This is a genomic window from Neptunicella sp., from assembly GCF_048268085.1.
GTDB lineage: Bacteria > Pseudomonadota > Gammaproteobacteria > Enterobacterales > Alteromonadaceae > Neptunicella.
The window spans coordinates 1-57,671 of the sequence record NZ_JBLWWF010000024.1 but is presented as its reverse complement, the minus strand read 5'-3'; the positions used below and the strand labels follow the sequence as shown (position 1 = coordinate 57,671).

54 protein-coding genes (1 of these 54 running past the window's edge) are annotated in these 57,671 nt (G+C 44.1%); 35 read left to right on the top strand and 19 right to left on the bottom strand.

Features of this window, described 5'->3' with window-relative positions:
- From ACTD55_RS16830 to ACTD55_RS16815, 4 genes are all read right to left on the bottom strand, one after another.
- Positions 1-456, bottom strand: partial view of a serine/threonine dehydratase gene (locus ACTD55_RS16830; protein WP_438865493.1) — the start only. 540 nt of this gene lie to the left of the window's left edge; the window shows 456 of its 996 coding nt (coding positions 1-456); it begins with the start codon at positions 454-456; the stop codon falls past the left edge of the window.
- A gap of 142 nt (positions 457-598) precedes the next feature.
- Positions 599-3,703: a cellulase family glycosylhydrolase gene (locus tag ACTD55_RS16825; protein WP_438865492.1), complete on the bottom strand. Its 3,105-nt coding sequence runs from the start codon at positions 3,701-3,703 to the stop codon at positions 599-601.
- Between the two features lie 86 nt (positions 3,704-3,789).
- A complete protein-coding gene (locus tag ACTD55_RS16820; protein WP_438865491.1) occupies positions 3,790-6,981 on the bottom strand; it encodes a TonB-dependent receptor in 3,192 nt (1,063 codons plus the stop codon).
- A 371-nt stretch (positions 6,982-7,352) separates the two neighbouring features.
- Positions 7,353-7,670, bottom strand: a complete 318-nt coding sequence (locus ACTD55_RS16815; RefSeq protein ID WP_438865490.1) for a hypothetical protein — start codon at positions 7,668-7,670, stop codon at positions 7,353-7,355.
- Positions 7,671-7,710: 40 nt separating this feature from the next.
- Between ACTD55_RS16815 and ACTD55_RS16810 the strand changes: the two genes are divergently transcribed.
- From ACTD55_RS16810 to can, 6 genes are all read left to right on the top strand, one after another.
- A complete protein-coding gene (locus ACTD55_RS16810) occupies positions 7,711-8,433 on the top strand; it encodes a tRNA1(Val) (adenine(37)-N6)-methyltransferase (protein ID WP_438865489.1) in 723 nt (240 codons plus the stop codon).
- Between the two features lie 117 nt (positions 8,434-8,550).
- The gene (locus ACTD55_RS16805; protein WP_438865488.1) at positions 8,551-9,087 is read left to right on the top strand and encodes a hypothetical protein; all 537 of its coding nucleotides are present in this window, start codon (positions 8,551-8,553) and stop codon (positions 9,085-9,087) included.
- Entirely contained in the window at positions 9,087-10,880 is a 1,794-nt protein-coding gene (locus ACTD55_RS16800) for an OmpA family protein (RefSeq protein ID WP_438865487.1), read from the top strand. Before ACTD55_RS16805 ends, ACTD55_RS16800 begins: the two co-directional genes overlap by 1 nt.
- Positions 10,877-11,386, top strand: coding sequence for a Rab family GTPase (locus tag ACTD55_RS16795; RefSeq protein WP_438865486.1), 510 nt, complete (start codon positions 10,877-10,879; stop codon positions 11,384-11,386). The genes ACTD55_RS16800 and ACTD55_RS16795 overlap by 4 nt, the downstream gene beginning before the upstream one ends.
- Positions 11,379-13,508: a putative bifunctional diguanylate cyclase/phosphodiesterase gene (locus tag ACTD55_RS16790; protein ID WP_438865485.1), complete on the top strand. Its 2,130-nt coding sequence runs from the start codon at positions 11,379-11,381 to the stop codon at positions 13,506-13,508. The genes ACTD55_RS16795 and ACTD55_RS16790 overlap by 8 nt, the downstream gene beginning before the upstream one ends.
- A 127-nt stretch (positions 13,509-13,635) precedes the next feature.
- Entirely contained in the window at positions 13,636-14,265 is a 630-nt protein-coding gene (gene can, locus ACTD55_RS16785; protein WP_438865484.1) for a carbonate dehydratase, read from the top strand.
- A gap of 72 nt (positions 14,266-14,337) precedes the next feature.
- On the opposite strand, the gene ACTD55_RS16780 is transcribed toward can, so the two are convergent.
- The 3 genes from ACTD55_RS16780 to fldB form a co-directional block, all read right to left on the bottom strand.
- A complete protein-coding gene (locus ACTD55_RS16780; RefSeq protein WP_438865483.1) occupies positions 14,338-14,751 on the bottom strand; it encodes a phosphate ABC transporter substrate-binding protein in 414 nt (137 codons plus the stop codon).
- A gap of 12 nt (positions 14,752-14,763) precedes the next feature.
- Entirely contained in the window at positions 14,764-15,936 is a 1,173-nt protein-coding gene (locus tag ACTD55_RS16775) for a hypothetical protein (protein ID WP_438865482.1), read from the bottom strand.
- Positions 15,937-16,385: 449 nt separating this feature from the next.
- Positions 16,386-16,901: a flavodoxin FldB gene (gene fldB / locus ACTD55_RS16770; protein WP_438865481.1), complete on the bottom strand. Its 516-nt coding sequence runs from the start codon at positions 16,899-16,901 to the stop codon at positions 16,386-16,388.
- Between the two features lie 202 nt (positions 16,902-17,103).
- Between fldB and ACTD55_RS16765 the strand changes: the two genes are divergently transcribed.
- From ACTD55_RS16765 to recJ, 4 genes are all read left to right on the top strand, one after another.
- Positions 17,104-18,351 carry an EAL and HDOD domain-containing protein gene (locus ACTD55_RS16765; RefSeq protein ID WP_438865480.1) on the top strand — a complete coding sequence of 416 codons (1,248 nt, stop codon included), beginning with the start codon at positions 17,104-17,106 and terminating at the stop codon, positions 18,349-18,351.
- A gap of 38 nt (positions 18,352-18,389) precedes the next feature.
- Positions 18,390-19,304, top strand: a complete 915-nt coding sequence (gene xerD, locus ACTD55_RS16760) for a site-specific tyrosine recombinase XerD (protein ID WP_438865479.1) — start codon at positions 18,390-18,392, stop codon at positions 19,302-19,304.
- Positions 19,305-19,395: 91 nt separating this feature from the next.
- The gene (dsbC, locus tag ACTD55_RS16755; RefSeq protein WP_438865478.1) at positions 19,396-20,124 is read left to right on the top strand and encodes a bifunctional protein-disulfide isomerase/oxidoreductase DsbC; all 729 of its coding nucleotides are present in this window, start codon (positions 19,396-19,398) and stop codon (positions 20,122-20,124) included.
- Between the two features lie 24 nt (positions 20,125-20,148).
- A complete protein-coding gene (gene recJ, locus ACTD55_RS16750) occupies positions 20,149-21,867 on the top strand; it encodes a single-stranded-DNA-specific exonuclease RecJ (RefSeq protein ID WP_438865477.1) in 1,719 nt (572 codons plus the stop codon).
- Here recJ and ACTD55_RS16745 read toward each other — a convergent pair whose 3' ends face one another.
- From ACTD55_RS16745 to ACTD55_RS16720, 6 genes are all read right to left on the bottom strand, one after another.
- The gene (locus ACTD55_RS16745; protein WP_438865476.1) at positions 21,868-23,364 is read right to left on the bottom strand and encodes a hypothetical protein; all 1,497 of its coding nucleotides are present in this window, start codon (positions 23,362-23,364) and stop codon (positions 21,868-21,870) included.
- A gap of 162 nt (positions 23,365-23,526) precedes the next feature.
- Positions 23,527-23,958 carry a DUF3859 domain-containing protein gene (locus tag ACTD55_RS16740; protein ID WP_438865475.1) on the bottom strand — a complete coding sequence of 144 codons (432 nt, stop codon included), beginning with the start codon at positions 23,956-23,958 and terminating at the stop codon, positions 23,527-23,529.
- Positions 23,933-24,682, bottom strand: a complete 750-nt coding sequence (locus tag ACTD55_RS16735) for a hypothetical protein (RefSeq protein WP_438865474.1) — start codon at positions 24,680-24,682, stop codon at positions 23,933-23,935. The genes ACTD55_RS16740 and ACTD55_RS16735 overlap by 26 nt, the downstream gene beginning before the upstream one ends.
- A gap of 61 nt (positions 24,683-24,743) precedes the next feature.
- Positions 24,744-25,319, bottom strand: coding sequence for a thymidine kinase (locus ACTD55_RS16730; RefSeq protein ID WP_438865473.1), 576 nt, complete (start codon positions 25,317-25,319; stop codon positions 24,744-24,746).
- A gap of 118 nt (positions 25,320-25,437) precedes the next feature.
- Entirely contained in the window at positions 25,438-26,283 is an 846-nt protein-coding gene (gene fghA / locus ACTD55_RS16725) for an S-formylglutathione hydrolase (RefSeq protein ID WP_438865472.1), read from the bottom strand.
- Between the two features lie 25 nt (positions 26,284-26,308).
- Complete coding sequence (locus tag ACTD55_RS16720; RefSeq protein WP_438865471.1) at positions 26,309-27,427, bottom strand: S-(hydroxymethyl)glutathione dehydrogenase/class III alcohol dehydrogenase; 1,119 nt, start codon at positions 27,425-27,427, stop codon at positions 26,309-26,311.
- A 153-nt stretch (positions 27,428-27,580) separates the two neighbouring features.
- Between ACTD55_RS16720 and ACTD55_RS16715 the strand changes: the two genes are divergently transcribed.
- Together ACTD55_RS16715 and glnE are read left to right on the top strand one after the other, a co-directional pair.
- Positions 27,581-27,865, top strand: coding sequence for a GIY-YIG nuclease family protein (locus ACTD55_RS16715; protein WP_438865470.1), 285 nt, complete (start codon positions 27,581-27,583; stop codon positions 27,863-27,865).
- Between the two features lie 75 nt (positions 27,866-27,940).
- Positions 27,941-30,829 carry a bifunctional [glutamate--ammonia ligase]-adenylyl-L-tyrosine phosphorylase/[glutamate--ammonia-ligase] adenylyltransferase gene (gene glnE, locus ACTD55_RS16710; RefSeq protein WP_438865469.1) on the top strand — a complete coding sequence of 963 codons (2,889 nt, stop codon included), beginning with the start codon at positions 27,941-27,943 and terminating at the stop codon, positions 30,827-30,829.
- A 12-nt stretch (positions 30,830-30,841) separates the two neighbouring features.
- Here the strand turns inward: glnE and ACTD55_RS16705 are convergent, their stop codons facing one another.
- Together ACTD55_RS16705 and lpxL are read right to left on the bottom strand one after the other, a co-directional pair.
- A complete protein-coding gene (locus ACTD55_RS16705) occupies positions 30,842-31,453 on the bottom strand; it encodes a TcpQ domain-containing protein (RefSeq protein ID WP_438865468.1) in 612 nt (203 codons plus the stop codon).
- A gap of 30 nt (positions 31,454-31,483) precedes the next feature.
- On the bottom strand, positions 31,484-32,404 hold the full coding sequence (gene lpxL / locus ACTD55_RS16700) for an LpxL/LpxP family Kdo(2)-lipid IV(A) lauroyl/palmitoleoyl acyltransferase (protein WP_438865467.1): 921 nt from the start codon (positions 32,402-32,404) through the stop codon (positions 31,484-31,486).
- 136 nt (positions 32,405-32,540) lie between these two features.
- Here lpxL and hldE point away from each other — a divergent pair, with 136 nt between their 5' ends.
- Both hldE and ACTD55_RS16690 read left to right on the top strand, forming a co-directional pair.
- Entirely contained in the window at positions 32,541-33,962 is a 1,422-nt protein-coding gene (hldE, locus tag ACTD55_RS16695; RefSeq protein WP_438865466.1) for a bifunctional D-glycero-beta-D-manno-heptose-7-phosphate kinase/D-glycero-beta-D-manno-heptose 1-phosphate adenylyltransferase HldE, read from the top strand.
- A complete protein-coding gene (locus ACTD55_RS16690; protein ID WP_438865465.1) occupies positions 33,955-34,830 on the top strand; it encodes an ROK family protein in 876 nt (291 codons plus the stop codon). The genes hldE and ACTD55_RS16690 overlap by 8 nt, the downstream gene beginning before the upstream one ends.
- A gap of 3 nt (positions 34,831-34,833) precedes the next feature.
- Here the strand turns inward: ACTD55_RS16690 and ACTD55_RS16685 are convergent, their stop codons facing one another.
- Complete coding sequence (locus tag ACTD55_RS16685; RefSeq protein ID WP_438865464.1) at positions 34,834-35,082, bottom strand: DUF6868 family protein; 249 nt, start codon at positions 35,080-35,082, stop codon at positions 34,834-34,836.
- Positions 35,083-35,173: 91 nt separating this feature from the next.
- On the opposite strand from ACTD55_RS16685, the gene ACTD55_RS16680 reads away from it, so the two are divergent.
- Positions 35,174-36,205, top strand: a complete 1,032-nt coding sequence (locus ACTD55_RS16680) for an aldose epimerase family protein (RefSeq protein ID WP_438865463.1) — start codon at positions 35,174-35,176, stop codon at positions 36,203-36,205.
- Between the two features lie 227 nt (positions 36,206-36,432).
- A complete protein-coding gene (locus tag ACTD55_RS16675; protein ID WP_438865462.1) occupies positions 36,433-37,872 on the top strand; it encodes a DUF3300 domain-containing protein in 1,440 nt (479 codons plus the stop codon).
- On the opposite strand, the gene ACTD55_RS16670 is transcribed toward ACTD55_RS16675, so the two are convergent.
- A complete protein-coding gene (locus ACTD55_RS16670; RefSeq protein WP_438865461.1) occupies positions 37,869-38,783 on the bottom strand; it encodes a LysR family transcriptional regulator in 915 nt (304 codons plus the stop codon). The genes ACTD55_RS16675 and ACTD55_RS16670 overlap by 4 nt on opposite strands.
- A gap of 104 nt (positions 38,784-38,887) precedes the next feature.
- Here ACTD55_RS16670 and ACTD55_RS16665 point away from each other — a divergent pair, with 104 nt between their 5' ends.
- From ACTD55_RS16665 to ACTD55_RS16640, 6 genes are all read left to right on the top strand, one after another.
- Entirely contained in the window at positions 38,888-40,120 is a 1,233-nt protein-coding gene (locus ACTD55_RS16665; RefSeq protein WP_438865460.1) for an acyl-CoA dehydrogenase family protein, read from the top strand.
- Positions 40,117-40,920, top strand: a complete 804-nt coding sequence (locus ACTD55_RS16660; protein WP_438865459.1) for an SDR family oxidoreductase — start codon at positions 40,117-40,119, stop codon at positions 40,918-40,920. The genes ACTD55_RS16665 and ACTD55_RS16660 overlap by 4 nt, the downstream gene beginning before the upstream one ends.
- A complete protein-coding gene (locus ACTD55_RS16655; RefSeq protein WP_438865458.1) occupies positions 40,917-41,993 on the top strand; it encodes a phosphotransferase family protein in 1,077 nt (358 codons plus the stop codon). The genes ACTD55_RS16660 and ACTD55_RS16655 overlap by 4 nt, the downstream gene beginning before the upstream one ends.
- Positions 41,993-42,688 (top strand): histidine phosphatase family protein, encoded by a 696-nt coding sequence (locus ACTD55_RS16650; protein ID WP_438865457.1) that lies wholly within the window; start codon positions 41,993-41,995, stop codon positions 42,686-42,688. Before ACTD55_RS16655 ends, ACTD55_RS16650 begins: the two co-directional genes overlap by 1 nt.
- 11 nt (positions 42,689-42,699) lie before the next feature.
- On the top strand, positions 42,700-43,449 hold the full coding sequence (locus ACTD55_RS16645) for an SDR family oxidoreductase (RefSeq protein WP_438865456.1): 750 nt from the start codon (positions 42,700-42,702) through the stop codon (positions 43,447-43,449).
- A 79-nt stretch (positions 43,450-43,528) separates the two neighbouring features.
- Positions 43,529-44,362, top strand: a complete 834-nt coding sequence (locus ACTD55_RS16640; RefSeq protein ID WP_438865455.1) for a mechanosensitive ion channel family protein — start codon at positions 43,529-43,531, stop codon at positions 44,360-44,362.
- A gap of 56 nt (positions 44,363-44,418) precedes the next feature.
- Here ACTD55_RS16640 and ACTD55_RS16635 read toward each other — a convergent pair whose 3' ends face one another.
- On the bottom strand, positions 44,419-46,212 hold the full coding sequence (locus ACTD55_RS16635; RefSeq protein WP_438865454.1) for an EAL domain-containing protein: 1,794 nt from the start codon (positions 46,210-46,212) through the stop codon (positions 44,419-44,421).
- Between the two features lie 219 nt (positions 46,213-46,431).
- On the opposite strand from ACTD55_RS16635, the gene ACTD55_RS16630 reads away from it, so the two are divergent.
- A complete protein-coding gene (locus ACTD55_RS16630; protein ID WP_438865453.1) occupies positions 46,432-47,583 on the top strand; it encodes a tetratricopeptide repeat protein in 1,152 nt (383 codons plus the stop codon).
- On the opposite strand, the gene ACTD55_RS16625 is transcribed toward ACTD55_RS16630, so the two are convergent.
- A complete protein-coding gene (locus ACTD55_RS16625; protein WP_438865502.1) occupies positions 47,580-48,497 on the bottom strand; it encodes a DUF808 domain-containing protein in 918 nt (305 codons plus the stop codon). The genes ACTD55_RS16630 and ACTD55_RS16625 overlap by 4 nt on opposite strands.
- 132 nt (positions 48,498-48,629) lie before the next feature.
- Between ACTD55_RS16625 and ACTD55_RS16620 the strand changes: the two genes are divergently transcribed.
- The 12 genes from ACTD55_RS16620 (at position 48,630) to ACTD55_RS16565 (ending at position 57,611) form a co-directional block, all read left to right on the top strand.
- Positions 48,630-51,074 carry an intermembrane phospholipid transport protein YdbH family protein gene (locus ACTD55_RS16620; RefSeq protein WP_438865452.1) on the top strand — a complete coding sequence of 815 codons (2,445 nt, stop codon included), beginning with the start codon at positions 48,630-48,632 and terminating at the stop codon, positions 51,072-51,074.
- A gap of 38 nt (positions 51,075-51,112) precedes the next feature.
- The gene (locus tag ACTD55_RS16615) at positions 51,113-51,268 is read left to right on the top strand and encodes a YnbE family lipoprotein (protein WP_438865501.1); all 156 of its coding nucleotides are present in this window, start codon (positions 51,113-51,115) and stop codon (positions 51,266-51,268) included.
- A 10-nt stretch (positions 51,269-51,278) separates the two neighbouring features.
- The gene (locus tag ACTD55_RS16610; protein ID WP_438865451.1) at positions 51,279-51,599 is read left to right on the top strand and encodes a YdbL family protein; all 321 of its coding nucleotides are present in this window, start codon (positions 51,279-51,281) and stop codon (positions 51,597-51,599) included.
- Between the two features lie 60 nt (positions 51,600-51,659).
- On the top strand, positions 51,660-52,226 hold the full coding sequence (locus tag ACTD55_RS16605) for a YSC84-related protein (protein WP_438865450.1): 567 nt from the start codon (positions 51,660-51,662) through the stop codon (positions 52,224-52,226).
- 57 nt (positions 52,227-52,283) lie between these two features.
- Positions 52,284-52,955, top strand: a complete 672-nt coding sequence (locus ACTD55_RS16600; RefSeq protein ID WP_438865449.1) for a GDSL-type esterase/lipase family protein — start codon at positions 52,284-52,286, stop codon at positions 52,953-52,955.
- Between the two features lie 213 nt (positions 52,956-53,168).
- Entirely contained in the window at positions 53,169-54,257 is a 1,089-nt protein-coding gene (locus tag ACTD55_RS16595; protein WP_438865448.1) for a DUF748 domain-containing protein, read from the top strand.
- 54 nt (positions 54,258-54,311) lie between these two features.
- Positions 54,312-54,458, top strand: coding sequence for an entericidin A/B family lipoprotein (locus ACTD55_RS16590; RefSeq protein ID WP_438865447.1), 147 nt, complete (start codon positions 54,312-54,314; stop codon positions 54,456-54,458).
- Between the two features lie 347 nt (positions 54,459-54,805).
- Positions 54,806-55,135 (top strand): DUF883 domain-containing protein, encoded by a 330-nt coding sequence (locus ACTD55_RS16585; RefSeq protein WP_438865446.1) that lies wholly within the window; start codon positions 54,806-54,808, stop codon positions 55,133-55,135.
- A gap of 4 nt (positions 55,136-55,139) precedes the next feature.
- Positions 55,140-55,583 (top strand): hypothetical protein, encoded by a 444-nt coding sequence (locus ACTD55_RS16580; RefSeq protein WP_438865445.1) that lies wholly within the window; start codon positions 55,140-55,142, stop codon positions 55,581-55,583.
- The gene (locus ACTD55_RS16575) at positions 55,583-55,840 is read left to right on the top strand and encodes a hypothetical protein (protein ID WP_438865444.1); all 258 of its coding nucleotides are present in this window, start codon (positions 55,583-55,585) and stop codon (positions 55,838-55,840) included. Before ACTD55_RS16580 ends, ACTD55_RS16575 begins: the two co-directional genes overlap by 1 nt.
- Positions 55,841-56,266: 426 nt before the next feature.
- On the top strand, positions 56,267-56,752 hold the full coding sequence (locus tag ACTD55_RS16570) for an Arm DNA-binding domain-containing protein (protein ID WP_438865443.1): 486 nt from the start codon (positions 56,267-56,269) through the stop codon (positions 56,750-56,752).
- A 283-nt stretch (positions 56,753-57,035) separates the two neighbouring features.
- Complete coding sequence (locus ACTD55_RS16565; protein ID WP_438865442.1) at positions 57,036-57,611, top strand: hypothetical protein; 576 nt, start codon at positions 57,036-57,038, stop codon at positions 57,609-57,611.
- Positions 57,612-57,671 lie beyond the last annotated feature (60 nt).

The following is a 57,671-nucleotide window of genomic DNA, read 5'->3' as shown; positions in this document are numbered from 1 at the left end:
CTGTGGATGGTCAAACGGCGGGATCCAATATATGTCTTGCTGCTCGGCTGCCTGTTTAACTTGCTGATCGGCCAACGCACGGGTTGCACAAAGCGTCAGTTCGGCCCCATAGTATTCGGTCGCTGCCGCTTTGACCGCTGAAACATTCTGAGCCGCAAATATTTGTGCGTCTATGTTAAATAAATTAGCCGCCAGTGCGATTGCCTGAGCATGGTTACCTGAACTGTTCGCCACCACTTTTTTAGGTAACTTTCCCTGCTCTTGCAACCATGCCAACGTATTGATTGCGCCACGAAACTTGAATGCCCCACTGCGCTGTAAGCATTCTGCTTTAAAGTACACTTCATGCCCCAACCAGCTATTGAGCATGCGGGACTGAAAAATCGGCGTTTGGCTGGCGTAGGGTTGAATGCGTTGAAGGGCGGTGGTAATTTCGGAAAAATCAATCAGTGACATGGTTTACCTGTAAATGGCTAAAGAGAAGGCGAAAAATAATACCGGGTAATCCTATACCAAACCCGGCTATCGGGTCATTTCTTTTCATCACAATAAAAAAGCCGGGTGAGTGACCCGGCTTGTATTTGTTTTATATGGTCAATTATTGGCCAAACCCTGCTGGCTCTGAAGAGGATTTAATCCCGTTCGGGCCATTGATGATCTCGTTTCCTCTAGTGGTCAGTTCAACACTATCTTCAGAGGTAGACATATCCAGCACCACGGCATCACCGCCATTGCCTTTCCATGACCAAGCAATCCAGCCGAAGGGTACCACGCCATAAGCATGATTTTTTGCCTCGCTGAGTACTTCAGCATTAAAGCCGCCCTCTGCATAGTCTAATGCCCAAGCATCTACATCAGCCGGATCATTGAATCCCATGTTAAACAGGGTTTCCAGTTCCAGAGGTACCAATCCCACTTTTTCAACCTTGACGTAATCAACCAAAATAGGATCGTTCTTATTGTTACCCACACCACCGACTTGCATCCCCAAGCGTTGCAGGGTTTGTACCATGCTGAAATCTACATCTTCAAAGGTGATGACTGTCCAGTCACCTAAGGTAAAGTCAGCCAGAGTTTTATCTTCGGTGGTATCCCAGCCTGACCAGTCATCACCGTGTTGTACGTAAAAACGGAAGAATAAGTCGGTGGCATCCGAATAAGAGGCTGGCACAAAGACTCGAGCACTGATGGTAACCGGTGTGCTGGTATCTAAACTGGCTGTGCCGCCATTCACATATAAGCCTAATTGATCTTTAGTCGCCCATTGTTGGCTGAGTACCAGATTAGAACCGTCGACCGAGATAGCACCGGTGGTATCTTCCCATGGATCCCGTTCCCAGCCACCTAGTTCACCAATAAAGTCTTGCTCGTAATCCGTGACTAATCCCATCACACCGCCAGCATCGATAGATTCTCCATCGGCTAGTACGGCCACATAGTCAATCAGAATGGGATCGGTGTTTTCAGTCATGACCACACCACCCATTTCAACCCCAAAGCGTTGGAAAGGAGCAACTTGGGAGGATAAATCTACATTATCGACCGTCACTTCAGTCCATTGACCAGGAGTAAAATCAGCGATAGTTAAGTCTTGGGCGGCAAACCAACTCCAGCCCTGATCTTGGACAAAAAACTTGAAGTAAAGTCCACTCTCATCCGCATAAGAGGCAGGAATAAAGACTTTGGCTTTTAAACTGACCGGTACCGAGGGATTAATATTGGTCAGGCTACCGGCAATACCAAAACCTACTTTACCTTCGGATATCCAGTCAGGGGTAATTACCAATGAGCCAGCTGCATCGGCCGTTACGGTGCTGGTTCCGCCCCAATATTGGCCCCAATTTTCTGCATCAGCATCAAATTTGGCATAGTAGGTAGGAGGGCTGCCTGCATTTTCACCAGAGTCTGGGCCAGTGACTGTAATGGAATCGATTAATATCGGTTCTGATTTACCGGCACTGACGCCGCCAAACTGGATACCAAATTTTTGTAATGCCCCAAAGGTACTCCAATCAACATTGTCGAATACCACCTCAGTCCATTCACCGGGGGTGACATCATCTATACTGGCGTCATTGGTTTGTCCCCATGCCCATGAGTCACCATGGTTAACGTACACTTTGAAATACAAATCCGTTTCACTGGCATACTCTTCAGGTACGAACATTTTTAATTTAATAGTTAACGGCTGGCTGGTATCGATACCGGTATTGGCACCACCCACAAAAACAGCAAATTGATCGCTGGCAGACCAGTCTTGGGTGATAATTAAATTGTCAGCATCGGATGAGACAACGGTACCAGCAGTCCAGTCTTTGCCCCAACCTTGGGTTTCGCCAATAAAATCAGCTTGATACATAGCAGGTACTGCACCGCCGGCCTCTATCTTGATATTATCAAACTTAATGTCTCCTTCGATATTAGTAGGTTTACCATTAGCAGATACTTCAAAGCCAATTTTTTTCACGTCACCTAAATTAAAGCCGTCTTCTACATAACCGGCTAAATCAGCGGTACTTTGAATGGCAAAACTAAGATTGGTCCAGGCATTACCTTTTAAATCGGTATCGTTAGCTTGTAGGAAACCTAAACTGGCGTAATGATCGCCACCATCGCGCAAATACATTTGTACGCCGAGTTTGGCATTTTCCACATAACGAGCCGGAATATATACATCGGCACTGACATTAGAGCCTTGTAAGTCAAGGGCTTCAGCCAGTTCATATTGATATGCGGCTTTATCTGACTCACCTGTCCACGGGAAGCTTAATACCATGGCCTGATCACCAACGCCTTTATTGATCAAATCGGTGTGATCAATGGATGCGGGGCCAAATGCCATAGAGCCACCAAATTCACCCACAATAAAAGGCACACCGGTTTTCGACATGGCATCGGTAGCGGCAACAATTTTATTGCTGGAATTCCATTGGGCATGATAAGCATGTACTGACAGCACAATATTTGATTCTGTGTCGGCAGCTTGCAATTCAAGCCCACGGTCAGCTAAGAACGCATTGTAATCTTGGCCACAGCCGGGAGCATCAATCACTAAAGGGACTTTAAAACCGATTTCACGAAATTCGCGGATGATCGATTTATAAGTATCGATATATTCTGAATAGCCCACACTGTTGGCATCCCAGATACCGGTTGGGCCCCATTCGTTGGCAATATTAATCATTAAATAGGGCTGGTATTTGGCTTCCACCAGCACATCAATCCATTTATCAAACCATAATTCTTGGGTGTATTTATTGATAAACTCATTGCTTTCGGTACAGGTGATTTCACCTTCGCCTTCCCAAAGCATAGGCATAGCTATCATGCCTTGGGCGACGATTTCATCCAGTGCTGCGCGAAGTTGTTCGGCCGTGGTGTTAGCTCTTAGTTGTAACCGGACCACGTTAGAGCCGGTTTCTTTTATCGCCGCAATCCCGGCCAGTCGAATATCCGGATTATCGCCATACTGTAAGTTAATACCCCGTAACAGAATTGGATCAGTTGAAGCATCGTAAATTTCATTGCTGCTGGTGGTGATGACTAATGCATCTTCCGGCGGTGAAGGTCTATTCGGTAACTCGACGGGAGGATCGGGCACTAAAGTGTCAATATCCGCGTTTTTATCCAGTAAATCGCCACCACAGCCCTGGACTAACATAGTGGCCAAAATGATGGGCAGATAACCTAAACGTAGTGTCATTGTTGAACTCCATTTATTCAATTTTTTCATATAAATCTCACTGTACGACTATTGGTAGCGCACGTTTAAAAAGGGTTAAGAGACGATTACAAGCTCAGCGATATGCCCAAGGTGTAGCGTCTTTCCTGTACCCATAGTGATTGAAATTGGTCTTCGTATTGGCCATAACTTTTCCGATCTTGCGAGGTCAAATTAGTGCCACTTAATGAAAAGCTGAGATGATCGTTAACCCAATAATTAATCTGTGCATCCAGATAACCGGTAGGTTCTGCCCAATTACCTAAATTGAGCGGTACACCATTGGTATTAAGTCCGACTCGACCGATATATTCTTCACTTCGCCAGTTATAGGCAATCCGCATATTCAGGCCATCTTTGTCGTACCATAAAATAGTATTGGACTGATGTTTGGAGTTTGAAGGTAGCGGTAAGGCATTACCTTCGACATCTAAATCCGGTGATTCACTGTCGGAGTAGGTGTAGTTAAACTCAAAACCTAATGAGCTAAGGAATGGATTTTCGAAGAAAGTGAAGGGTTGTTTGTAACCAATCTCGAAACCGGTCAGATCCGAAGCACCCACATTACCGGTGGTCCACACATTGACCATACGTCCACGATTAATGCCATCAGCATCGGCAAAGTTACGCTGCTCTTGATATTGTGCTACTGCTGTTTCAACATCGATCAGGAATACGCCAACACCTAAAATTGAGTTTTCAGCGAAGTACCATTCGGCGGAACTGTTATACACCGTGGCGCGCCAAGGTTTCATATTCGGATTACCACGATCATCACCACCACCGGCACAACCTACTTGGGCATCGCGCAATTGACCGCTACCGTCACGAACTTTGACGGGTAATCCGTCTGAGCCCGTTTTGGTACATTGCTGATACCAGAGTACAAGGCTGGAACCGAGGTTTTCCAGATTGTTACGGGTCATATTTTTCGATGCACCTAAACGCAATATCACGTCATCGGTCGGGAAAAAATTGAGGTTAAGTGACGGCAATACATCAGTGAATGAGGTATCAATCGTTTCTGTGGTAGAAACAAAGGGAATTTTTTGCCAAGGTTGTGAACCTGAGCCCACCGAATTATTTCGATCCAGTACTGCCGGGATCACTGCTTTGGTAATTTCACGCTCTGTTTTAACCACCCGCACCCCTATATCACCTTCAATCGGGATCCCGAAGAACTTGTTATCATCGGCAAAATTAGCCTGAAAGAAAGCGGATGTAGAAGTTTCTTTTACCGCATAAGTAAAACCGGGATCTTCAATAGTTTTTGTGCCGGGGTAGAGTGTATTTAAGAATTCCAGCGGACTATCCCAACTGTTTGGGTCCAATGATGATACGCCATTTTCGAAACCTTTTATCGGACCAAAGTCAGTAAATATCGAGGTGTCACGAGGAGTAAAACCATTGTCCAGATAATCACCGGAATTACGTAATCCGGCCTCTTCTTTTTCATAGTAGAAGTCACGCCATTCGGGGTATTTTTGCCACACTTCATTACCGGGAAGTAATTTATAGCGTTTGTCTACGGGAACGGTTGCGTCATCATAAACAGAGTAACGCCCAGTTGGCATAGCGTAGAAGAACTTGGTGTGATCTGCTTTGCGAACACCACGGCGTAGGCCAAAGTTCATCGATTGTACAAATGAATCAGAATCGAGAAAATAAGTCGCATCAGCACGCAGTACATCTAGATCGGCATCGGTATCGGTACCATCACCAGCCGCCTGATATTTTCTTAATTTACCCGCCGAGGAAAGATCATTAGCAATCGGATCGTAGGCAAAGGTAGGCACATCACCACGATAATCAATGGTGACATCATAAACAGTGAACGGATCGCGCCCATTAATACCATCTTCATCTACCCATAACCAAGCGGGGGTACCTTGTTGCAAGTTGGCAGTGCGATATTGTTTCTCGGCATGGGCATATACATAACGTATTGATGCTTCGAGATTGTCATGGTTGGAATAATCCAACTGGACATTGGTGTTTAATGCCGCTGTGTGATTAATATTGGAACTCGATGTGGTTAGGAATTCTCGCGAATTTATATGTGCCACTTGCAAGGTGTGTAAGCTTTTGGTCTGGGTATTGCCATTATCATCTACATAACTTATATCGCTACCTTCACCGACAATCGTGCCTTCTTTAACGAGGACGTTATATAAGTTTTCCGGTTCTTGTGGGCCATTATTGACTGAAACCGAATCAATGCTGGATGCAGCATTAAAGTTGATATTAACGCCACGATCATATTGATCCATTTTGGTATAAAACACATCACCGCTGATAGTAAAGTTATCGGATAACTTAGCTTGGATACTGAATGCACCACCTTTACGCTTTCTCTCCATAAAGTTGCTACGTACACCAAAGTTAGCTGGTACCAAATACCAGTCATTGACCAAATCGCCATCGTTATCTAAGTCAAGTGGGTCGCTTGGTAAACCACCTTGAGAATCGAGGAAAGCTAATCGGTTATCATCCCAAATCTGATAATTGGCAGCATTGGATTCTGAGTCGAACAAACCGGCGGTAAAACCAAATTTATTGTCATGGTTATAGCCAATAAATACATTAATATTGTGATCGATACGAGGCGATATAGTGCCATCACTATTGACCTTCTCATCGGTCATATCACCCTGTGAACCTTCTAGGCGAATATTGCCTGTCCAGCCATCTTTTAGATACAGCGGTTTAGCGGTTTTTAAATCGACCAGACCGGAAATACCGCCAGACAAGGCCTTAGCGCTGATGGATTTATATACATCCACACCAGTAATCATACTGGCAGGAATGTCACCGTAATTGGCACCGACATCGGTAATGGTCCAAGGGCTAAGAAATTGTTCACCATTTAATGTGGTTAGCACCTGAGGCATACCGCGAATATTTAGTGAGGTGGCTTCGTTGGCTTCCCGCTGTACTTGTACACCGGAAATTCGGGACAATGAATCGGCAATGGTCGCATCCGGCAACTTACCTATATCTTCAGCGACAATGGAGTCAACAATATTGGAAAACTCTCTTTTTAAATCAATGGCGGCGGCTTGCGAGCCACGTATCCCTTTGACTTCAATTACTTCCACCGAATCACCGGTTTTCTCGACTGCATTATTATTATTATTCAATAAGTCTTCGGTTTCATCTGGGGTAACATCTTGTGCTACACCGATTGGGCTGAGTAATGCACAGCCTACGGCGAAAGCCGTGGCTTTTATTCGGGTATTTAAACCTGTCTTTTTCAGCATAAATTGTTGTCCTCGTATTGTTCTGTCCCGGAATGCCCTTTGCATTGTATCCACCCTTTGTTAAGCCATCAGCTCATGTTGGATGGTTTTAATGTTACCGGTTACATTTGTTTTCCTATTAAATCTGAATGACAAAATTAAGCGATATTCAGGAATAAATAGGTAGAAAGAACGTATTTAACGTGTCTGTCTTTGTCTTCGAAATGTTTGATTTATGTACCAGTAACAAAGGAATGTAAATTATTGGCTAATAAATTACCAGTTATTTTAACAAAAAATTTACAAGGATGTTGTTCGCATTTATTGCCCGGATGAGTTGAATAAATGGATTTTTTTTGTAACCGGATACATTGCGACGATCAAGACTTCTACTAAAACGACTCTTTAGCTTTTGTGTAAACAGAAAATTCAGGGGTGAGTGAAAAAGTACGTTGGCGTGAAAAGCGGGTTTGCTTGACCCACAATTTAATTTTCTGTCCTTGCTTAAATTGGACATTATCAAAAGTGACTTCTATACCATTTTGCAGCGCAAAAGTGGTGGTGGGAGGAGACGTGCTGTTATTGGTGCTGATCACGGCAGCATACATTTGCCCGGGTTTGCCTACGGGAGTGTCAAAAAACAGATAAGCACAAACTAATATCAGCATGACAAACAGTGCTTTGTGATGTTTAAGTAACGGCTTTTTCATTTATAGTGCGTCTTGATGTTTTCTTTGATTGTACAGGTAAATGAATAAAGTCTCAGGGTTTCAATTTAAGCAGTTCTTTATTGAACATGAACAGGTCGCCATGAAAGTCGGCACCGATAGCATCATTTTGGGCAGTTGGCTGGAGACTAAAGCAACGCATCAGCGTATTCTGGATATTGGCACTGGCAGCGGTTTACTGGCAATTATGTTGGCTCAAAAAAGTGTCCAGAACAGTCATATTGTTGGTATTGATATTGACTCTGGCGCAATGACGCAAGCTGAAAAAAATGCAGCGAATAGCCCTTGGGCAAACAAATTACATTTTGCTAACCAGTCGTTACAGCAGTATCAGGTTCATCGTGAAGCAGAAAAATTTGATTTAATTGTTTCTAACCCTCCCTATTTCCCGGCGGGACAGTCCTTCGACGCCGCTCGACAAACCGCTCGGCATCATCAACAGCTAACCTACGCACAATTAATTCAACATAGTGCCAGATTGTTAAATCGCCACGGGCGTTTTGCCTGCATTATTCCCACCCAGTTCAGCGATGAAGTCATCAACTATGCCACTGAGCAAGGTTTATATGTTAGTCAGCAATTATCGATTCGTTCCAAGGCAGAAAAGCCAGTGATTCGCACCGCCTTGCAGTTTTCATTTCAGAGCGGTGAGCAAAAGTGTGAGGAACTCATTATTCATACTGAAGATGGAAAATATTCGGCGGCATATAAAAAGCTGTGCATAGAATACTATGTAAACTTCTAAACTATTGTTGATTAATTGACCAGTAACGAAAAAAGCAGTAAAAACAAGACTATTAGCAGGAACTGACTAAACTTTAGTCAAATGTGCAAAATATAATAACGCTAAAGGGATTGCTTTATGTCTGATAAAAAATCAACCACGTTATCCAAGCCCAGTTCAGTGTCGCCTAGCGATGAATTAAATCAGCTGCGTCAAATTGTTTTTGGTGATGCACAAAGAGCATTGGAAGTCCAGTTAGCGCAATTGCAAGCCTCACTCGATAAAGGGTTGTCGGCTTTGCATAGTGAATTCTCAGATAAATTACAAAAAATGCATGCTGAAATGGATCAATCCCTGTCTGAGTTGGAAGACCGCATTCAATATGTGGATAAGCAACATGATGACAAGGACGATATCGTCCACAAGGAACTCGATAGTCTGGCTGCTGAACAGGATACGTTTGCACTGGGCACCGATAAACAGCTACAAGAGTTAAATCATGCTCTGGAGCAGGAAACACAAGCGTTATCATCTCATTTTAATAAGCAGTTAGCGGTACTGAAAGCCCAGTTAGAACAGGTGTCTGCGGATTTAAGTTCGTCTAAAACCGATCGTAAAACCTTGGCTAAGTTACTGGCCACCATGGCGACTAATTTGGAAGATGATCCCCAGTAATGAGTCAGTCGTCTGCAAATGAACATGATGAGCAGGATAAACAACAGCTAGAGCATTTACGGGAATTAATTCTCGGCAATGATCGTCAATTAGTGACCGAAACGATTCGACATCAGGCACGTGAACTGGTGGCTGATGTGGTGGCCGAAGCGCTGCATGACAGACAAAAGCAGGACGGGAGTATTAATAAAGTACTGCAGCCTATTGTGGAGCATTCCGTTGAGAAGTCCGTATCAAGCCATAGTGAGAAGTTGGTGGGATATTTATATCCTCTGGTAGGGAGTCTGGTGCGTAAGGCGGTATCAGCTTTTTTGACCGACTTTATCGAGAAAACCAACCAATTACTGGAAAATAGTTTGACCGTGCGTGGGCTTAAATGGCGGTTTAAAGCTTGGCAAGCCGGGGTCAGTTTTGCTCAATATGTTGCCTCGCAAACGTTTATTTATCGGGTTGAGCATTTACTGCTTATTCATCGTAAAACCGGGTTGTTGCTCAAGTCGGTTGATTATCATCAACATAGTCGCGGTGACGCAGATTTAATTTCCTCCATGTTAGGTGCCATCAATGATTTTGTCAGTGACTCTTTTGCCCCCGGCGAAGAGGGGCAGGAAGAGCAACTGCAAAAAATCAGTACCGACAATTTTACCTTGTTGATTAAACCCGGTCCGATGGCATTAGTGGTTGCTGCGGTGACAGGTAATGCGCCGCAATCGGTAACCGATCAAATGCAGCTCACACTGGAAGATATTCACCGTTTATATGCCGATGATTTGCAACGGTTTAACGGCGATGCCAGCGTATTTGAGCATGCTGAATCGCAATTACAAGACTGTTTATTAGCGGAACAAAAAGCAGAGCATTTTGATCGTCAAAAACGTTTTCCATGGAAAGCGTGGTTGTTGGTGTTCATTGTCGTATTGTTAGTTGGAAAAGGTTTATATAGCCAGTGGCAACAGAGTCAACTGGCGCAGCATCTTCGCCAAATTGATCGGCAACCAGGTATTATTGTTAACAAGATTGATATACAAGATCAGCACAATATCAAAATGGATTTGATGCGTGATCCTGCTGCTATCTCGGTACCGCAATGGTTAACAGAGCAAGGTTTAGATTATCTTCATATCGAGGTAAATGAACGCGGTTTTATATCTCAAGATGCAGAATTATTGCACGCCAAAATTGCCAAATTACTGAGTGATTACAATGATATAACCTTTCAGTGGCATGGTAGTCAATTACAGTTAAGCGGGCAGATTGATATAACCGAGCGTGAAGATGTGTTAACTCGTCTCGCTATTTTAGGTTATGTGAGAGGCAGTAATTTACAGTTAACCGATGTTGTTTTTAGTCATTCGGAGTCAGGAACCAATACCGAACTGGTAAGCCAAATGTTCACCCGTTTGATAGGGCAAATTAGTGCAACTCAACTCCATTTTGAGGTGGCTAGCAGTGCTATATCTGCGCCAATGCGAGCCAAGTTACAGGTGTTATCCGAACGCTTTGGGCGTTTGCAATCATTGGCAACGCAGTTGAATTATCAGATTGACGGGTTAGTGATTGTAGGGTCAAGTGATAACAGTGGTCGTGCCGTTACTAACGACCAACTTAGTCAATTGCGCGCTAACCATACCCTTGTTGAATTAACCAAGCTTGGTATCGCTCCGCGGAATTTACTGGCGACCGGTTTAGGTGAAGTGGATTTGGGGAACGATGGTTCAACTGCACGGAAAGTGATGTTTAATGTGATGTATAGCCACAACACGGATGATTCTTCGTTAGGACAAGCCCAATGATCCAGAAAAAAATATGTTTATTTGGTGCCTCGGGCGTAGGTAAAACCAGTTTGATCAGTCAATTTGTGCAAGGTATTTTTAGCGACAAATATCTCACCACCATCGGGGTTAAAGTTGATAAAAAATTGATCGAATGTGAGCAGCAACAAGTGCAACTCATGCTGTGGGATATTGAAGGTACGGATCGTTATAGTGTTTTTCAGGAACGTTATTTACGCGGTGCCTCGGCGTACATTATCGTGGTTGATCAAACCCGTACTTCGTCATTAATCGAAGGTATTGATATTCACTCTCTTGCCAAGCAAGTGAATGGTTGCCCAACTGTGCTGGCCGTTAATAAATCTGATCTTGAGCAACACTGGCATTGGAATGAACGACAACTTACGGATTATCAGGCCTTATTTGATTTGAGTTTTAATACCAGTGCTAAAACCGGCGACAATGTTGAATTGATGTTCCAGCAACTCGCTGAACTACTCGTGGCGGAGCACCAGTCCGATGACTAATTTACTGAAAGATTTGGCCAATGGGCTGGATCAAATGATTCTCCAACCGGTTGCTCATCGCCATGATCAGTTTATTTGGGTTGAAGGGGATAAACCCTGGATCCAGGCCTTTATTCCCAACGCTAAGCAAGGAGAAACGCTAGATATTAGTCAGCACTCATTATTCTTGAGTGATTTCTTGGTGGAAGCCAAGATGCTGTGGTCGGCAGAGGGCAACGGCATTATCAAATCCGGACTATGGACAGAAGTGACTGAAAGTGGATATTCGTTAAATCTTGAAGCTATCGCTATTGTGCAAAACAGTCAGCCTTTGCTGGTTATCGTGAATAAATCCGATGAATTTGCTTACCGTCAGCGTACGCTGCAATCGGCTCGTGAACTGATGTTAGCCAATGACAAGCTGCTTGAGCAGCATGATTATTTGCACAATCGTTTGTTAACAATTTTAAAAAGTCCGAAGGTTTTTTCTGATGGTGTTGGTTCTTTAGCGGTTGCGATTGAGCACGCCGGGTTTGCAGTTATGATACTTGATCAGCAGCTGCAACTGGTAACCGAAAACCCGGCTGTCGCAGAATTATTTGAATACAATATCCAACAGCAACGTTCCGTGCCGACCCCCAGAGAAACATTACTCAATTTAATGCGCACCCAATTGCCTGAGTATGAACGTATTTTTAGTACTGGCTCCAGTTGGTCTGGGGAAGTGTGCTGGATGCATCCTCCGCATACACTCAAATGGTTTAAACTGGCAATATATCCGGTCACCCATGAGTCAACGCAAGCTCGGAACTGGGTGTTTTTTATTAATGATATTACGCATATCAAGTATTTATTGCAGCGTAATGAGCAACTGACCTTTCAAGATCCCTTAACCCACTTACCCAATCGTCATGCCTTTTGGCAAACGTTGCAACAGCGTATCGATAAACAAGAACCGTTTTACCTGCTGTATGTAGACATTAATCACTTTAAACGCATCAATGAATTTTATAATCATGCCGAGGGCGATAAATTATTAGTGGAATTGGCCGGACGATTACATCGTTCACTAAAGAAAAAAGATTTTATTGCCAGAGTGGGTGGTGACGAGTTTGCAATTATTTTGGCCGGTGTGGATTGCGAACAAGACTGTAAAAAGATCACCTCACGGTTACTCAATGTGGCCGAGCAACGATTTTATACCGAGTCTGGAGAGCATTACCAGGTGGGCTTGTGTATTGGTGCCACCAGTTTTCCTCATGATGCACAAAAAGTTGAAGAATTGATGAAGTTTGCTGATTTAAGTGCCTATAACGGTCGTAAGCATAAAACCAGTAGTGTGCAATTCTATTCGCAGAAGCTCAAAGAGGCCTCACGCCAACGGATTGAGATGGAAGGGGCACTGGTAAAAGCTATCTCGAACGACGAATTTGAGCTGTTACTTCAGCCTATTCTAAATTTACAAAGCGGTAAGATTTTTAAAGCCGAAGCGTTGATCCGTTGGAATCATCCTGAGAAAGGTTTAATTATGCCTGCTGACTTTATTCCTGTTGCAGAGCAAAGTGGTTTAATTGCACCCATTGGGCGTTGGGTGTTCGAGCGTTCCTGTCACATGCTTAAAATCCTTCAACAGGCGGGGTTTCAAATCAAGATTGCTGTCAATTTATCTCCGCTACAAGTGATAGATAAAACGTTTTTTGACTTTGTTCGTACTTGTCTTGAACAAACACAAGTGGATCCGGCTTATCTCACCCTGGAAATAACCGAAGGCGTATTGGTTAACGATTATCGTCAAATTCATCATTTATTGTTACGGATCCGCGACATGGGGATCAGTATTTCGGTTGATGATTTTGGTACAGGCTATAGTTCATTAGCCTACTTAAAAAAATTGCCATTAGACTTCCTTAAAATTGATCGCTCATTTGTGCAGGATATTGTCACCGATGATAATGACAAGGCGATAGTCTCGGCCATTATTGCCATGGCCCATAAATTAAATTTAGGAGTGATTGCCGAAGGGGTCGAGACCCATGAGCAGAGAGACTTTTTAACGCTCAATAGTTGTAATTCAGCACAAGGATATTTATTTAGTCGGCCGATTAAATTGGATGCCTTGTTAACCCTGTTGGCAGATAACTGAACAGACCAGTTATTATTTTAGTTTTATTTACGTATTTTTTTCCCTTCCCGAGCGTTAATTTGCTATTTTATCCGCTCAAATAACTTCGTGTTTAAATTTTTATTCAACAAAATAACAATGGCGGCTTATGCGAGTTTTAAGTAATTTTTTTGAAAATAATAGAAATTGGGCTAATAGAATAAAAAAGCAGGATCCTGACTTTTTTAGCAAACTATCCAAACAGCAAAATCCCGAATATCTATGGATAGGCTGTTCTGACAGCCGAGTACCGGCTAGTGAAATCGTTGATATGATGCCGGGAGAAATTTTTGTTCACCGTAATATTGCCAATTTGGTGATCCATACGGATTTAAATTGCTTATCGGTGATCCAATATGCTGTTGAGGTATTAAAAGTTAAGCATATTATTGTTAGCGGTCACTATGGTTGTGGAGGCGTGAAAGCAGCTCTGGGTAATCAGGAACACGGTTTGATCGATAACTGGTTGCGCAATATCAAAGATATTTATCGACATAATCAACAAGAAATTGATGAAATTGAAGACGAAAAAGCCAAAGTTGATCGCTTGTGTGAGATGAATGTGATTGCTCAGGTTGCCAATGTCTGTCATACCACTATTGTGCAAAATGCATGGAAATCGGGTCAACAATTAGCAGTGCACGGTTGGATATACAGCATTGATGACGGCATTATTCGCGATTTGGATGTTTGCATAACGAATCCGGATGAAATCGCGCAAACCCATCGTATTAAATAATGTAATACCGATAAAACCAAAACACCCGCTATACAGCGGGTGTTTTATTAATAATACTTAAGGTAGCAAGTACTAAAGGGTTAACACGACCTTAACGGAAGCATCTACTTTAGCCGCATCAATATAGCCAATAATATTGGGATTGGCAGCAACGAGTTTTTTCACTTCATCATCACTGTTAACTTCTTTCGGTGGCGTTCCTTTACCAGTAAAAACCAACTTGGACCAATACGCTTTAATTTGGCTGCCTGATTTGTTTAATACCTTGGTATTGAACTCCTCGGATAAATCACCTTGCTGATTAATCGGTACCGCACTTTCACCATTGCTAAAGCTTTTGTCTTTACCAAGGAATAGTTTAGTGACTTCGTCCTGACTGATGGTTGCGCCATTTGCTGGATTAACAATGACGGCAACGTCAGCACTAGCCAGTTGGCTAAACAATAAGGTGGAAATGAAGGTGGCTAAGGTTAATAACTTTTTCATATTCATTTTTCCTTAAAATACGCTAACGATGGCAACCTGAAACAGATTGGCGTCTTTATCTGTGATCTGGTTTTTGGTATTGGTAAATTCAAATTTTACAGCGGCTGAATCGTGGAAATCCCAACGCGCACCAATAGTATAAAATGGACTATCATCTTCCAGGCTGGCGATAGCACCTTGAGTGACGCCATACAGATAATCCAGGCCAGGATCAACGCCCAGAGGGACATCGCTATTGGCTAAAAGATGAGATTTGTCGGTATCTTTATTGACACCATAAGTCGCATGTAACATCACGCTGCCCATACGTTTACCTAATGAGGTATACCAGGAAGATTGTTCAGGCAAGATAGTATGGTCGATTGTTACTTTGGTCACTTCAGCAATAAATAACCAGTCGTTTTTATCGATTTGTAACCCTAATTCAGTAAATACCCCTTTGTCGTCATTAACGGCTAATTCATTACCAATATAAGCGAACGGAGTTTGCCCCCATCCGGCCTGTAAAGCGGCTAAATCGGCAGCGGTACTATTGGCAGCACCTTGCTCAAACGGGAAGGTCAGATCGCTTTGGAAATAAGCTCCACGCAGGGTTAACCAGTCATAATTCCAAGTTAGCGAGCCACCCAATATCTGTTTAAATTCGGTTTGAATTGGTGTACCTGAAAATAACACCTGCTTATCGGTATTGTTACCAAAAACCACATGAGTCGTTAATGTGGAGTCATCGAAGTTGGCGGTGTAGATAGAACCGATACCATCAAAGGAATCAAAGGGTAAGTCATAAACTGCAGTTGGCGGACGGATCCAGTGATACGCATAGGATACATCCAGGTAGTCAGAGTAGAGAAATAATGGAGCACGTTGACGGCCCAGTAAAAGGCGCCATTGATCATTCGCTTCATAGCTTAAATAGGCCCATGAAAATTTTGGATCCCAATCGTTGTCACCACGGGACATGATTTGTATTGTCGCAGTAAGGCCATCACCTAAGTCAGAGCTTCCCTGAATGGCAAAAAATGACCCAGCTTTCATATCAAAGTCATCATTGTAACCATCTAAATACTCGTCACTGCTAGATGTCATGCCACCGGCGATAGTTCCAAAACCTGAAAAGTTAATTTCAGCCGTTGCGCTAAAACAAATAAACGCGGTTAGAAACACCAATATTGAGGATTTTTTCATCTCTACACCTTTTAACAATTAATGGACAGAAACTACTTTAAAAGTAGTTTCTATTTGCCAGCTGTAAAGGTAAATCCTTTACAAATCAGGCTAATATGAATACGAGGGGGGCTTTTATCTGCTTAATTAGTACATCAGGCATCAGGTTTATGATCGACGTTAAATCAATCGAAATAACGCTCCGACTTCACTAAATATGTATAAAAGTTAAACAACCTCATAATCAGGGGCGCGAATACTAGAGAAAAATCATTGACTTATCTATAGGATGTCATCGGATGAGTATGGGTGAATGGCTACTTTCGGGTATGTATTTCTATACGTGGGTATGTAGTTGACTGAAAAATAGGCAGCTTAATGAGTCATTAATCGCATTGAGGGGCAATTAGGCTAAGGGATGCATGTATTTTGCTGATTGTTCGAAGCACTCATTCATGTTCATTATCGATTTAACTCAATTGTTCAAGCAGGGATTCGGTCCATTGGTTGATACGTTGTTCGGTTAAATCATATTGATTTTCATCGTCAAGAGACAAACCGACAAAGTGAGATTTATCATCAGTTAAGCCCTTTGAGGCATTGAATTCATAACCTTGATTGGGCCAGTAACCGATAATCTGGCAATCTAGCAACAGTAACTCATCATGCAACAATCCCAGTGCATCCTGAAACCAGTCAGCATAACCAATTTGATCGCCTAAACCGAACAATGCAACGGTCTTATCGACTAAGTTTAATGAACGTATGTCATCCCAATGTGATTCCCAATCTTCCTGTAGTTCACCGAAATCCCAGGTTGAGATCCCAAAAATCAAAATGTCGTATTGTTCAGCCAGAGACAGCTCAACCTCTTTGATATTGTGCAAATCAACCAGCTCTTCCCCCAGTGCTTGCTGAATTTTTTCGGCGGCCATTTCGGTGTAACACGTTGTTGAACCATAAAACAGGCCAATTGTTGCTGCCATTACAGATTTCCTAGTTGGATCCTAATCCGCTGTATTGTGCGGATAAGTGCGGCTCAGATCCAGTCCAGCTTGAATTTTATTGTGGTGTATTCACAGCAGAATAACCGTCGCTGTATGTCTTATATTTGTTGGCCTATGTCACGCTTGCTGATAAAGTGCTCATGTGCAAAATTATTGATAAAAAAAGTCAAGGAAAAATGTCATGTTTGCTTATGTTGCTCGTCAGCCGATTATGGATAAGGATCAAAACGTTTGTGCCTACGAACTATTGTTTCGAGATGGCAAGGAGAATTGTTTTCCTAATATTCAGCCTGACGAAGCCACCTCCAGAATATTGGCAAATAACCATCTCACGCTAGGTTTAGAGGACATTGCGTGCCATAAAACCTCCTTTATTAATTTTCACCGCGATAGCTTACTGAATGATTTTCCCAGCATGCTGGATCCCGAGCATGTGGTGGTGGAAATCGTTGAGACCATTCCCACCACTGAGGAAATGGTGAATGCCTGTAAGAAAATAAAAGATAAAGGTTATAAATTGGCCTTGGATGATTATACCTTCGATGCTCGTTGGGACATTTTTATGCCCTATATCGATATTATTAAGGTGGATACTCACCTGTCCGATTATCAAACCATCGCAGGCAAAATTGAGAAACTGCAGAAGGCCAATATTCAATTGCTGGCTGAAAAAGTAGAGACTCATGAAGAGTTTAATTTATACAACAATCTGGGCTTTAATCTGTTCCAAGGCTACTTTTTTGCTAAGCCTGAAGTTATCAAACAAAAAAATCTACCTACCTCCAAATTGGCATTAGTTGAATTAATGAAAGAGAGTGCCAACAGTAGTTTTTCTTTCGATAGAGTCAATGCAATTTTGGAACGTGATGTCGGGCTGGCTTACATGTTATTGCGTTTTATTAATAACCCTACCGTCAATAAACGTTACGAAATAACCTCATTGCGTCATGCGCTTAATTACATGGGAGAAGTTGAATTAAAGAAATTTATTTCCATTTTAGCGCTGGCGAAACTGGGTGATGAAAAACCCATGGAATTGCTGCATATGTCGTTGGTGCGCGCCAAGTTCTGTGAGTTGATCAGTCACGCTCGCAAAGATGTGGATAATCCCCCTAAAGGATTTCTGGTGGGATTATTTTCGCTACTCGATGCGTTGCTGAGTCAGAATCTAAATGACGTGGTCAACAAACTGCCTATTGATCTTGAAATTAAGCAAGCGTTGATGGGGGAAAAGGGGCGTTTAGCCGACTATCTATCGGTGGCTAAAGCTTTTGAGAGTGCCAATTGGCTTAACCTTATTCGTTTGTCGAAAGAGCTGGCGGTAGATCAAAAACTGCTCCATAGCTTATTTAACCAAGCGATAGTGTGGGGCAATGGGGTACGCCAAACTCTTTCTCCACATTATCCTAAAGCCCAGGCATCTTACTGATTAAAAGCCCGGTTAATCGGGGCAACGCAGAGTATAACGTGACAAATAACAGCAGTGCTTATGAGGAGCAAAATAGCCAGCATATCGATTTATTTCTGCAATCACTGTGGCTGGAAAAAGGCCTAAGCGACAATACCATTGCGGCATATGGGCGTGATTTAAAACAGCTATCGAGTTTTGTGGCGAAACAGCAAATATTGTTATCTGAGCTCAGTACCGACGATATTAATTTTTATTTGGCTCATCGCTATGATCAAGGTTTATCTGAACGCAGTACATCACGTTTTTTGAGTAGTCTACGCAATTTTATTCAATACCAATTACAGCACAAGCAACGTACTGATGATCCAATGCGATTGTTGCAAAACCCTAAAATTCCCCAATCGTTACCAAAAACCTTGAGCGAGCAACAGGTTGAGGCGTTATTGGCCGCCCCGTTGGTTGATGACCCGGTGCAACTGCGTGATAAAGCCATGCTGGAAGTGTTATATGCCACGGGACTGCGTGTTAGTGAATTAGTGAGCCTTAGGGTTAACCAGCTCAGCGTGATGCAAGGCGTTGTCAGGGTAACAGGCAAGGGCAACAAGGAAAGACTGGTTCCGTTGGGCGAGGAAGCGTTGGAGTGGATAGAGCGTTATATGCGTCAAGGGCGGGGATTATTGCTTAAAACCGGCAGCGATGTGTTGTTTCCCAGCAATAGGGGGACTCAAATGACCCGGCAAACGTTTTGGCATCGGATTAAATATTATGCCAAAACTTCTGATATTCGGGTGGAGTTATCGCCACATACCTTGCGACACGCCTTTGCCACTCATTTACTCAATCACGGTGCTGACTTGCGGGTAGTTCAAATGCTACTTGGACATAGTGATTTATCCACCACGCAAATTTATACGCATGTCGCCACGCAACGGTTACAAAAAGTCATACTTGAGCATCATCCAAGGGGCTGAACTTTGCGCATCGATAACATACAATGCAATCATAACTAGCCCTGACCGGTCTAAGCTACATTCCGGTTTTAACTAAAAGAAGTATTCCTACATGATCAAAAAGCTAATTGTTCCGTTTTTATTGTTGTTGGCTAGCCAACAGAGTATGGCGCAAGGTACTGATACCGGGTTAAAAGATAGCGATGCCCAGTTAAAAGCCTTCCTGTTACAAAATCTGGGTATTCAGGTTAAGCAGGTTAAATCTTTGCCGGTGAGTGGATTAAAAGAATTGATTACCGACAGAGGCGTTTTTTATAGCTCCGCAGATGGTAAATATTTGTTGCAAGGCCGATTGTTTAATCTTAATGACGGTATTGTCAACGAAACAGAGCAAACCTTGGCGGGCATGCGTCAAGAGGGGATTAAAGAGTTTTCCGGCAGCGCAATACGTTTTGCTGCTGAAAATGAAAAATATCGGATTTCGGTATTTACTGATATTACTTGTGGATATTGCCGTAAATTGCACTCGCAAATTGAGCAGTACAATAAATTGGGTATCACTATTGATTATTTGCCGTTTCCACGTGGGGGATTGAATAGTCAAACTTATGATGACCTAGTGTCTATCTGGTGTGCAGACGATCCGAAAGAAGCACTGACCGAGGCAAAAGAAGGCGCTAATGTGGTGGCTAAAACCTGTGATAATAAAGTACGCAGTGAATATGAATTTGCCTTGCAAGTCGGAGTGAATGCGACGCCTTCAATCATCACTCAAAATGGTACGCTTATCCCCGGTTATCAACCGCCGATGCAATTGTTGGCGACATTAAGTGATCTTTAATTATTGTCACTTACTTAACTGTTTATGAGCGTCAATATCAAGCGTCGCAAGTCAGCGGCGCTATTTTCTACCCAAACACGTTTCCCCGAGCGTTTACTGCAGATTTATGCGGCTCGGGGAATTCAGTCAGAGCAACAAATTAATACCAGTCTGAACGGATTGGCACATTTTAATCAGTTAAAAGGTATCTTGTCGGCGGCACAATATTTGGCTGACGCGATTGTGGCACAGCGTAAGATCGTCATTGTCGGCGATTTTGATGCTGATGGCGCCACCAGTACGGCACTGTGCATGCTGGCGTTAACTCGTTTAGGCAGTCAACAGCATGATTATCTGGTACCTAACCGCTTTGATTTTGGCTACGGACTCAGTCCGGAAATTGTTGATGTTGCCCATCAGCAACAAGCCCAACTGATTATGACCGTAGATAGTGGTATCGCTTGCCTAAAGGGCGTGGATAGGGCCAGAGCGCTGGGCATTGAGGTGATAATTACCGATCACCATTTACCCGCTGAAACGCTGCCCAATGCCCACGCGATTGTAAATCCCAATCAGCCGCAGTGCGACTTTCCATCCAAACATCTGGCAGGGGTGGGCGTCGCGTTTTATATGATGCTGGCACTCAAAGCAGAGCTTAAAAAACGGGATTGGTTTGTGGACAAGGCAGAACCGAATTTAGCCCAGTTGCTGGATATTGTCGCTTTGGGCACGGTTGCTGACGTGGTTAAGCTGGATCAGAATAATCGTATTTTAGTTCATCAAGGTATTCAACGTATTCGTTCCGGTCAGTGTCGTCCGGGAATTACTGCCATGTTTGAAGTAGCGGGTCGTAAGCAGGCTAATTTAGCCGCATCTGATCTTGGTTTTGTGATCGGTCCTCGGCTCAATGCGGCAGGACGTTTAGACGATATGTCGCAGGGCATTGAATGCTTGCTAACCGATGATATGGGGCAGGCCAGAGCCATGGCCGTGCAGCTGGATAGTCTAAATCGTGAACGGCGTGAAATAGAAGCATCGATGCAGCAAGAAGCGGTTAAAGCATTGGATTCACTTCGTTTATCCGACCAGGCATTACCTTATGGATTGTGCCTCTATCAAGCGGATTGGCATCAAGGGGTGATTGGCATATTGGCCGGGCGAATCAAAGAAAAGTATTTTCGCCCTACCATTGCTTTTGCTCATCAGGACGACGAGGTTATTAAAGGCTCGGCACGTTCCATTCCCGGTTTGCATATTCGTGATTTGTTGGAAGATATTAACAGCCGCTATCCTGGTTTGATTAGTAAGTTTGGTGGTCACGCCATGGCAGCCGGATTATCCCTGCCGCTAGCCAATTTATCCGCATTTGAATCCGCCTTTCATAACGTGGCGGAACAATGGTTACAGGATACCGAATTGCAAGGGGCAGTGATTTCCGATGGTGAGCTGGATGACAGTGAACTAACACTGGACTTCGCCCGTGAGTTAAAACAAGCCGGGCCTTGGGGACAGGGATTTGAAGAACCGTTATTTGATGGTGTGTTTAATCTGGTTGAACAAAAAATAGTGGGACAAAAGCATCTTAAAATGCAAGTGGCCAGCGCCTCTGGTGAATTGTTTGATGCCATCGCTTTTAATGTGGATCTTGAACAGTGGCCGAATAAGCAGGTGCGCCAGATACAATTGGCCTATAAGCTCGACATCAATGAGTTTCGCGGCAGGGTATCAGTGCAACTGTTAGTGGATGCACTGATACCAGTCTGATTAGTTTTGTTCGATAAGCGTATTGCTAATAAAGCTGATGGTTTTGCCGTCTGGCGACCAGCTCGGCACGTTGATGGTGCCTTGACCGCCATAAACATAGGCAATCACTTTGGGTTTTTGGCTTAAATCGGTGGGCATAATGCGTAAATAGACGTGCTTGTAAAACGGATGATCCTCAGCCGCCACATCCGGCAGATATGACAACATCACCATCTGCTTGCCATCCGGTGAAATATGCGGGAACCAGTCGTTATATTCATCAAAGGTCAGCTGGGTTTGTTCACTACCATCGGCTTTCATCCGCCAAATCTGCATGGTGCCGGTGCGGGTTGAATTAAAATAAATATACTTGCCATCCGGCGCATACTCAGAGCCGTCATCCAGATATTCATTGTCGGTCAGCATGGTTTCCTGACCGGAGGCGATGTTGATTTTGACAATATTCCATTTGTTATCGCGATTGCCGGTGAAAATCAGATTTTTATCATCCGGTGACCAACCGTGTAAAAAGGTGTGTCCAGCCCCCGTTTTATTAACCTGTACCGGATTATCACTGCCGGTGAGTGGCAAAATATAGGCGGTTGAGCGACGTTCATCGTCAGGATTGTGATGGCTGATAGCGATTTGTTTGCCATCCCAACTGAGTACGTGGTCGTTATTGTTTTCGTTGGCAAAACCGGTATTAAGTTCGCTGATATTGCCACTGGCTAAATCGTAGTTATACAACTTACCCTCAGCATTGTAGATGAGGGTTTTGCCATCATGGGTCCAGTTAGGTGCTTGTAATGAATTAGGCGCACGATGAATGATTTTGCGGTGGCCGCTTTCTACATCCATCAGCTCAAGATTACTGCCAATATAGTCCTGATAGGGTTTAAAGTCGGTTGCCGCGGGAGTAATAATACGCACATTACTGAAAACAGCCTGTTCTACTACCTCGGGATTATGCGAGCAAACAAACAGGCCAACGTAGGGATTTTCTCCCATGTCCAAATCGGCTGCTTGCACTTGGGTAAATGGCTGGCCAAATTGAGCGGTGGACATAATATACTGGTTGCCACGGCGCTCAAGCTGGATCACATCCGGCATTTTGTCGCTGGATTCAATCTGCTCTGTGTCTAGCCCGTCCTGTTTGCGAAATTGCAGGGAGGTCAGGCCATCACCATGTACTACGGCGGTGACTTGAGCTGAACTGGTATCCAGACTCTTGCGTACCGTCCAGCCTATCTTGCGGTGTGGCTCTACTCCGTTACCGACAAATTCCACATGAGCTCGCAGAATAAAATCACCCGGCAATTGTTTGTATAAATAGTGCATTTGGTCCTGTTTGAACCACATATTGGTACCGGCCCCTTTGATCCGGTATTGTTGGCTATCCGCATCGTAGCTGGCCTCACCTTTAATGGCGGGATCTCCCACACTAACTTGCTGATCGAACTGGTTGGCATTGGCACTCAAACTCATCACACAGGCCCATATTAGTAGAAAACGTATCATTGCTATTTCCTCGAATTGAGAATAAAACCATAGAATGATTGTTAGCCCAATCCAAGCGTTTACCTATAACAAAAACTGCATTGTCTGTTGTTTAATCTGTTATTTAGCGTGGGGCGATGTGAAATGGATATATTCAGGCAAGGACAAACCATTTGAAGCGGCTTAGAATCCCCGTTGTTTCCAAAAATCAGCGTCTTCCGGATGATCATCAGCAACGACTTCAAAGGTCTTGTCGGCAATAATATTGCCATCCAGTTCAAGGGTCATGCGCCAGTCACCGAGCTTATTCTGTATTGGTGGCCAAATGGTATCCCCCAGATAAAAATCCCAATCGTTGCTACGAATGTATTCTTCGCCATCAAATGGCGCCATGGGAATGCCATCCTCATCGGGAATATCAGGATGATAAATACAGTAGCGTACCTTACTGCCTTTGGCTTTTTTGATGTTAATGACAAAACCAAATTCAATATCGATTTGGGCGGGTATTTCGGTGGTAAATTGGCGAATTTTGGGCAGCGCCTTGCTTTCGGCATCCCATTTTGAATGGATACCGTAGCTAAGGATTTCAAATTGTGCTTTGTTTTTGGCCATTTTCCATACCAATTTGCTGGGGTGATGAGGGTAAAGTCTGGGTACTTAATATTTCTTGCTTGGCTTCAATAATTGCCTGGCTTAGTTGGGGCAGTATAGAGGCCCATTTCTTATGGATAAGATGATAACCATTGAGTTGAAATAATTTCAGGCTTTTGTGTGAAATCTTGATGGCATGATTATAGGGCGTATTTAAATCATTGATATTAATCATGTAATCCAGTCGGCCTAGTTCAAAAAGCTGTTTCATTTGCTGGTAGTCCACAAAACTGGTGATTCGAATCTTGGCATCATGTAAAAATTGATGGTGTTGCTTCAAACTCCCGACCAAGCCCAAAATATAGTGGGTGGATTGCATTGCCTCTTTGTTGCAGGGCAGAGAATAGCGACAATAAAGTACCACTTCCATTTGATTCAGGGATGGTTCGACGGCAATCAAATTAGAGTTTTTGGACGTGACAATACCCGCTCGCAGTACATCCCCATCCAATTCGCCATTATTGAGTAAGGCTAAAGAACGCTCAATATCGACTTTAGTGAAGTGAACTTTTATTCCCAGCTTTTCATAGGCTTTGGCGATCAAGGGTTGGTATACATTCATTACCGCCCGGTGTTGCACGTAGCTGATATTAAGTTGCTTGGGTAATTCGGTTGCCGCAGCCGATAAACCAGTGCTTACGATTAGGCTGAATATGATTGTTATTGTTATCAAAAGTGATTTCATCAAATTTTTCTTTATATAAATTAAGGGAATTAAGTAAATAGAACAACACCGGTCAGGTTGATTACCAGACGAGTTGTTTAAAATGGCAACGACACATAGATACATATTTGTCATTACCACCTACATCGACTTGTTCCCCTTCCTTGATTGGGTTTCCTTGCGCATCCATTCGCACCACAAAACTGGCTTTGCGTCCGCAGTGACAAACGGTTTTGAGCTCAATCATTTTATCCGACCACGCAAGTAAATAGTGGCTGCCTTCAAAGGTTTCACCAGCAAAGTCGGTGCGCAAACCGTAGGCGAGTACCGGAATATTCAGTATGTCTACCACGTCAGTAAGTTGTTTGACTTGTTGCTTGGTTAAAAACTGGGCTTCGTCAATAAATACACAATCCAGTGCCGATTGTTTATGCAATGCGGTAATTTGAGTCAATAAATCACTGTCTTGCTGAAATAAATAGGCCTCGGATTTTAGGCCAATTCGGGAGGCGACCACGCCTTTGCCAAAACGATCATCCAATGCAGCGGTAAACAAAGCTGTTCGCATACCCCGTTCCCGATAGTTATAGGCTGATTGTAATAACGAAGTCGACTTGCCGGCATTCATTGCCGAGTAATAGAAGTACAGTTGTGCCATTGTTGCGCCTGTTTCATTTTTATTATTTTAGAATGACGTCGTTCGTTGTTAACGTCAGGGCAAATATTCTACCCGTTTGTTGTCAACGGGCGAATATTTTTTGCCAAAAAAACAATGGCTATTTTAAATGTTGATAATGAAAACGCAGATGCGCTTCAATAAAGCTGCTAATAAAGAAATAGCTATGATCATAGTCCTCGTGATAGCCGAAATCCGCTGGATATTGAGTCTTATCACACAGGGCTTGCAGTGGCCGAGTTAAAGATTGTGAGTCTAAAAAGTTATCCGCCAACCCTTGGTCTATTTTCATCGGCATTTTCAAAATGCCGCCCTGTTGCTGCAATAAATGACAAGCATCGTATTGCTGCCATTGACTTTTGTCCTCACCCAAATAGTGGCTAAAGGCTTTTTGTCCCCAAGGGCACGCCATTGGGTTAACAATTGGTGCGAAAGCCGAAACCGACGTGTATTTTTGCTGATTGGCTAACGCAATCACCAGCGCCCCGTGCCCGCCCATTGAATGACCCGCAATCGCCGCTTTGTCACGGACATTAAAATTTGCCGCAATCAAGGCCGGTAATTCCGTCACGATATAGTCATACATATGATAATGGCTATTCCATGGCGGTTGAGTTGCATTGAGATAAAATCCGGCCCCTTTACCTAAATCGTAAGCGTCATTATCAGGTACATCATCACCGCGAGGACTGGTATCTGGAATGACCAATACTAGTCCCAATTCCGCGGCGACGCGTTGGGCGCCTGCTTTGGTGACAAAATTTTCATCGGTGCAAGTTAAGCCCGATAACCAGTAAAGTACCGGTAGCCGCTGATCAGTCTTGGCCTGAGGTGGCAAGTACACTGAAAAACGCATGGTACAGTTGAGTGAACTGGATTGATGCTGATACTGGTTTTGCCATCCACCAAATAACTTACTGGAGGAAAGTTGTTCAAGCTGGTTCATGCGCATTCCTTAATCTGGCGTCAACTTAAAAATGGACAACGCTGCGGATTGATTTACCTTCATGCATCAAGTCGAATGCCTGGTTAATCTCATCCAGTTCCATGGTATGGGTAATAAAGGTATCCAGCTCAAATTCGCCATTCAAATAACGCTGCACGTAATCCGGTAACTGGCTACGACCTTTTACACCACCAAAGGCGGTGCCGCGCCATACTCGTCCGGTAACCAATTGAAATGGGCGAGTAGAAATTTCTTGTCCGGCGCCAGCCACACCGATAATCACCGATTCGCCCCAACCTTTGTGGCAACATTCCAGTGCTGAGCGCATTACATTGACGTTACCGATACATTCAAAGGAATAATCGACACCACCGTCGGTCATATCCACAATGACCTCCTGAATGGATTTATCATAATCTTTTGGGTTAACCACATCGGTGGCACCCAGTTGCCTGGCTATCTCGAACTTATCTTCATTGACATCAATGGCAATAATACGGCCAGCTTTGGCCATTACCGCGCCAATTAACACCGATAAACCAATTCCACCCAATCCGAAAACCGCAACGGTGTCGCCTTCTTGTACGTTAGCGGCATTGGTGACGGCTCCCATTCCGGTGGTGACACCACAACCTAACAAACAGACTTTTTCCAGTGGCGCTTCTTTGGGGATTTTTGCCAGCGCGATTTCTGGCACCACGGTATGTTCGGCAAATGTTGAGGTGCCCATATAATGAAAAATAGGCTGGCCATTTTTGCTGAAACGGCTGGTGCCATCGGGCATTAAACCTTTGCCTTGAGTGGTTCTAATCGCCTGACATAAATTGGTTTTACCCGATAAACAAAATTTACATTCGCCGCATTCCGGGGTGTATAGCGGAATAACGTGATCGCCCACTTCAACGGACGTAACACCTTCACCTACTTGTAATACGATGCCCGCGCCTTCATGGCCTAAAATTGCCGGAAAAATGCCTTCAGGATCTTCGCCAGACAGGGTAAACGCATCGGTATGACACACACCCGTGGCGATGATCTTGACCAGTACTTCCCCTTTTTGCGGTAACTGTAGATCCACTTCTTCAATTGATAATGGTTTGCCAGCTTCCCAAGCAACGGCTGCGCGGGTTTTCATTGTTTGCATGTTGTTTCCTTAGCAGAATACAGGATCGGTATAGAACGGATTCTCGCATTTTTTTCGAGGTTTCGCAGTAATTGTGGATATATTTCATCTATCTGTAATGGCTTAATCAAATTCCGTTATGATGTATTTTTTCAATTAAATTAAGGCAGTTAAGTGAGCATTTGGCACTTATATATTATTAAAAATCGATTAGGCCAGTTATATACCGGAATTAGCACCGATCCGGTACGACGCTTTCAAGAGCATCAAACGGGTGGCAATAAAGCGGCTAAAGCATTAAAAGGCAAAGGGCCGTTACAGCAAGTTTATTGCATTGAAGTGGGCAATCGCAGTGAGGCAACTAAAGCTGAAATGGCCGTGAAAAAGTTGAGCCGTGAGCAAAAATTGGCTCTGATTACAGGAACAATTAGTTTAATCTCTATCCTGAAGGTTAAGTAAAACATGATATTAGAATTTTTGTGTTACTAATGAGGCCTGATATTTAATCAATGGAACGCTTTGGAGTTGTTGTTAATGTTGCCTGATGTAATGGAGCAAACCGCCGAATCGGCGTGGCAAAAATTACTGGATAAATACCCGCAAGCAGATTGGCTAAATCAGTACCGGGATGATCTTAAAGCTATTTTTGCCTTAAGTGATTTTATCGCCGATGCTTGTTTGGCCGATCTGACTATTGTTGAATTGATGTTATCTGCTGGGCAGTTGCAGCAACATTATTTTGATTATGCTGCGTTATTGTCCGAGCGATTGGCCGATGTTAACCATGAAGCTGACTTTCATCAGGTTTTACGTCAATTTAGACGTACTTACATGGTGCATATTGGGTGGCGTGACTTACTCAATAAACAAACCATTGAATCATCACTTGAACAGGTTTCCGATTTGGCCAATGCTCTGATTAGCCAAGCTTATCATTGGTTATATCAGCAACAGGGGCAAAAATTAGGCTTTCCGCAAGGTGAGTTTGGTCAGCAGCCAATGTTAATTATGGGCATGGGCAAACTAGGCGGTAATGAACTGAATTTTTCCTCCGACATCGATCTGATTTTTGTCTATCCCGAAAATGGTGAAATTGATAACGGCAAGCGCAGCACCGAGCACCAGCAATTCTTTATTAAGCTAGCTCAAAAATTGATTGGCGCGTTGCATCAAATTACCGTCGATGGGCAAGTATTTCGAGTGGATATGCGCTTGCGTCCATATGGTGACAGTGGCGCTTTGGTCAGTCATTTTGCCGCGTTTGAAGATTATTATCAGGATCAGGGACGGGATTGGGAACGTTATGCAATGGTTAAAGGCCGGGTGATTAATCCTGATGGTCCGTATAGCGACGAGTTAATGCATATATTGCAGCCATTCGTTTACCGCCGATATATTGACTTTGGTGCTATTGAAGCATTGCGAAAAATGAAACGCCTGATCAGTCAGGAAGTTCGTCGACGTGGGTTGCATGGCAATATTAAGTTGGGGCAGGGCGGTATTCGTGAGGTGGAATTTGTGGTGCAGAGCCTGCAATTGATCCGCGGCGGGCGTATTCCTGCTTTGCAACAACAGTCTTTATTAAAAACGTTGCAGGCATTGCAAGACGCGGATTTACTGCCCAAAGAAGACGTCATTCAAATACGCCAATGTTACCTGTTTCTGCGTAAGGTTGAGCAATCGTTACAACAGTTTGCCGATCAGCAAACCCAGCAATTGCCTAGTGAGCATTTAGAGCAGACGCGCCTGGCTCATGTGATGGGGTTTAACCATTACGAGGACTTTTTAACCCATCTAAATGAAAAAATGCAGCTGATAAGCCAGCAATTTAAATTGTTAATTGGTGAAGAAGCACAGCATCAGGAACAACCCGAATGGATGGAGTTGGCTGACTTATGGACGTTGTCTTTGGATATGCAAGAAGCCATGCCTATCTTGCAAGATTGTTTATCTGAAGAGGATATTCAGGCTTTCTGGCCTTTTTATGCTGATTTTCGTGAGGAAATGCAGCATCGTCCGATTGGACAGCGAGGGCGAGAATCATTAGATAAATTGATGCCAGCGATTTTACATACCGCGTTACACACCAAAACGGAGGATTATAGCCAGTTATTGCAACGGTTATTTCAAGTGATTAAGTCCATCTGTCGACGCACTGCTTATCTGGAGCTGTTGGTAGAAAATCCGGGTGCCATGCAGCAGCTCATTCGCTTGTGTAATGCCAGCCCGTGGATTGCAGAACAGCTGAGTCGTTTTCCATTGTTATTGGACGAATTACTTAATCCGGCCAGTTTGTATCAAACCACTGACTTACGGGCTTATCCGGATGAACTACGTCAGTTTATGTTGCGTATTTCACCGGACGATCTCGAATTGCAGATGGAAACCTTGCGGCAGTTTAAGCTTACTCAACAGCTAAAAATTGCGGCGGCCGACGTGACCGGAGCCTTGCCGGTGATGAAGGTCAGTGATCATCTGACCTATTTGGCTGAGGCCATTATTAATCAGACGGTGTTGTTGGCCTGGGAGCAAATGGTCGAAAAACACGGTTTACCTCAAGGAGCCTCGGCAGAACAACGCAATTTTGCGGTGCTTGGCTACGGTAAACTAGGCGGCATTGAACTGGGTTACGGGTCCGATCTGGATTTAGTCTTTGTGCAAAACTGCCCCGGTAATGAATTAACCGATGGCGTTAAACCCATTGAATCCAGACAGTTTTATATTCGCTTGGCTCAGCGGATCATGCATTTGTTTGCCACCAAAACCGCCTCCGGAGAATTATATGAAGTGGATTTACGCTTACGTCCATCGGGGAACTCGGGCATGTTGGTGTGCCATGTAGATAGTTTTGCCCAATATCAACGGGAAGAAGCGTGGACCTGGGAACATCAGGCTTTAGTGCGCAGTCGCTTTATATTTGGCGAAACGGATTTAGCAATCAAACTGGCTAATATTCGCCATGAGATATTATCCAGACCACGAGATCTCACCGACCTGACGACGGCCGTGGTTGAAATGCGCGAAAAGATGCGTCGCCATTTATCCAAAAGCAAGCAAGACAGCTTTGATTTAAAACAGGATGAAGGCGGGATCGCGGATATTGAATTTTTTGTGCAGTATATGGTGTTGGCCTACAGTCATCAGCATAGCGGACTAATTCGCTGGCCAGATAATGTCCGCATTATTGAAGGCCTTATTGAAGTGGGCTTAGTGGAACCGGAAGAAGCCCAACAATTGATAGATGCTTACTTGGAATATCGCAATTTAGGTCATCATCTGGCCCTGCAGAATAAACAAATAGTCGAACATTCCGGGCGCTTTGATCAATTACGTCAGTCAGTTAGCCAGATTTGGAACAAGTATCTGGCTGAGTCGGTGTATATGCGTAAAAGCGGTGATGATCACGGATCAACATCGAGCTAGGCTCAACGGTGTCTAACCTCGAGCCACAGAGCAATTTTTGCTTAAATAGGGTGTATCGGTTTCGGTAATCACTAAGGTTCGTTGTTTGGGACAGAAGTACGCCAATACTTTGCCATCGAAGCTCGCATCGATGGCCTGGCTGATTTTAAATAACGAGCCAACGATAGTGTCTTCCATCTGAAAGTGATTTTTAATGATAAAGTCCTGATCCAGTTCCCATAACACTTGCATCCCTTCTTTTTGGGCATAATCGGTGATGGCTTCGCGCAGGGTACTACCGGCTTTGAAGGTCCGATATTTATGTTCTCCAACCCAGCGTCCGGACACCGGTTTAAGCAGGCTTTCCATCCGTTTTAACCGATCCTGAATGGGTTTGTCCGGTGTGTTTACATCTAATACAAAGTCACCTTTATCTTCTTTAATGGGTTCGATAGATGACATTCTGTGTTGAGAATAAACCCGACTCATATTTTGGGCTGGATCCCGGGACTTGGTCTGCCCTTCGGCCACGGGTTTATTACTATTGTATTGATGAATAATCAGGACCAATACTGCAATGGCAATTAATGCCACGGCGAGACCAATATGTTTTGCCCAAAATTTAAATTCGGATGATGTACTCATGTTTCCGCCTAATTACTGCTGTAGGACATATTAATATAATGGTTGCTTATTGTCTTTGGGACGGGTTTTAAATCGTTTATGCATCCATAGATATTGTTCGGGAGCGACCATTATCATTTCTTCAATCTTACGATTGATTCTGGCCACATCTTGTTTATCGTCCCCGGAAGGGAAGTTCTCCAGTCCGGGTAAAAATTTAATCACATATCCCTGTTCAGTGCGCAAGGGTAACAAAAACACCGTTTCACAATTGGCCTTTTCCGCAAATATCATCGTACCTGTGGTGGTGGCTGTGTCAGGTACTGCAAAATAAGGCACAAACTCACAGCGTTTAGGGCCATAATCCTGATCGGGTAAATAGATGCACAGATCACCGTTATCCAGCGATGAAATCATTTCTGCGACCCCTTTTTTATGGATCATTAACTTATTGGAACGGGCACGACCATGATATTGAAAATATTCCATCAACGGATTGTTGTGACGGCGGTAAAACACCACTGCTGGATGGGTCATACCCATGCCACGACAGTTTATTTCCAGATTCATATTGTGAATTGCTAAAGCAAACACACCTTTACCTTTATCCAGTATAGCCTGCACATGTTCATAGCCTTCCACTGTGCAGTGTTTCCTAATCCGCCAATCAGGCCACCACCATCCCATACCTGATTCAAGTAAGGCGATACCGGCATTTTGCATCGATTTATGCAAAATGTTTTGCCGTTGTTGCTCTGGCATATCGGGCAAACATAATTGCAAATTGCGTTCGGCAACGTGACGACGACTTTTCAACAGCTTACCTAACAGATTACCTAACCCTTTGCCCAACACCAGCTGCAAGCGATAGGGGAGCCATGAAATCAGATATAAAAAAAACACGGCCAGCCAGGTAAGCCAATATTTAGGCGCTAAAAACGACCACTGAAAAACAGGTTTTACAATGTGCAAGGCAAAATCCAGACAATAAATTTGCGGCTATTATACCCAAACACATGAGGTGTGCGAAACATAACTGCTTCACGCCAAGAAAGGTTCTTTGTTACACTGAGCGCTGAATATTCACCTCTGGATCAAATAGGTCATTATGCAACTTCCTGATTTTTCACAGGCTAATGTATTAGTCGTTGGCGATATTATGCTTGATCGCTATTGGTTAGGGCCAACGGGTCGTATTTCTCCGGAAGCACCAGTACCCGTAGTTAAAATTGAAAGCAGTGAAGAGCGTCCTGGCGGCGCAGCGAATGTCGCGTTAAACGTGGCCGCGTTAGGGGCCAATGTGACTTTGTTAGGCATGACCGGAGATGATAGTGCCGCTGAAACTCTGCGCACCCAATTAACAGCGCTGGGTATTAATTGTGATTTTATTCGCCAATCAGGCTACGACACTATTACCAAACTGCGGGTATTAAGTCGCAATCAACAGTTGATTAGACTGGATTTCGAACAAAGTTTTGCCGATCTGGATAAAACGCCGTTACAACAAGCGTTTGCCCAGCAATTAACGGATATTGATGTGGTGATTTTGTCCGATTATGCCAAAGGGTGCTTAAGCCATGTGCAACAGTTGATTCAGCTGGCGCGGGATAAAAATATTCCGGTTGTGGTGGATCCTAAAGGTAGTGATTTTACCAAGTATCGTGGGGCTTCCTTACTTACCCCGAATATGGCCGAATTTACCTTAGTTGCAGAGCCTTTTGATTCAGAACAACAATTGGTTGCCAATGCACAGGCCATGACGGTCAAATATCAATTTGAGGCGATGTTGGTGACACGTTCCGAAAAAGGGATGACTTTTATTCGGCCCGATGCACAAGAACTGCATTTACCGGCTAAAGCTAAAGAGGTCTATGACGTAACCGGTGCCGGTGATACGGTGATCGCGACCTTGGCGACAGCGAAAGCTGCCGGAGCCAGTTGGCCTGATGCCTGCGCCATAGCCAATGCTGCTGCCGGAGTGGTGGTAGGTAAATTGGGCACCTCGACAGTGAGCGTTAATGAATTAGCGATAGCGGTGGCGTCAGAATCTGAAATTGGTCGTGGCGTGATGACAGAGCAGCAACTTAAAATTGCGGTTAATGCAGCCAAGTTGCGCGGCGAAAAAGTGGTTATGACCAATGGCTGTTTTGATATTTTGCATGCAGGCCATGTGTCATATCTGGAAAATGCCTGCAAGTTGGGGGATCGCTTGATTGTTGCGGTCAATAGCGATGAATCGGTTAAAGCGCTCAAGGGACCCGGACGTCCGGTTAATGGCATCCAGCGTCGTATGTCCGTGTTGGCGGGATTAGCGTCGGTCGATTGGGTATTCAGTTTTAGCGAAGAAACCCCGGAACGAGTGATCAGTGAAATTCTGCCCGACGTGTTGGTCAAAGGTGGTGATTATCAAGCTGAAGACATTGCTGGCAGCAAACAGGTATGGGCCAACGGCGGAGAAGTATTAGTACTTAATTTTGAAGACGGGGTATCGACTACCGAAATCATCAGGTCGATCCGCAACAATGACTGAGGTTTATGCGGTTATTGAAGCGGGGGGTACCAAGTTTAATTGTGCCCTCATGGATGGCGAAAAAAATATTCTAACCCAGCAGCGGATCACCACAACCACGCCGGAGGAAACATTACAGGCAGTGGTGCAATATTTCGATACCCAGCGCAAAGCAGGATATGCCTTTTCCCAGTTGGGGCTGGCCTGTTTTGGTCCACTCGATCTTAATCCTTCGTCACATCACTTTGGCAGTATCACGCAAACGCCCAAACCGGATTGGTCAAATACTCCGATAAAATCCATGCTTGAAGACCGGTTAGGTTGTCAGGTGGTGTTAGAAACCGATGTTAATGCTGCCGCTTTGGCAGAAGCATTATGGGGGGCAGCCCAAGGGGCAGAAGTGGCAGTGTATATCACCGTTGGCACCGGAATTGGTGGGGGAGTGGTGATTAACGGCCAACCTTTACACGGTTTGGTACACCCGGAAATAGGACATTTACAAATACCCAATCCTTACGGGATAGAATGTGCCTGTCCTTTTCATGACAGTTGCGTGGAAGGTTTTGCTGCTGGCAGTGCAATGGCTAAAATTTGGGGAGCACCAGCAGAGCAATTGTCCGATTCCCATCAGGCTTGGCAAGTGACAGCACAAGCCACTGCGCATTTGTGCCATAACCTGTTATTAACCTTGAGCCCGCACAAGATTATTTTGGGTGGAGGCGTGATGGCTAAAGCCGGTTTGGTAGAGAATATCCGGCGACTGACTGAGCAAAGTTTAGCGGGTTATTTGTGTAGTCCGGTGGCATTCGACGAGGTGATTGTCCGTCCAAAACTCGATGATATATCCGGTTTATATGGTGCACTGGCGGTGTTGGTTAATCCGGATTAGTTTTCATGCATTAATAATCTTTAACGCGATATAAGGCACCAGGTTTAAAACGAGTATTGCGAGTTTGTAATTGGCCAAGTACTGCATATAAATAGTGTTTAGCGCGTCGGTACGCAGGTTAAACATTTTGCTCTGTATTTTACTGATTAATGGTCCAAAGCTGAGCATTACGATGGTAATAAACAATAAGATAACGGCGTTGATCATCGTACACCAACCGAAAAAGGCAATTAAGTTGTCTAAATTAGTCATTAGTTATTCTCCTACGCGTTAAACAACCTCTAGATTGAGTATAGGACAGGATGATAATATTCAATAAATTTCAATTACTTCGGGCAAAATAGTGGCAATCATTAAACGTCATATCGGTGATATTGAGGGGCAACCTGTCTCCGAGTATCAGATCACAAATTTACAAGGTAGCAGTTTAACCATGTTGAGTTTGGGGGCGACCATGAGCAGTATCCAGCTGGCGGACCGTCATGGCGAGTTGACCAATATTTTGCTTGGCTATGATGATGTACAAAGTTATCTGGACGATCCGTTTTATATGGGCATTGTGGTAGGGCGTTTTGCTAACCGAATCGCTAACGGCCAGTTTAGTCTGGCAGGAAAACATTATCAGTTAACCTGCAATCAGGCACCCAATCATCTACATGGTGGTGAACGCGGTTTTCATCGTAAGTTGTGGGATGTCGACAGCTTTATTATTGATAATGGACAAGGGTTGATTTTTACCGGTCACAGTGCAGATGGTGATGAAGGCTATCCGGGTAACATGGATATTAGACTGGAATATCTGTTAACCGATGAAAATCAGTTAGTCATGAATTTTCAGGCACAATGTGATCAGGCTACACCAATTAGTTTTACCCAGCATCCCTATTTTAATCTGGCCGGTCACGGTGATATTGGTCAGCATCAAGTACAAATTAACGCAGATGCTATTGTCCCGACTAATGCTCAGGGTATTCCAACCGGTGAGTTGTTGCCGGTAAGCAATAATGCGTTTGATTTTCGTCAGCCCAAAACCGTCGCTAGCGGACTTAAACAACAGCATCCCCAGCAAGTGATAGCCAAAGGTTACGATCATAACTTTGCGTTGGATAAAGCCTGTCAAAGTATGCAGACTCCTGCCGCCACCGTACTAGAACCTGTGTCAGGCCGTGTATTGGAAGTGTATTCCAATCAGCCCGGGATGCAGTTTTATAGTGGTAATTATCTGGATGGTCGCTTTGCGCCCTACAGTGGCTTATGTCTTGAGCCACAAGCTTTTCCTGATGCGCCGAATCAGCCCGCCTTTCCTAATGCGATTTTGCAACCGGGTGAAATCTACCAGCATAAAATGATTTATCGTTTTGCAACCATGGATTAATCCATTAGCTAACGGTTGCCAGTGTTCAATTGGCAGCTGTTTTAATTAAATAACGACCGGCGATGGAACACTCTGTCGCCAATCTCTCCCCTAGTATACCGCCAACCAATACGAGACAACGATCAGGTTCAGTTCAGCCAGGGTTAAGTCTGGTCACTTTATAACTATGCTTACATTACAGAGTTTTGCCTTTATATCTGGGTGAACTCGTCAAACAGGATGCGGTTATGAACAAGTTACAGACATTAATTGCAGGGTATATGACTCCTTTGGCGTTACTAACTGGGTTGCCCTTATCCGCTGTGCAGGCGGCTGACACGGTAGTCACGGTGGAAAGTAGCGAACAGCAAAAAGTGGAGCTAAATCAGGCCGAATTGGATCAAATGCTGGCACCGATTGCATTGTATCCTGATACCTTGTTGTCACATATTCTGGTGGCCTCGACTTACCCGCTGGAGGTGGTTCAGGCTGCCCGTTGGCGTAATAGCAACAAGGATCTAACCGAACAGCAAACCTTGGATGCCGCAGAAGCCAAAGATTGGGATCCCAGTGTTAAAGCGTTAACCCCCTTCACTGATTTATTGAATAAGCTCAGTGATGACTTGAACTGGTTGCAAGATTTGGGCGATGCCTTTTTAGCCAATGAAGAACAGGTGTTATCCACCCTGCAAAACCTGCGTCACAAAGCTTATGAGCAAGGTTCATTAGCCAATAACGAGTACATTGAAGTTGAGCAGGATCAAGATGAGATTGTAATTGAAACGGTGCAAAAAGAAGTGGTTTATGTACCTTATTACGATACTCGAGTGGTGTATGGAAACTGGTGGTGGGATGCCTATCCTCCCCTGTATTGGCATACCCCGGTGCATTATGTGAGTTATGCCGGATTTTATTGGGGACCACGGGTAGTGATCCGCCCCAGTTTTTATTTTGGTGGCTTTCAATGGCACCGCCGTCAGGTCGTGGTGAATTATGAATACCGTCATCATCCTTATCCGATTGATCGCCACCAGCGGGTGAGAACAAAAGAGTATCAACGCTGGCAACATAATCGGGATCATCGTCGCAATGCCCGTTATATGAATAACAAAGTGATACGTTCCGCTGAGTACGGTGGTGCGCGGCATGCGACTGTCAATCGTGATAGCGGACATATGGTTAACCGCCAAGTAACAGGGCCTCAACCGATTCGGGGTGAGCATCAACAGGCGGCGATTAGAGCCCAAAGTGTGCAAAAACAGCTTAGGGATCATCGGAATGATTCGCTAAAAGCTAATCCTTCGGTGCGTCTGAATCAGCATAATGTGGTTAAACAGGCTCAACGTTCAGGCGACCAGCATGACTTAATGCGCCAGCCATCACAAAAATGGAATCGTGATAATAATCAACAGCCTATTCGCAAAGTTGAAGGACCAACACCGGAGCTAAAATCCTATCGAGCGCAACGGGAATTGCCTGAGCCGGTGCGTCCCAGGATTACCGAAGCACAACAGGCTAAATCGGGCCAAGCGACTGTTAATCGTGAAGTGAGCGTGGTAAGACCCAATAAAGTCGAGAGGATGCCGGATCATGCTCGTACGATACAGTCTTCGCAAGGCGTAAAACGAAGTTATTCCAGACCGGCAGTGAAACCGGTAAGACCGTCTATTCGCCACAAGGACAACTAATCCAGTAACGCGATGACGTTACTGATCTGCTGGCGAAACCATATCTGGGCCGGATCGTGTTCGGTGTGTTGGTGCCAATATAAGTGAATATCCATTGGTGCTAGCGGGTAAGGTAAGTGGAGTTGGCGCAATCCGGACAGCGTTAAATCTTTGGCTAATCGGGCTGGTAGTGTCAATAGTAATTCAGATTGCCGAGCAATATCCCGCGCGGTGGCGTAGTGTTGGCAACGCAAAGCGATCGTGCGATTAACGCCTAACTGTGATAAACCAATATCTTCAATTACCATGCCGCTAGGGCGATTCGACACGGTAATATGTTTGGCATCGAGATAATGTTGCTTGCTCATATTATTGGCCCAAGGATGTTGCTGGTTGAGCAAAATTGCAAAGTGATCAGTCATGAGTTTTTTATGTAAAACCGGTGATTTTATCGGTAAGGCCACATCGATAATTGCATCCAGATGCCCCGCACCGAGTTCTTGTTCAAGCGCATGACGGTTGATATGTACGCTGGAAAGGCTGACATAAGGAGCCTGTTGGTTAAGTTGTGTGATTAATAAGGGAAGTATTAACGCTTCTTGGGCATAGTGAAGGCCAATTCGAAAATGCTGGGTACTGTGGCAAGGCTCAAAGTGTCCGAACTGCTGCAAGATTTGTCTTAATCGAGCTAAATTGTCCAGTAATGCCGGTGCCATGCTCGTACAGGCTGGGGTCGGTAACATCTTACTGCCGCTGCGTACAAACAAGTCATCTTGCAAGGCAGCGCGCAAGCGTTTAATGGCATGACTCACCGCTGATGGGGTGAGATGCAATTGCACGGCACAGCGAGTCATATTCTGTTCGCGGTACAAACATTCAAATACCTTAAGTAAATTAAGATCCAGTTGTTGCAGGGATTTTGAGTCGGTCATATTGTGAATTGTATTCATTTAGTGTTAGTAAAATAATTCATTTTATTCATATTTAGAAGAGGTATAAGCTGAACTTAATTCCATTTTAATTGGAGCGAAAGCCAGTGAATTTCCAACCTAGTGATAAAAGTCAGGATTATCTTGGTCAATTAAATACCTTTATGACCACGCAAGTGGAGCCTGTCGAACAGGACATTATCCAACATCATGCTCGCAACGAACGTCTTGACTGGCGTGAATGGCAAGTCTGTCCACAAAGCGAAGATCTTAAAAACAAAGCCAAGCGAGCCGGATTGTGGAATCTGTTTTTACCGGATAACCAATTAGGACAGGGATTAAGTTGTCTTGATTATGCCCCCTTGGCTGAACGAATGGGGCAAAGCTTGATTGCACCGGAAATATTCAATTGTAATGCGCCGGATACCGGTAATATGGAAGTGCTCTATCACTTTGGAAGCGAATCGCAAAAACAACAATGGCTAACGCCACTGTTGGCGGGTGAGATCCGTTCCGTATTCTTTATGACTGAGCCACAGGTTGCCTCATCTGACGCCACTAACATGCAGGCCACGATTATTGAAGATGGTGACAACCTGGTGCTTAATGGTCGTAAGTGGTGGTCAACCGGACTGGGACACCCCAATGCCAAAGTCGGTATTTTTATGGGCTTGTCCAATCCCGACAATGAGCGTCACAGTCAGCACAGCATGGTATTAGTGCCGCTAGATACAGCGGGGGTGAATGTGCAACGCATGTTAACCGCCTATGGCGAATATGATGCCCCTTATGGTCATGGTGAAGTGCATTTTGATAATGTACGAGTCCCCAAAAGTAATCTAATTATGGGGATGGGCAAAGGGTTTGCCATTGCACAAGGGCGCTTGGGTCCGGGGCGCATTCATCATTGCATGCGTGCCATTGGGGCGGCAGAAAAATCCCTTCAACTGGCGATCAAGCGTGGCACTGAACGAGTGGCTTTTGGCAAACCGTTATTACAGCTAGGCGGTAATCTGGAGCGGATTGCCGATGCCCGTATCGCTATTGATCAGGCACGTTTATTAACCTTGTCAGCGGCTTGGAAAATTGATCATGTGGGGGTTAAAAATGCCATGACCGAAATATCCGCGATTAAAGTGGTGGTACCCAATATGCTCGAACAAGTTGTCGATATGGCGATTCAACTTCATGGAGGAGCAGGAATGTGTAATGACTTGCCTTTATCTCGCTTTATGGCGATGGCCCGGGCATTGCGTTTGGCTGACGGGCCAGATGAAGTGCATAAGGCTATGGTATCCCGATTGGAGTTGGCTAAATATCAACATAAGGAACGTCCATGAGTTTACGCGTATTTATCACCGGTGGCGCATCAGGGTTAGGTCGAACGCTGGCATTAAAATGGGCAGCTCAAGGTGCCAGTGTGTGTATTGGTGATGTGCATGTTGAGCGTGGTCAACAAACCGTCAAAGAGATTGAAAACGCGGGCGGAACGGGCAGCTTTGTGCAGTGTGATATTACTCAGCAGAACGATGTCGACGCGGCCGCGCAACATATTCTGCAGTTGTGGCAGGGCATCGATATTGTGGTCAACAATGCCGGGATTGCCAGCGCCGGTCTGCTTGATACTGAAAGTATTGAACAATGGCAAACAGTGCTGGATGTGAACCTGTTAGGCATGGTGCGGGTAAGTAAAAAATTTGCCCCTATATTTCGTCAGCAGGGCAGGGGGTATTTTGTCAATATTGCCTCTCAAGCGGGATTGACGCCGATACCGCGCATGGCCAGTTATAATGCGGTTAAGTCTGCAGTGGTGGCATTTTCCGAAACTATGCGACTGGAACTGGCTCGAGACAATATTGGTGTGACGGTAGTGTGTCCAACGTTTTTCAAAACCAATTTGGCGGAATCGTTGCAAACCGCGGAACCTGAAATGCATGCGGCAGTCAATAAATATTTAAATCGTTCTTCACTGACGGCGGAGCATGTGGCGCACCATATTTTTAGTGCGATTGAAAAACGGACGTTTTTAGTTACTCCTGATAAAATAGGTCGTATGGCATTTATGCTAAAACGGCTTTTACCGCAAAAGGTGTATTTGAATTATATGCTTAAACAAACCCGCCGAATGATGAAACGATGACTGAATTATTAGATAAAGCCGGTCAAATACGCAGTGGTGAAGAGCTACCGCTAGAGACTCTTATCCCATGGTTGCATCAGCATATTGATGATTTGCAGGGTGACGTGCAGGTTAACCAATATTCTGGTGGTGCCTCTAACTGGACCTATTGTTTAACCTTTGACAATCAACAATTAATTTTACGTCGTGCCCCGGCGGGAACCAAAGCTAAAGGCGCGCATGATATGGGGCGTGAATTTCGTTTACAGCACGCATTAAAGCCTGTTTTTCCTTATGTTCCCACCATGCTGGCCTATTGCGAAGATACCAACATCATTGGGACCGAATTTTATGTGATGAAAAAGCTCGACGGCATCGTGCCTCGGCGTAATTTCCCCGTAGGACTGAAACTCAGTTCGGACGACGCTAAACAGCTCTGCACCAACGCGCTTGACGCATTAATTGAGTTACATCAGGTAGATATTGTAGCGGCAGACTTGCAACATTTAGCGAAGGGAAAAGGATATACCAAACGACAGATTGACGGCTGGTGCGAGCGTTACCAGAAGGCCCGCAGCTGGAATGTGCCCAAAGGTAAAAAAGTCATCCGCTGGTTGCAGGAAAATATGCCAGATAAAGAGCGTATTTGTCTGACCCATAATGATTTCCGTTTGGATAATTTAGTGCTGGATGTTGATGATCCCACTCAAATTATCGGGGTACTGGATTGGGAGTTGGCGACACTCGGCGATCCGCTGATGGATTTGGGCAATAGTTTGGCCTATTGGGTAGAAGCGGACGATGATTTCATGGCGCAGGCCACGCGCCGTCAGCCAACGCATGTAAAAGGCATGCTGACTCGTAAACAGATTATCGCCTATTACTGCGATAAAATGGACGTTGATGTAGCTGACTTTGCTTTTTATGAAGTGTACGGCTTATTTCGGTTGGCAGCGATTGCCCAACAAATATATTATCGCTATCACCACAAACAAACCCGCAATCCGGCATTTAAGCATTTTTGGTTGTACGTCCATTATTTGATGTGGCGTTGTCGAAAAGTGATTCGGGCATCCAGTAAAGGTCTTGCATAATGACCAGTATTTACCTTATCCGTCATGGACAGGCATCGTTTGGTGCGGATGAATATGACCAGTTATCTCCACTAGGAATAAAGCAAGCTAAACGCTTGGGAGAAGGGTTACAGCAACGTTTGGCCAGTGTTGATAAAGTGATTCATGGTGGAATGCAACGGCATATTCAGACCATGCAGCATTGTATGGCTGAGTTTGTCCAATTAAATATTGAGACAACAGAAGATACTCAATGGCGTGAATACAACCATCAAGAAATATTGCTTAAACATAATCCCCATTTTGCTTCCTCAGAACAAATCAGCACATATCTTGCCGAATTTGCCCATCCCGAATTGGCTTTCCAGCAAGAATTTGATGGTGCTATCCGTCGTTGGATGAGTGGTGAGCATGATAGTGATTACAGCGAAAGTTGGCCTCAGTTTGTGGCGCGGATAAAGCTTGCTTTGGCTAATACACTGGTTGCTGCACAAGGTAAAAAACGGGTTTTGGTATTTACATCCGGAGGGCCGATTAGTTTGGTCAGCCAGCAGTTACTGGGTATCGCACCAAAAAATATGTTACGTCTAAATTGGACCCTGAATAATGGTGGTGTGACTAAGTTATTTGTCAGTCGTAACGGCTTAGTGTTATCCAGTCTAAATGAACATAGCTTGTTTGAAGGCGAATATCAGCATCTCATTAGCTATAAATAGAAGAGAAAATAATGAGTAGAAAAAACATTTTAATTACGGGTGCCAGTTCGGGATTAGGGCGAGAAATGGCTCGTCAATTTGCAGCTAAAGGACGTAATTTAGCCTTATGCGCCAGACGTGTTGAAAACCTGCAAGAATTACAGCAAGAGTTAAAAAAAGCGTACCCCAGTATCACGGTGCTGATTAAAGCACTGGATGTGAATGATCATGATCGGGTGTTTACCGTATTTCGCGAATTTGAAGCTGAGCTTGGGCAGTTGGATCGAATTATCGTTAATGCCGGTATGGGCAAAGGAGCATCCGTTGGTACCGGTTATTTTGAGGCGAATAAACAAACCGCAACAACGAACTTCGTCTCGGCACTGGCGCAATGTGAAGCCGCGTTGGAAATTTTCCGTAAACAACGTCATGGCCATTTAGTGACTATTTCGTCGTTTAGTGCTATCCGGGGATTTCGTCGTGCACTCACGGTGTATGCCGCCAGCAAAGCCGCTTTATCGTCATTAAGTGAAGGTATGCGGGTCGATTTATTGGGAACCCCAATAAAAGTAACCACCCTGCATCCTGGTTTTATAAGTAGTGAAATCAATGAAAAAGTCAAAAAAGTGCCGTTTATGGTCGATACGGTAACTGGTTGCCAAGCTATGCTAAAAGCCATTGAGTCTGAAAAAGCCAGCGCATTTGTGCCCGTTTGGCCCTGGGCATGGATGCGTTTTATCTTAAAAGTAGCTCCATTGAGTTGGTTAGCAAAAATGAGTTAACCATCGGATAAAAACGTTATAAGCTCAATACACTGCGATTAAATATACTTTGTATAGTTACTTATGGAGAAGCACAAACATGTTTGACTTTGATCAAGAACAAATGCAGCAAATGATGGATACCTACGTGATTCCGTGGGCAATCAACATTGGTCTGGCGATTATTATTTATATCATCGGCCGGATTGTCGTTAATGTTTTAACCGGGTTGTTAGGTAAAGTGCTACGCAAGGCGAAGTATGAAGATATGCTTATCGCCTTTATTCAGGCCATCGCTCATGCCGTTTTGATGCTCTTTGTTATCGTGGCGTCATTAAACGAATTAGGGGTCGATACGACATCGTTGGTGGCATTGTTAGGTGCGGCAGGCTTGGCCATTGGTTTGTCGTTGCAAGGTTCACTACAAAATTTTGCGGCCGGTGTCATGTTACTGGTGTTCCGTCCGTTTAAGACCGGTGACTTCATTGAAGCCGGTGGCGCAACCGGCATTGTAGAAGGGATCAGTATTTTTAATACGCAAATCCGTACTGGTGATAACAAGCAGGTTATTGTGCCTAATGGTGCAATCTACGGGGGCAATATTACCAATTATTCGGCTAAGCCCACCCGTCGTGTGGATATGGTGTTTGGAATTGGCTACGGTGATGATTTATTAAAAGCCAAGAAAGTATTGGAAGAGATTATTGCCTCGGATGAGCGTGTATTAGCTGAACCGGCACCGGTGATTGCGGTATCCGAATTAGGCGATAGCAGTGTTAATTTTATTGTGCGTCCCTGGGTTAATTCGGGTGATTACTGGCCTGTGTACTGGCATTTTCATGAAACGGTGAAATTACGCTTTGATCAGGAAGGTATTAGCATTCCGTTCCCGCAAATGGATGTGCATATCAGCAAAGAAGCCACATCAGACTAATTAGTCTAGGATTTTTATTTCATCCCTCGCTATTGCGGGGGATTTTTTTGCCAATTTTATGACGTTACCGGTATTGCATTGACGCCATTGGAAGACAGTAATTTGGGCTTTTGTTGGCCGATAGCGCTCACCGCGGAGAGTTGATTGACGGCCATTGAATGTCCTTGATGTTGTTTGGCCGCATGTTTTAGCGGTGATAAACAACTGGACACTTCAAAAGCGCTCTGGTGTGAACCCCGTTCAATTTCAACCGCCGCGACAGACAACGTGGTTAATGGAATAAAACGTGATTCCCCATAGCGGTCAGGGCAAACAAATCCGCCCATTCTGACGTGCTCAGGCTGATAAAAATCGGCAACAGAATGACTAAAACACTGCACAATATTGTTTATCCGATCCTGCCAGTCTGCACTGTTCCATAAGACGATAAAATCATCGCCACCAATGTGACCAACGGTATCCAAACTGCTGGAGGCAAATTTCTGCAAGCATTGACCTAATGCCAGCAATACTTCATCCCCTTTCGCAAAACCGTATACATCGTTAAAAGGTTTGAAATGATCAATATCAAAATGGGTGACGACAAATTTTCGTTCATCCCGGATCAACTGTTCGATACAGTCGTTAATGGGCACTAAACCGGGCAGTTGAGTTAACGGGTTGGAATGCCGTGCTTGTTTAATTTGCGCTTCGGTAATTTGTTTAAGTAAATCTATCACCAGTCCAATGCCGACAAAATCCCCGTTTTTACAAATAATAAAATCATCTTCCTGATGATAGCGGGCACGAGAGGTAACCAGGCGACTGACCTGATCAATACTCAGCGTTGAATCTACCGTTAGCGGTTTACGTTCCATCATGTTAGCCACCGGTGCCTTGCCATATAAATCACGACCGAAAGGTTTACTAAACAGACCAAGCAGCTCACTGCGATGAACAATACCGACGGCTTTTTTGCCATTGAGTACGGCGATGGAATTAATATTGGGCCGATCCTGAAATAACTGTACGACCGTATTGGTATTCACATTTTCCGGTACGCTAATCGAATGCACCACCAGATTATTGGCACTAACATAGTTTTTGCTGCGTTTGGATAGGGGCTGTGCAGCGCTATCAAGTTGAATGCTGGTGGGCGGTTTGGTCTGGGGGCGGCAAAAATAATAGCCTTGAAAATAATCGATTTTTAACCGGCACAGATACTCAAATTCATCCTGGGTTTCCACCCCTTCGGCGATGACTTTGCAATGCATCGATTGGGCAATTTCAACAAAAGAACGGACAAATTCCTGCTTGGTGTTATCGGTGTCGATATTTTCAATAAAGTGTCGGTCAATTTTTACAAATTCCGGTTTGGCTTGTGACCACAGTCGTAACGATGAATAACCTGCGCCCAAGTCGTCCAATGCAATGGCAAATCCCATTTCCTGATAATGACGCAAAGCGTTGAGCAATACGGTTTCATCGGTACCGGCATGTTGTTCGGTCAGTTCTATTACCACTTGACTGGTGGTTAAGCCGTATTCGGTAAGTAACTCGATGGTACGGCCCTTTTGATGATTCGCTTGTTCCAGCGCTTCGGGCGAAATATTAATAAACAGTTTGCCCGGTAATTGTTGTTTTACAAAACCTTGCACCGCACGTTTACGACAGATATTTTCCATGTCGCTGAGCAAATTATGCTGTCGGGCGTGTTCGAATAACTGGGTTGGCGAGTGTAAAACGCTGTCGGAAGGACCGCGACTTAAAGCTTCATAAGCAAATATTTCACCGGAGTACTTATCAATAATGGGCTGATAAAGAGATGAAACGGATTCGAGTGCCAGTATTTTTTTTAGTTCTGTGAGCATGCTGAGTTACATCTTGATTTAAAGTAGGCTGATGATTCCATCCAGTAATTACCCCTCGTCCCTCATTGCTGTCGTTAGCCGCTCAATTTAATGACATAAATGTGTAGTTTTAATGACAACACAAAATATTGTTGAAAGTGGCTAAATTCTGCAGGTTGCCTAAGCTGGAATAAATGGCGTTAAATTAAGGCCTATACAAATAAGTGCGGAGGTAAAAGTATGTGTCGTAAATTGTTTGTATTACTGTTGATTGGCGGGCTGATTGGTTGTGCTACGGCTCCGCAAACCGAGGTTGTTAAAGCTGATCAGTTTTTACACGATGAGGCTTATAGCGGTTTTGAGCAAATACCAGTGGAAACCGAACAGCAGGTATTTCAACTGGATCAGGCAGTAACCAATTACCTCGATAACAACATCTTAATTCTGGATAAACCGGTTGATCGTATGAATCAACTATCCGACCAACTCTTTAGTCCGAACAAGGTTAACCTCCTTTATCAAACCGACGCTAATAGTGTGGCGAGCCAGACATTTAGCAGTAAAACGGCGAACTGCCTCTCCATGTCCATTTTGGCCTATTCTATGGCTAAATATGTTGGCTTGAATGTGGTGTTTCAGGATGTGACGATTCCTGAGTTCTGGAATTTACGGGATGATGTGAACTTTTTGAATGGTCATGTCAATTTATTTATCACGGCTAAAACCCCAGTCAATGAAGGACAGGCATACAGCATTGATAGCATTGAAGTGGATTTTAGTAACAGTTTCGCCAGTAGTCGTTTTCAAAAAAACTGGATTAGCAAACAAACGGCGTTAGCAATGTTTTATAATAATATTGGCGCTGAAGCCTTGGTGGCAAAGGATTTTAATCGTGCTTATGCGTATTTTCGCCAATCCTTGTTGACCGATCCTGACTATGTTTCCGGTCTAAGTAATCTGGGCGTGTTGTATCGTATGAGTGGCCACAATGACTGGGCGGAACAAACCTATTTGGCCGGATTGGAATTGGAAAAGGATAACCGCAATATTCTGGATAATATGGTGGTGTTATTCGAGCATACTGGCAGGATTGAGCAAGCCAATGATATTCGCTCGCGGATAAATAAACAGCGCCAGTCCAATCCTTATTATCATTACTTTCTTGGTCAACAGGAATACCAGAGTGGTCACTGGCAAAAAGCCATTCAACATTTTAGAAAAGCCAAATCCCTTAATCAGTATGATCACCACTTTTATTTTGGTTTGGCTAAAGCCTACTTTGAGCTGGGTAAAGTGGATGAAACCCGGCGTAATTTGAACCTTGCCAAGCGTTATGCGGTGGATCAGCAGCAAAGTAATCAGTATTTAACCAAATTAGCCTTGCTGCACTAGACGTCACTGGGATGATTTTTTCCGAACAGCTTTTGCCAGCCATTGACGACTAATACCACCAATGCACCACTGATTAGGCCGACAACAAGGTTAAGTGCCAAGTCGAGTAAAGCATGCAAGGGTAGGTAAGCTTGCAGCCAATGATGAATGATGGGCAGTGCATGGACAACGATCCCGCCGCCGACCAGAAACATTGCCAAGGTCCCGGCGATAGCTAGAAATTTCATTAATTTGGGCGCAAAAGTGATCATCGCACGACCCAGACCGGCCGCGAACCGGCTCCCCGTTGGCGTGGGATTATTTCTCACCAGATACAGTCCCACATCATCCAGTTTAACAATGGCGGCGACTAATCCGTATACACCTAATGTCATTGTAAAGGCGATAAGGCTAACGACAATAGCCTGGGTAATAAAACTGGTATCAGCGACAGTGCCTAAGGCAATCACAATAATTTCGGCCGATAGAATAAAATCGGTACGGATGGCGCCTTTGATTTTCTGCTTTTCAAAGCTGACTAAATCAAAATCAGGATCCGACAGGGCTGCGACTTCCTGCGTCCGGTCTGCCTTAGGCTGAGTATGCAAACTATGGATAATTTTTTCGGTGCCCTCAAAACACAGATATAAACCGCCCATCACTAACAGAGGAGTAATCAGCCAGGGTAAAAAATAGCTGAGTAATAGTGCCAGTGGCACCAGAATAAATTTATTCAGTAAGGACCCTTTCGTTACCGCCCAGACTACCGGTAATTCACGCTCTGCCCTGACGCCACTAACTTGATCGGCATTGAGAGCTAAATCATCGCCCAATACGCCAGCGGTTTTTTTGGCAGCAACTTTGCTCATTAATGCCACATCGTCCAAGACTGCGGCGATATCGTCGAGTAGGGTAAGTAAACTGGCTCCGGCCATAGGATCCTCGTGGGGCGCTGAATGTTGCAGCAGCTTAAACGATTGAACCAACAAGATAAATAGCATCAGTTGTTCAAACAAGCTGCTTGTCTGTGCCACACTGTATCCTAAGTTGATGACTAAAGGGATTGCATGAAAAAACGATGGGTTGCACTAATCCTGTTGATAGTGCTTTTGCTTGGGGGATGGTTTTCACGTGCGGCATTAGTGCGTGGCGCGGTTAATTGGTATCTGGCACCTGATGACATTGAGCTTAATTGTCTGCAATGGAGTCTGGATCGTTCATTGAACATTGATGTGGCGCATTTATGCCTGCAGCATAGCCAGGGGAGATTAGAAGCCTATCATCTACGTTGGAATCGTGGTGCTAACCTTGTGGCAATCGAACAGGCGATTCTGACGATCACACCGTCATCAACGTCATCTACAAATCAGAATAGCCATTCACGCATTGATTTAACCTTGCCAGCAAATTTACCTCAATTGCAGGTGCAAAACTTGCGGGTCGAATCTCCCCTATTGCGTCAACCTGTGCAATTGACGATAACGCAAACTGCGCCTAATCAATGGCAACTGGATGCTGATTGGCATGCCCTGCTAACGCTGCAAAAGGGGAGCTTAAACGCTCAGCTGAATTGGCATTTACAGGATATTGCCCAGTTAAGCGCTCAATTCCCGAGTGACCAATTCGATGCCACATTGTTACAAGCGCCCATTGCTACGAAGGTGAGTTTTGATGGACAGTTTTTTCGCAGTCAGAGTCAATTAGCGCTGCAACAACAGGTGCAACTGGAAAACTGCAATATTAATGTTGCAGGTCAAGGAGCGATCGGATTCAACGCAGATTGGCTTAATCGCAGCGCTGAAATGGATTTACGCCAGTTTGAATTGCGCGGTGATATGCCAACATGTGCGGCCTTGCAGAAGGTTCCTGACCCCCTGCGATTTACTAAATTTACTGCCGCTTTTCCTGAGGTGTTGTCAATAACCGAACAGGCGTTGCAAAGCGGAACAGTGATGATTGATGCGCAAACCGAATTGGGCACGAGCAATAAAGCCGTTAGTTTGGCGTTACAACTCAGTAATCTGGAATGGCGTTTTGATGGCACCCTGAGCAGTCAATATCAACTTAACGGCAAGGTGGACAATCTTGAGTTGGGGCAGGGAAAGATGCAGTCGTCAGGTCATTGGCAATTTAGCTCGCAAGGACTGCAATTAAACAGTCAAGATAATCACGTGCAGCTTACCCAATTGAATTGGGCAGGCGGGTCAGTGCCGAATCTGGATGCTGATTTTGAGGTTGAATTACAACCCGATGGTGCGATTAGCGCCAGCGGCAGGGTTAATGTTCCTGAGTTATTGCAACAGCAAAGCGTGCTGCAAGATATGAATGCCCAGTTCACGCTCAGTGGTAGCACAAGTCAACAATTGCAAGTGACGCTTAACAGTAAAATTGCCTCGTTAACGCAATCATCGTTGAATATGACTGGACTGGAAAGCCAGCTTGATATTGGCATCAAGGGGTTAACCCTTTTTGATGTCTCTGGTCAATCACACATCGCCGATATTGATTATGCCAACCATATGCTGGGGGCTATCCAAATAAAACATCAGTTGCAGATTAATCGGGATGAGCAAAACGTGACTAGCCACCACGACCTTAAATTGAATAGCGGATGGTACGCTACCTTGACCACCCATAATCAACAAGCAGAGTTGAAAATAGTTGATCAGCCGTTGCCTGCTTTGGCTGACATTAGTCAGCAATGGCTGCCGGAGATGACTATTCAATCCGGTCAGATGAATGCCAATATTATGGCCAATTTATCCACTTGGCAGGCTAGTGGTTCAGTCGAAATGCATCAGGTCTCGCTGGAATATCAAGATAGTGTGATTAGCCAGGCCAGTTATCAGTCCCAATTTGAATTTGATTCAGCGGGACTTCAGCTAACCCCCTCTACGCTGCATATTAAAAATATTGATGCCGGAGTCCTGATTAGTGATATACAGGGTCAACTGCGAGGTACCAATAGCCAATTTAGTATTAGTGATTTGCGTGGCAGCATTTTTGATGGTCAATTTGTCGTTGACCAACTATGGTTGGATGGGCGAGAGCAAACGGCATTGCTTAATTTAACCAAAATCGATACGGCTAAGATATTGGCGTTGCAAAAACAGTCGGGAATTGAGGTGACGGGGTTGATTAAAGGCCATTTACCGTTACATCTTCAACAGGGGCGTTTTTCCATTGTTAATGGCAAATTAAGTAATCAGGGCGCGGGCAAGTTAGTGATTAGTGATAATCAGGCCTTTACGGCACTTAAAGCTCAGCAACCTGAGATACAAAAGCAATTATCCTTATTGGAAAATCTGGACATTAATAACTTGACCAGTTCGGTGAATTTATCAGCCGATGGATGGTTAAATATGGATATTGCCATGCAGGGCACCAACCCACTGCAACAAGAGCAAGTTAATTTTAATTATGGGCATGAAGAAAATATTTTGGTGTTGTTAAAAGCGCTCAGATTAACCGACAGTTTGACGGAAAAAATCGAGCAAAGTATCAATCAATAGCAAGGGAGAATCATGTGAGACCGATTATTGTAGTAGCCATGTTGCTGTTTGTGAGCGCCTGTACTCATCGGGTAGAGGTCGCCGCTAAAGAGCCAATTACGATCAATCTGAATGTCAAAATTGATCATGAGATTAGAGTTAAAGTAGATAAAGAGCTGGATAATGTGTTCAGTGCCGACAGCGAGCTTTTTTAAGGAGAACAGGATGAAAAAATTTAGCATATTGATTGCCACAGTATTACTGGGTTTTAGCTCTCTTAGCTTTGCGATAGGACTGGATGAAGCGAAACAAAATGGTTTGGTCGGAGAAAAAGACACCGGTTATTTAGGCGCCATCGTGAATAAACCGGAAGTCCTCGAATTGGTCACCGAGATCAACGCAAAACGCAGAGAAGTATACAAAGAGCTGGCTGCCAAGAATAATATCAAATTGTCACAGGTCGAGCTGTTGGCCGCTAAAAAAGCCTATCAAAAAACCGTCAGTGGGCAATATCTGTGGGTAAACGGCGAGTGGGTGAAGAAATAATTTCGACATAAACGGGTAAGCCAAGTACAGCTTAGGTTAGAACAATTAAAGGAGTAATATATGAATAAAATTAAGTGGTTAGTTATGTTTTTTGGGGTGTCTGTGCTGTTAGGTGGTTGTGCAACCAATCGAGGGGCCACCATTGCTGAACAACGCCAGGCCATATTGCAGATGAAAGGCGAGGTATTGTCGGAATTATACAGTTTAAATCCCAGTACCCGCGCGCAAATTAGCAGCGCACCCGGCTATGCGGTATTTAACAATGCCAATGTTAATTTAATTTTAGCCAGTTTTGGTGGCGGCTATGGCGTGGTGACCGATAATCGCAACGGTAAAAATACCTATATGAAAATGGCCGAAGTGGGCCTGGGGTTAGGTGCCGGTGTGAAAGATTTCAGAGTGGTCTTTGTGTTCCACAATGCCGATACCATGCAGCGCTTTATTGAGCAGGGATGGGCATTTGGTGCTCAAGCGGATGCTGCGGCCAAAGCAGGAGAAAAAGGGGCAGCCGTGGCCGGCGAGGTAACAGTGGATAATATTACTATCTACCAGTTAACCGAGAGTGGACTGGCATTACAGGCAACAGTCAAAGGCACTAAATACTGGCGTGACGATTCATTGAACTAAATATTGGAGGGGATTAAACCTCGATGTTTAATCCCTTTAAGCCGTCTAGGGATGAAAATGAAAACAGTACGTTGGTTGGCTATTAATATTGTCTGTTTATTGGGTTTGGCGTTAAGTCAAACCTTGTACGCAGATAACCTGGTTGATTTTAAATTTGCCAAGGAAATCAATGCTTTTAGGCAGTGGGATAGTAAAAATAGTGTTCCGAAACAGGCCACATTATTTGTCGGTAGTTCCAGTATCCGTTATTGGCCTACCGCCAGCGCTTTTCCCAATATTGCCGTGATTAATCGTGGATTTGGCGGTTCTGTCACGGCTGAAGTGTTGCAGGTCTATGAACATGTGATTGGCAAATATGCACCTGCCAGAGTGGTGATTTATGTCGGCGATAACGATATTGCGGCTGGTGTGTCGGTGACGGATACCATCGCGCAACTTAAACGGTTGATTAACCGGATTAAAGGCGATTTTCCCCATGCGGAAGTCATTTATTTGCCGATTAAACCCAGTTTGTCCCGTTGGTCGTTATGGCCACTGATGCAGCAGGTAAATCAGAGTATCCAAACTTATGCCAGTGGCACAGATAACCTGGTGTATGTTGATACTGCCACACCATTACTGGATCCCAATGGTCAACCCAAGCAATCTGTTTTCAGACAAGATGGCCTGCATTTGAACGATAAAGGCTATGCCATCTGGAATACCCTGCTCGCACCATATTTACACTGAGTATTCAAAAATGAGCACGGTCAATTGGCAATGTATAAATTACATTCCATCGGTAAAAATCGGTTTATCAGTGTCGGCTTGAACGTGCTAGAGCGGATTTTTATAGCGTAAAAACGCCTGTCTTAACCCGCTGTATCGGGCTAATGTAGAGCGATTGGCTGGCTTTTCCTGCGTTCATTAATAGGCTGGTATGCTGATTGCTTTGTCATTGGTATGCTAAATATTCGCAACCACAAAACACGCTACATTGGTTTATGCATACTGGTGCTGGTCATCCTCAGACTGGCAGCACCGGATGTGGTGAAGTGGTATGTTAACCAGTCGATTGATCAGTCAGCAGGGATTAGCGGATCGGTTGGTGATGTGGATTTGTATTTGTGGCGGGCAGCTTATCAGCTAAACAACGTCGAAATTAACCAACAGGATAGCCAAGGAAAATCCTACCCATTATTAAATGCAAAAAGCGTCAGTATGTCGTTGCTATGGTCATCGATTCTAGCCGGACACTGGATAACTAAAATGCATTTTGAGCGTCCGGACATTGTTTTACTTAAACAAGCCAAGCAGTCAGCAATTAAATCAGATGCGATTTTAGATGAACAAACATGGATACAATTAGCCAATAAATTAGTGTTTTTTTCTATCGACACACTGACGGTCAACCACGGAACATTCCGCTTCAGAGCAGTAGCGGAACAACAGCAAGCCGATTTTTTTATCAACCAGCTTAATGGCAGCGTGACTAACGTGACCAAGCAACAGCAGTCCACTTCAATGGCCCAGGCCGAGTTTACTGGGAAAGTGCTGGGTAAAGCCGGATTACGTTTTTCAGCAAGCTTTGATCCAAGAATTAAACAACCGACTTTCGATGTTGATATCGCCATGTCCAAGTTGTCAGCACAGCATCTTGATCAGCTACTCGATTTTTATGCTCCCTTTGATATTGAAGCCGGACAAGTGGATATTTCTGCCGAACTTGTTGCACAACAAGGGCAGGTGGATGGTTATGTCAAAGCGGGGATTTATGATCTGGATATATTTTCCTGGCATGAGGATGTGATCAAAGACAAGGACAATCCTTTTGCGCTATTAATCGAGATGACCAGTGGTTTGGTGGCCGGTTTACTAGAAAATCAACGGCATGACTTAGTCGCGACCCGGATCCCGATTAGCGGCACATTGGACGATCCCGATATTCCTTTAACTACCGCAATTGCCGGATTATTCCATAACGCATTTATCCAAGCCTACAAAATGGATGTGGAAGATTTGATCACGTTCTCAGATAACGTGAAAAAGTAACTATTTGGAAAACACAGACTAGAATCATATTGGTACTAAACCGAGGAGCAACACATGAAAATAGTTAATAAAAAGTCGTTAGTTCATTCAACCCTGATCATACTGGTGTTAATGCTAGGGGCGTGCGCCACCATTGAAGGAGCAGGCAAAGATATAGAAAGTGCCGGTGAAGCAGTACAGGATGCTGCATCAGACGATTAAGTATTATAACGTCTGGTCACTTAATGTTACCTAGCCTTTAAACGGTCCGACTTAACGGACCGTTTTTTATCCTGCTAATTGGATGACGCCGCTCAATCGTTTTAATTGAAAAAATTGCTGATTGAGCATGAAAATCCTACATCTTTACTGTGCTGATGCGCTTTACTGAAAAGCATAAATAACGCCTCAGGCCAATCCCTATCATACTCCTGGCCACATTACGGACACTGGCATAGCCATTGCAATAACTAACTGTGAGAAGTATTTGCGAAAGCAATTTTCATAGAAGGGCAGCGTATAGAGTACTTATGGGCTGTAAATATTCATCAACTAGATTGGAGAATGAAATGGCTACTCAAGCAAAAAGTAATACCAAAGCAACCCCGAAGGATAATCACGCCGCAGCATCTGACTCGAATTCACCCATATCAGATAAAATGCAGGATACCTTGCATCACTCGGTTGACGCCTTGGCAGAGCGCGTGGCGAATACAGAAGAAAAATTGCGTCATGGTGCATCGTCATCGGCAGAAGCGATTGCCGAAAAACAAAAAGCCGTTCAGGCACAATGGAAGCAGTCATCTATTCGTCGTTATGCTGCGGAAAACCCGCTTGCCTCTGCTGGTATCGCCTTTGCCGCGGGGATGTTGTTAACCAGCCTGTTACGCAAGAAGTAATTATATGCATGACGCTGATGTGAATACCGTTGATGCGGTTAAAAGCCAACAAAATGAAGCTTCTATTACAGATGTGTTGCCTTCATTTGAGCAATTACTTAACGCTTGGCAGCAGCGCTGGCAGGCAGGTAAGTCATTGGTAGAAGCCGATATTCGTCTATCACTCAAGGCCATTGCAATATGTGCAATGGCAGCGTTAATGATGGTCGCGGTCACAACAGTGTTGTGGCTGGCGGCTAATACAACCTTAGCAGTCGGTTTATCAAACTGGAATGTGCACTGGGCCATTATTGCCAGCATTATTCTGGTGTTAAATAGTCTGTTACTGTACTGGTTAATGCAGTTGTTCCGCGGGGCTTTTAACGCTATTTCCTTGCGTACTTCGATATCCACCTTAATGGCAAACAATCAACCAGCTTCAGAGTCACAATCAGAGGAGGGAGCATAATGTACTCAGCCAATTATTTTATGGCAAAAGAGCGACAGCAAACTCAACTCGCAGTACAACGTTACCGCGCTGCGGCGATTAATACCCAATTATGCTATCGTCAGACCAAAGCGACCACATTATCAGTAATCGGCTCACCAACAGGACTCGGTATAGCCTTTGGTTTGGGCTGCGTTTCCGGACTGGATAATGACTCTAAAGGACAGGTAAAAGGATTAATTGATCGTGTCGTTCGTACCTTTTTTATTCTGTTTTAATCGGCACAGAAATCTGAACGCTGTAGCGAACAGGCAATTCGGCAGAACTGCCTGTTTAAACCACTAATACACCTGCTCGTGTGGCATACCTGCATATTGAGTAGCTTGTATTTATGAAGTCAGCTTTTATCGACACAATGACTTTACCTGTCGATCATATCGATCAATAAGTTATGTTTTTGCTTGTAGGTAGTAATTTTGATGGTCTTTAAAAATGGTGCCCCCTCCCTGACTTGAACAGGGGACCTAACGATTATGAGTTTCAAACCTACCCTTTACTGTTATTTACTTTGTTTACCTAGCACTTACTTAATACACCTTATATATCAATAGGTTATTGATGACTTGTCACATCTGATGCTTAATTCTTTATGTAATTCAGAGCGTTAGTTATAGCGCTCAAAGTAGCACAGAGGTAGCACCGCTATGACAACATCAAAATTTAGATTTACTGAACTTGCCTTGGAAAAGTTAGCGATCCCAAATAAACGAATAAGATATCATGATACACAAATGCCAGGTTTGATACTCGATGCGCAGACCTCAGGGAAGAAAGTTTTTAGGGTTTACAAAAAGCTTCCGGGTACACAAAAGCCTTTATCAGTAACTATCGGGGGATTTCCATCAGTTCCCTTGGAGCAAGCTCGAAAGCAGGCCAGAAAAGCGATGGCTGATATCGCTGAAGGTATGAACCCTAACGATAGTAAACGATACTTCAGAGCCGCGTCTGTGTCGCTGTATACAGTATACGAAGAATATAAACTCACTAGGAAGCTGAAAAAAATTACTTTACGGGGCTATGAGCAAGTAATGAATTGCTATTTTGACGATTGGGGTAATAAGCGATTGGCTGATTTGACTGAGGGAATGGTTTATCGTCGCCACTGTTTCTTAACCAAAAAAGGAGTGTAAAGTGATTTTTTATAATATTTTAAGTGTTGGTTTTGGTTTTTTATATCATTATGGTATTTGTAATGGTTCCCCTAGGCAATTATTTAATAGTTAACTATTAAGCTAAGGTGACATAATCAGATGCTTGCTGTGAAATAAGAAAAAATTTAAATTTGAATGTTTTGTACGGGTGCTTTTATCAATGAAAAATCGTTAAGCTTTAACTAAAATATCCAACTTTAAGTGTTCGTCTTTTATCGATTTTTCATATTGTTTTTGAAATTAATTTTAGGGAATAATTATTATGAAAAAACATTTAATCATATTTTCATTTTTGATGGTGAATACAGCCCTTGGTTCTACATTCAACTGCCAGCGGGAGTTTATATGGTTAAAGCAAACCTTTGAGGAAAATGATGCCGGCTTTAGTTTTTTAGTCGATAAGAAAGGACAGTCAGCGTATCAAAAACATACTTTGGAAACTGAAAAAGCAATCAATCTTGTAACTTCGGATATTGAATGTGTATCAGCTTTACAGGAGTGGCTGTCTTTTTTTCGTAAAGGACACATTGGTTTACGATTAAACAAAGATACGTCAGAAAATAATTTCCCTGTTTTAAATGAACCGAAAAAACTTCCCATTTCTGAAGTTCATTATTTGGATATTGACAAATTTAAAGTTTATTTAAGCAATAAAAGCTCAGAGGATCTTGAGGGGATTTGGCAATTTTATGGTTATACCGCTGCACTTAAAAAACATGACGAAGATTACTGGGGCTATGTGGTCAGTTCTAAAAATCCTGACTGGGTACCAGGAGAAGTGAAGTTCAAACTATATCCCAAAAAAAAGGGAGGCTATAGAGTAATGCCGATCAGTTAAGCGATTGACATTTAGCACAAGAAGATCAAAATCCGATGATCACAGGTCATCGGATTTTTT

Excerpts from the sequence above, each read along its gene's own strand:
- ACTD55_RS16615 (WP_438865501.1), top strand. The coding sequence starts at position 51,113 with ATGTTGCTGTTTGTGAGCGCCTGTACTCATCGGGTAGAGGTCGCCGCT.
- ACTD55_RS16580 (WP_438865445.1), top strand. The coding sequence starts at position 55,140 with ATGCATGACGCTGATGTGAATACCGTTGATGCGGTTAAAAGCCAACAA.
- ACTD55_RS16630 (WP_438865453.1), top strand. The coding sequence starts at position 46,432 with ATGTGTCGTAAATTGTTTGTATTACTGTTGATTGGCGGGCTGATTGGT.
- ACTD55_RS16775 (WP_438865482.1), bottom strand. The coding sequence starts at position 15,936 with ATGAAAAAATCCTCAATATTGGTGTTTCTAACCGCGTTTATTTGTTTT.
- ACTD55_RS16745 (WP_438865476.1), bottom strand. The coding sequence starts at position 23,364 with ATGATACGTTTTCTACTAATATGGGCCTGTGTGATGAGTTTGAGTGCC.
- ACTD55_RS16675 (WP_438865462.1), top strand. The coding sequence starts at position 36,433 with ATGAACAAGTTACAGACATTAATTGCAGGGTATATGACTCCTTTGGCG.
- ACTD55_RS16690 (WP_438865465.1), top strand. The coding sequence starts at position 33,955 with ATGACTGAGGTTTATGCGGTTATTGAAGCGGGGGGTACCAAGTTTAAT.
- ACTD55_RS16600 (WP_438865449.1), top strand. The coding sequence starts at position 52,284 with ATGAAAACAGTACGTTGGTTGGCTATTAATATTGTCTGTTTATTGGGT.
- recJ (WP_438865477.1), top strand. The coding sequence starts at position 20,149 with ATGAGCGTCAATATCAAGCGTCGCAAGTCAGCGGCGCTATTTTCTACC.
- ACTD55_RS16790 (WP_438865485.1), top strand. The coding sequence starts at position 11,379 with ATGACTAATTTACTGAAAGATTTGGCCAATGGGCTGGATCAAATGATT.
- ACTD55_RS16735 (WP_438865474.1), bottom strand. The coding sequence starts at position 24,682 with ATGAAATCACTTTTGATAACAATAACAATCATATTCAGCCTAATCGTA.
- ACTD55_RS16655 (WP_438865458.1), top strand. The coding sequence starts at position 40,917 with ATGACTGAATTATTAGATAAAGCCGGTCAAATACGCAGTGGTGAAGAG.
- ACTD55_RS16660 (WP_438865459.1), top strand. The coding sequence starts at position 40,117 with ATGAGTTTACGCGTATTTATCACCGGTGGCGCATCAGGGTTAGGTCGA.
- ACTD55_RS16810 (WP_438865489.1), top strand. The coding sequence starts at position 7,711 with ATGAATAAAGTCTCAGGGTTTCAATTTAAGCAGTTCTTTATTGAACAT.
- ACTD55_RS16650 (WP_438865457.1), top strand. The coding sequence starts at position 41,993 with ATGACCAGTATTTACCTTATCCGTCATGGACAGGCATCGTTTGGTGCG.
- ACTD55_RS16595 (WP_438865448.1), top strand. The coding sequence starts at position 53,169 with ATGCTAAATATTCGCAACCACAAAACACGCTACATTGGTTTATGCATA.
- ACTD55_RS16670 (WP_438865461.1), bottom strand. The coding sequence starts at position 38,783 with ATGACCGACTCAAAATCCCTGCAACAACTGGATCTTAATTTACTTAAG.
- ACTD55_RS16645 (WP_438865456.1), top strand. The coding sequence starts at position 42,700 with ATGAGTAGAAAAAACATTTTAATTACGGGTGCCAGTTCGGGATTAGGG.
- ACTD55_RS16815 (WP_438865490.1), bottom strand. The coding sequence starts at position 7,670 with ATGAAAAAGCCGTTACTTAAACATCACAAAGCACTGTTTGTCATGCTG.
- ACTD55_RS16565 (WP_438865442.1), top strand. The coding sequence starts at position 57,036 with ATGAAAAAACATTTAATCATATTTTCATTTTTGATGGTGAATACAGCC.
- ACTD55_RS16635 (WP_438865454.1), bottom strand. The coding sequence starts at position 46,212 with ATGCTCACAGAACTAAAAAAAATACTGGCACTCGAATCCGTTTCATCT.
- glnE (WP_438865469.1), top strand. The coding sequence starts at position 27,941 with ATGTTGCCTGATGTAATGGAGCAAACCGCCGAATCGGCGTGGCAAAAA.
- ACTD55_RS16730 (WP_438865473.1), bottom strand. The coding sequence starts at position 25,319 with ATGGCACAACTGTACTTCTATTACTCGGCAATGAATGCCGGCAAGTCG.
- ACTD55_RS16780 (WP_438865483.1), bottom strand. The coding sequence starts at position 14,751 with ATGAAAAAGTTATTAACCTTAGCCACCTTCATTTCCACCTTATTGTTT.
- ACTD55_RS16640 (WP_438865455.1), top strand. The coding sequence starts at position 43,529 with ATGTTTGACTTTGATCAAGAACAAATGCAGCAAATGATGGATACCTAC.
- ACTD55_RS16610 (WP_438865451.1), top strand. The coding sequence starts at position 51,279 with ATGAAAAAATTTAGCATATTGATTGCCACAGTATTACTGGGTTTTAGC.
- fldB (WP_438865481.1), bottom strand. The coding sequence starts at position 16,901 with ATGGCAGCAACAATTGGCCTGTTTTATGGTTCAACAACGTGTTACACC.
- ACTD55_RS16820 (WP_438865491.1), bottom strand. The coding sequence starts at position 6,981 with ATGCTGAAAAAGACAGGTTTAAATACCCGAATAAAAGCCACGGCTTTC.
- ACTD55_RS16765 (WP_438865480.1), top strand. The coding sequence starts at position 17,104 with ATGTTTGCTTATGTTGCTCGTCAGCCGATTATGGATAAGGATCAAAAC.
- can (WP_438865484.1), top strand. The coding sequence starts at position 13,636 with ATGCGAGTTTTAAGTAATTTTTTTGAAAATAATAGAAATTGGGCTAAT.
- ACTD55_RS16585 (WP_438865446.1), top strand. The coding sequence starts at position 54,806 with ATGGCTACTCAAGCAAAAAGTAATACCAAAGCAACCCCGAAGGATAAT.
- ACTD55_RS16570 (WP_438865443.1), top strand. The coding sequence starts at position 56,267 with ATGACAACATCAAAATTTAGATTTACTGAACTTGCCTTGGAAAAGTTA.
- ACTD55_RS16795 (WP_438865486.1), top strand. The coding sequence starts at position 10,877 with ATGATCCAGAAAAAAATATGTTTATTTGGTGCCTCGGGCGTAGGTAAA.
- ACTD55_RS16575 (WP_438865444.1), top strand. The coding sequence starts at position 55,583 with ATGTACTCAGCCAATTATTTTATGGCAAAAGAGCGACAGCAAACTCAA.
- ACTD55_RS16825 (WP_438865492.1), bottom strand. The coding sequence starts at position 3,703 with ATGACACTACGTTTAGGTTATCTGCCCATCATTTTGGCCACTATGTTA.
- ACTD55_RS16625 (WP_438865502.1), bottom strand. The coding sequence starts at position 48,497 with ATGGCCGGAGCCAGTTTACTTACCCTACTCGACGATATCGCCGCAGTC.
- ACTD55_RS16705 (WP_438865468.1), bottom strand. The coding sequence starts at position 31,453 with ATGAGTACATCATCCGAATTTAAATTTTGGGCAAAACATATTGGTCTC.
- ACTD55_RS16740 (WP_438865475.1), bottom strand. The coding sequence starts at position 23,958 with ATGGCCAAAAACAAAGCACAATTTGAAATCCTTAGCTACGGTATCCAT.
- ACTD55_RS16805 (WP_438865488.1), top strand. The coding sequence starts at position 8,551 with ATGTCTGATAAAAAATCAACCACGTTATCCAAGCCCAGTTCAGTGTCG.
- ACTD55_RS16605 (WP_438865450.1), top strand. The coding sequence starts at position 51,660 with ATGAATAAAATTAAGTGGTTAGTTATGTTTTTTGGGGTGTCTGTGCTG.
- hldE (WP_438865466.1), top strand. The coding sequence starts at position 32,541 with ATGCAACTTCCTGATTTTTCACAGGCTAATGTATTAGTCGTTGGCGAT.
- fghA (WP_438865472.1), bottom strand. The coding sequence starts at position 26,283 with ATGAACCAGCTTGAACAACTTTCCTCCAGTAAGTTATTTGGTGGATGG.
- ACTD55_RS16590 (WP_438865447.1), top strand. The coding sequence starts at position 54,312 with ATGAAAATAGTTAATAAAAAGTCGTTAGTTCATTCAACCCTGATCATA.
- ACTD55_RS16685 (WP_438865464.1), bottom strand. The coding sequence starts at position 35,082 with ATGACTAATTTAGACAACTTAATTGCCTTTTTCGGTTGGTGTACGATG.
- ACTD55_RS16800 (WP_438865487.1), top strand. The coding sequence starts at position 9,087 with ATGAGTCAGTCGTCTGCAAATGAACATGATGAGCAGGATAAACAACAG.
- ACTD55_RS16720 (WP_438865471.1), bottom strand. The coding sequence starts at position 27,427 with ATGCAAACAATGAAAACCCGCGCAGCCGTTGCTTGGGAAGCTGGCAAA.
- dsbC (WP_438865478.1), top strand. The coding sequence starts at position 19,396 with ATGATCAAAAAGCTAATTGTTCCGTTTTTATTGTTGTTGGCTAGCCAA.
- ACTD55_RS16620 (WP_438865452.1), top strand. The coding sequence starts at position 48,630 with ATGAAAAAACGATGGGTTGCACTAATCCTGTTGATAGTGCTTTTGCTT.